The organism is Escherichia sp. KTE52 (assembly GCF_000408325.1).
GTDB classification, from domain to species: Bacteria; Pseudomonadota; Gammaproteobacteria; order Enterobacterales; family Enterobacteriaceae; genus Escherichia; species Escherichia marmotae.
Genome location: NZ_KE138680.1, coordinates 137,836 through 181,904 on the forward strand (window position 1 = coordinate 137,836; position 44,069 = coordinate 181,904).

Here is a 44,069-nt window from a genome sequence, read left to right on the forward strand (position 1 = left end):
GGGTGGAATTCTTTACAGGTTCCACCCATTTATAACGCTTATAAATATTTAATCAGGCAATATTCAAATATTTATGCGTTTGCATCGACAAACGCCAGTTCCGCGCAATACAGGTATCGATACATAAACGCGTGGCATCTTCTTTCTGACTAATTGGCTGAAGTGCAATTACTCGCGGTTTATCATCAGTCAGCGTTGCCAGCAATTCATCCAGTGCTTCAATATCCCGTACACGCCCAACCGGATGTTTGATTTCATTGGCGCGTTCCAGCGCCTGCGACAACACTTCATAGCCGCCGCGCATGTTCAGTTTTGGCGACACGGTAACCCAGGTGTTCGGTGTACAACGTACTTCGTGAGTACCGCTGGTTTCTATCTGGCAGCTAAAACCGTTCTTTTCAAGCAAGTCAGTCAATGGCAGCAAATCATGAATGCAAGGTTCACCACCCGTAATCACTACGTGACGCGCGGTATATCCCTGACGACTTATGACCGCTAACAAATCTTCGCTGCTTGCTGCGCCCCACTTATCACTCTCTTTGGTTTTCGCCAAAATACTGAAAAGAGAAACTTCCCGATCCTCAAGTTTTTCCCACGTGTGTTTGGTATCACACCAGGCACAGCCGACCGGGCATCCCTGTAAACGAATAAAAATGGCGGGGACGCCGGTAAAGTAACCCTCACCTTGCAGGGTCTGGAACATCTCGTTAATCGGGTACTGCATAGCATTCTCTGTAAAGTGGATAATTGTTAATTATTGCAGATCCTACCGCAATATTCATGCTTTATTAACATTCTGTTACACGCGGGTTTAAGATAAAAAGGCGAAACAGATCATTAATAAAAAAATGAAACAACGTATTATTCCCCGGGGAATTAAACAAAAGGGATTTAAACATGCTCAGAATATTCATCGTACTTATATTTATTTTCAATTTATCAGGTTGTGGATATAATGATATTCAAACTTATGACGAACAAGTCAATTCATCCTGGTCAGAAGTTCTGAATCAGTATCAACGTCGTGCCGACCTTATTCCTAATCTTGTTGCCAGTATTAAAGGTTATTCCAGCTATGAAAAAGAAGTGTTGGAAGCCGTAACATTAGCGCGTAGCCAGGCTATCAGGGCCAGTAGCGATTTACAGCAAGCGCCAGGCGATGAGCAAAAGCTACAAACCTGGCAACAAGCTCAGGCGCAACTGACTCGTACACTCGGCCAGTTAACGATTATCAGTGAACGTTATCCTGAATTAAAAGCCCAGGAACTCTATCAAAATTTGATAGTACAGCTCGAAGGAAGTGAAAACCGCATTGCCGTTGCGCGAGGAAGATACATTAAAGCTATTGAACAATATAATGTCACTATCCGCAAATTCCCCGCTGTATTAACCGCAAAAATAATGGATTACACCGCAAAGAAAAATTATTTGCCGGATGATGTCGCCGCAGTGAGTAAAGCACCAACAATAGATTTTAGCCAAAATCCTAATATTCATTAAGCGGGCAATCCTTATGCGAATTTTTATCTTTCTTCTGGCTTTCTTCTGTCCATCGGCGTTTGCTACGCAAATTCCAGTACCTGAATTACCTGTGTATGTGAATGACGTAACAGGTACATTGACGAACAGCGAAATAAATGCTCTTGCTGGTCAGATTAAAAACCTGACGCAAAGAAATCTGGCGCAAATGGTGGTGTTAGTAGTTGACACAACAGGCGATGAAACTATCGAGCAGTACGCTACGCGGGTATTCGATAGCTGGAAACCAGGTGATAAAGACCGCGATGATGGTGTTCTACTGTTAGTCGCCTGGCAGGATCATACCGTGCGTATTGAAATCGGTTACGGACTGGAAGGCCTTATTACAGATGCACAGTCCGGACAAATTATTCGCAACAGTATTATTCCAGCATTTAAAAATGGCGACCTTGCTGGCGGCTTACAAAAAGGAATAAACGATATTGAAAGTCGTCTGACGGGGAATGATTTAGCAACGATAACACCAACCGATCACCCTTTGCCCTTTAGCGGTTGGTGGGCTTTGTTGGCCTGGGCGATAGTACTGACCTTTATTTCCGCCAGGGGATATATCAAAACGCTGGGATTGATTTGCTTCGCTGCCATAGTGCTGGCCTTTGTTTTGCCTATTGCAGGTTTCAGCGGAAGCTGGGGAGTGCTCGCTACATTATTATGCTTCTCCACACCGTTCCTTGTTGTTGCTATTACTTTTACCCCTTTCGGCAAAAAGGTACGTGACTCAATGCGTAGTGCCAACCGGCCATCACGCCATACCAGAAGTAATTATAACTCCAGAGATTCGTCATCATCATCGTCCTCTTCTTTCGACAATGACAATTTCAGCGGCGGTGGCGGTTCATCTGGTGGCGGTGGCGCTTCAGGGCGCTGGTGATCAATATGCGCTTAATCCTTTTTCTACTCATATTGTGGTGCGTTCCTGTGTTTGCCCAGCAAATGGCTGTACCGGAACTACACCAACAGGTGACAGATCTTACTGATACGTTAAGTTCACCTGAGCAACAATCTCTGACACTACAGTTGCAGAAGATTGCACAGAATACGCAGGCGCAGGTCGCTATATTAGTGGTGCCATCCACTGGTGAAGATACCATTGAACAATATGCAACACGCGTTTTTGATAGCTGGAAGTTGGGCGATGCACAGCGCAACGATGGTATTTTACTTCTGGTTGCCTGGGAAGATCATGCTGTCCGTATAGAAGTGGGCTACGGGCTGGAAGGGGTGGTTACCGACCTGCAAGCGGCAAAGATTATCCGTGTTATATTGATCCCCGCGTTCAAAAACGATGATCTTATTGGAGGGTTGACACTGGCCAGCGAAAATATCGGCGCGCTTCTGTTGAATGGTGAATTACCGGAAGGCAGCGGAAATCATTACAGTATCAAAACTCCAATTCCATTATCGGTCGCTGTAATTATTTTACTGGCAGTACTTTCGTATTTTATTATTTTTACCGATCCATCAAATCTACCGTGGATTGCACTCACCGGCGCAATTTACGGGATGGTATTCCTCTATGTTGCCGAGCCCGGAGCATGGACGAATTTAATCGTTGCTTGCAGTATGTTAACGCCTTTTGCGATCGTACCTCTGCTTATCTTCTGGCTTCTGGTGAATAAAAAGTTACGCGCCAAATATAAGAAGCTCAGTAAAGAAAGAGCTTCAAGAAAAGGTTCTTCTTCATCCTCTTCCGGTGGAGGCTCAAGTGGCGGCGGATTTAGCGGCGGGGGTGGTTCTTCTGGCGGCGGCGGCGCGTCCGGCCGCTGGTAACTCAACCATAAAAAATGCCAGCCCGAAGGCTGGCATTTTTAAATCAGATAAAGTCAGACTTATGCCTGGCCTTTGATCTCTTTACGACCGTTGTACGGTGCTTTTTCGCCCAGAGCTTCTTCAATACGAATCAGCTGGTTGTATTTAGCAACACGGTCAGAACGGCTCATAGAACCCGTTTTGATCTGGCCTGCAGCAGTACCAACAGCCAGGTCAGCGATGGTAGCGTCTTCAGTTTCACCAGAACGGTGAGAGATTACTGCAGTGTAGCCAGCGTCTTTCGCCATCTTGATTGCAGCCAGAGTTTCGGTCAGAGAACCGATCTGGTTGAATTTGATCAGGATGGAGTTAGCGATGCCTTTTTCGATACCTTCTTTCAGGATCTTGGTGTTGGTTACGAACAGGTCGTCACCAACCAACTGGATTTTGTCGCCCAGAACTTTGGTCTGGTATGCGAAACCGTCCCAGTCAGACTCGTCCAGACCATCTTCGATGGAAACGATCGGGTACTGTTTGGTCAGTTCTTCCAGGAAGTGAGTGAATTCTTCAGAGGTGAAAGCTTTGTTGCCTTCGCCAGCCAGAACGTATTTACCGTCTTTGTAGAATTCAGAAGCTGCGCAGTCCATCGCCAGAGTGATGTCTTTGCCCAGTTCATAGCCAGCAGCTTTAACAGCTTCAGCGATAACAGCCAGAGCTTCAGCGTTGGAACCCAGGTTCGGCGCATAGCCACCTTCGTCACCAACAGCAGTGTTCATACCTTTCGCTTTCAGAACTTTTGCAAGGTGATGGAAAACTTCAGAACCCATGCGGATGGCTTCTTTCACAGTTTTCGCGCCAACCGGCTGAATCATGAATTCCTGAATATCAACGTTGTTGTCAGCGTGCTCACCACCGTTGATGATGTTCATCATCGGAACCGGCATGGAGTATTTGCCCGGAGTACCGTTCAGTTCAGCGATGTGCTCGTACAGCGGCATACCTTTAGCAGCCGCGGCAGCTTTGGCGTTAGCCAGAGATACAGCCAGGATTGCGTTTGCGCCGAATTTGGATTTATTTTCAGTGCCGTCCAGGTCGATCATGATCTTGTCAATGCCAGCCTGATCTTTGGCATCTTTGCCAATCAGCGCCTGAGCGATCGGGCCGTTAACCGCAGCAACAGCTTTGGTTACGCCTTTGCCCAGGAAACGGGATTTGTCACCATCGCGCAGTTCCAGTGCTTCACGGGAACCAGTAGAAGCACCTGACGGAGCAGCCGCCATACCGACGAAACCACCCTCCAGGTGTACTTCGGCTTCAACAGTCGGGTTACCACGGGAGTCGATGATTTCACGACCGATGATTTTTACGATTTTGGACATTAGGGTTTCCTCAAGTCACTAGTTAAACTAAAACTCCAGACAAACAACGCGTACCCTGGGTACGCGTTGCCGTTCTAACTTTTTTACTTACTTCGCCTGACGTTTCTGGAACTCGCTGGCGGCTTTTACAAAGCCAGCAAACAGCGGGTGACCATCACGTGGAGTAGAAGTAAACTCCGGATGGAACTGACAAGCCACGAACCACGGGTGATTCGGAACTTCGATGATCTCGACCAACTGATCATCCCCGGAACGGCCCGCAACGCGCAGACCTGCATCTTCAATCTGTTTCAACAGCATGTTGTTGACTTCGTAACGGTGACGATGACGTTCAACAATTGTCGGCGCATTGTACAGTTGGCGAACCAGGCTATCGTCAACCAACTGGCACTGCTGCGCGCCAAGACGCATGGTGCCACCGAGATCGCTATTCTCGCTACGAACTTCAACGTTGCCGTTTTCATCACGCCACTCGGTAATCAGCGCCACAACCGGGTACTTACAGTCTGGCACAAATTCCGTAGAGTTGGCGTTCTCCATGTTGGCAACATGGCGAGCGTAATCAATTAACGCCACCTGCATACCCAGGCAAATACCCAGATAAGGAATATTGTTCTCACGCGCAAAGCGCGCGGTAGTAATCATGCCCTCTACGCCACGGTAACCGAAACCACCAGGTACGAGGATCGCATCCAGGCCTTTAAGGATTTCAACACCGCGTGTTTCAACATCTTGTGAATCGATCAGTTTGATGTTGACGCTAACACGATTTTTCAGCCCGCCGTGTTTCAGTGCTTCAATCACGGATTTATAAGCGTCCGGCAGTTCAATGTACTTGCCGACCATACCGATAGTGACTTCACTTACCGGATTCGCTTCTTCAAAGATAACCTGTTCCCATTCGGACAGATTAGCTTCCGGGCAGTTCAAGCTGAATCGTTTACAAATATAATCGTCCAGCCCCTGAGATTTCAACAGGCCTGGAATTTTATAGATAGAATCGACGTCTTTCAGAGAAATAACCGCTTTTTCCGGAACATTACAGAACAATGCAATCTTCGCACGTTCGTTCGCCGGAACGGCGCGATCTGAACGACAAATCAGGATATCAGGCTGGATGCCGATAGAAAGCAGCTCTTTTACAGAGTGCTGAGTCGGCTTGGTTTTGACTTCACCAGACGCAGCCATGTACGGCACCAGGGTCAGGTGCATGAACAGCGCGTGTTCACGACCAATATCAACAGCCAACTGGCGAATCGCTTCAAGGAACGGCAGGGATTCGATGTCACCGACAGTACCGCCGATTTCGACCAGAACCACGTCGTGGCCTTCACCGCCGGCAAGAACGCGTTCTTTAATAGCGTTAGTAATGTGCGGGATAACCTGTACGGTTGCGCCCAGATAGTCGCCACGGCGTTCTTTACGCAGAACGTCAGAATAGATACGACCCGTGGTGAAGTTGTTGCGGCGGCTCATTTTGGTGCGAATGAAACGCTCGTAGTGCCCCAGGTCCAGGTCGGTTTCAGCGCCGTCTTCAGTAACGAACACTTCCCCGTGTTGGATTGGGCTCATAGTACCTGGATCGACGTTGATGTACGGATCCAGTTTCATGATGGTCACATTGAGGCCACGGGCTTCAAGAATGGCTGCGAGGGAGGCTGCGGCAATGCCTTTACCCAGAGAGGATACGACCCCGCCGGTCACAAAAATATAGTTCGTTGTCATGCTGAACCTGAGAAGTTAGGTTGAAAAGACGATGGAATAACCAGGACGGGAAAGCAGTATACCCGAACATGACCTGTGCCACAAACTTTCATTATCCCTCCTCTTCGCCAGCGCACAATTGAAATCAGGAGTGAGAAAATAGCCCCTTTGGGGTAAATGTTTTTGACGCAAATCAAGCGCTTGTCATTTAAAAAATGACACAAATCGCGCTTGACCGTGTAATTTCCTTAGAGATCAATTTCCTGCCGTTTTACCTGCTGCCAGACTTCTTCCATTGTTTCGAGGTCAACACCTGTCATTTCCAGTCCACGCGCGGCAACAATCCGCTCCACTTCGCGAAAACGACGCTCAAATTTTTCGTTAGCTTTTTGTAGCGCAATCTCTGCTTTCGTCCCTAAATGGCGGGCCAGATTGACCGTCGCAAACAGCAGGTCGCCCATTTCCTCCTCCAGTTTAGCCTGGTCCACTACAGCCTGCCGCGCCTCGTACATGACCTCGTCAATCTCTTCGTAAACTTTATCGACCACCGGGCCAAGCGTCGTCCAGTCGAAGCCAACGTTGGCGCAGCGTTTCTGGATTTTTTGCGCACGCATTAAGGCCGGTAAACTGCGAGGAATATCGTCCAGCGCTGAATGTTGCGCCTTCTGCGCGCGCTCTTCGGTTTTGATCTGCTCCCAACGGGCAAGAACTTCACTGCTGTTATCGGCAGAACTGTCAGCAAAAACATGCGGATGGCGGCGCTCTAACTTATCGCTGATCGCCGCGCAAATATCATTAAAGTCAAAGCGCCCTTCTTCCTGGGCCATTTGCGCGTAAAACACCACCTGGAACAGCAAATCGCCCAGTTCACCGCGCAGATCGTCAAAGTCTTCGCGGGCAATGGCATCCAGCACTTCATAAGTTTCTTCAAGGGTATAAGGTGCAATAGAAGCGAATGTCTGCTCTTTGTCCCACGGACAGCCGTTTTCCGGGTCACGAAGACGCTGCATGATAGTGAGCAAACGGTCGATTTGATTCATTGGAATGTCCTGAAAATTGCGGGTCTGTCAGGTGTAACACCTTCGAGTAAAGGATATCGTCGGATACGGCTGACGCCATATCCGGCTATGTAAGATTAATTCCCGTGCAGTCGTCTTGCATCGATAACATCTGGCACCTGATTGAGTTTACCCAGCACGCGCCCCAGCACTTGCAGGTTATAAATCTCAATGGTCATATCGATGGTCGCCAGTTGCTGTTTCGTGTCGCTGCGGCTGGCAACGCCAAGCACATTCACCTTCTCATTGGCGAGAATAGTGGTGATATCACGCAACAATCCACTACGATCATTGGCCTGCACGCGAACCACCAGCGAGTAACCAGCGGAGTAGCTCTCGCCCCATACCGCGTCAACAATTCGTTCCGGCGCATGGGAGCGCAGTTCCGCCAGTTGTTCGCAATCGGCGCGGTGTACGGAGATCCCGCGGCCCTGGGTAATGAAACCGACAATCTCATCGCCAGGAATCGGCTGGCAGCAACGCGCGATGTGGTGCATCAGGTTGCCCACGCCTTCTACCACTACACGACCGTTATCTTTACTGCGGTTTTGTGGTGTATAGCTTTTTTGCTGAAGCTGTTTCAGTGCGGCGGCGTCCTGCTCTTCGGCGCTCGGCTTATTAAATTGCGATTGCAGGAAGTTGACCATCTGATTGAGACGGATATCCCCGCCACCAATCGCCGCCAACAACTCGTCGACGTCATTGAAGTTGTAACGCGGCAGCAGATATTTTTCTGCTTCCTTCAGACTGATCCCCAGATGTTCCAGTTCGTCGTCAAGGATTTGCCGTCCTGCCAGAATATTTTTGTCACGATCCTGTTTACGGAACCAGGCGTGAATTTTCGAACGCCCGCGGCTGGTTGTAACATAACCCAGGTTTGGGTTTAACCAGTCACGGCTGGGATTCGGCTGTTTCTGGGTGATAATTTCAATCTGGTCACCCATCTGCAACTGGTAGGTGAATGGCACAATGCGCCCGCCAATTTTTGCCCCGATGCAGCGGTGCCCGACATCACTATGGATGTGGTAAGCGAAATCCAGCGGCGTTGATCCCGCAGGCAGATCAACAACATCACCTTTCGGCGTAAACACATATACCCGATCATCAAAGACCTGACTGCGTACTTCGTCGAGCATTTCGCCAGAATCAGCCATCTCTTCCTGCCACGCAATCAGTTTACGCAGCCAGGCAATCCGGTCTTCATGTCCCGAACGTGCGCCGCCAGCAGCCGCGCCTTCTTTGTATTTCCAGTGCGCAGCAACACCCAACTCTGCATCTTCATGCATCTGTTTGGTGCGGATTTGGATCTCAACGGTTTTGCCTCCCGGCCCCAACACTACGGTATGAATAGACTGATAACCGTTCGGTTTCGGGTTCGCAACGTAATCATCGAACTCATCCGGCAAGTGGCGATAGTGAGTGTGCACTATGCCCAGCGCGGCGTAACAATCCTGCAAACGTTCCGCGACGATACGCACCGCACGAACATCAAACAGCTCATCAAAGGCGAGGTTCTTTTTCTGCATTTTGCGCCAGATGCTGTAGATGTGTTTTGGGCGGCCATACACTTCAGCTTTAACGCCTTCAGCTTTCATCTCTGCACGCAGATGCCCCACAAACTCTTCAATGTAGTGTTCGCGGTCGAGGCGGCGCTCATGCAGCAGTTTTGCAATACGTTTGTATTCGGTCGGGTGGAGGTAACGGAAGCAGTAATCTTCCAGTTCCCATTTCAGTTGCCCAATCCCAAGACGGTTCGCCAGCGGCGCGTAGATATTGGTGCACTCTTTTGCCGCCAGCACGCGTTCATCTTCCGGCGCATCTTTTACTTCGCGCAGATGGGCAATTCGCTCCGCCAGTTTGATGACCACACAACGGAAGTCATCGACCATCGCCAGCAACATCCGGCGAACGTTATCGACCTGTTCGGAGGAAACAGAATCGGTGTGCGTTGCTTTCAGTTGGCGGATTGCCGCCATATCGCGCACACCGTGAATAAGATTAACGACCGACTTACCGACACTCTCGCGCAGTACGTCTTCGCTGACGACGTTTGCATCGGCCAGAGGGAACAGCAGCGCAGCCCGCAGCGTGTCAATGTCCATACTTAATGTCGAGAGGATCTCCACCATCTCGACACCACGCCACAACAGCAAACTGGCATCCGGATGCCCCTGCGTCTGCTGCAGACAATACGCCCAGGTTTCGGCTAAGCACTCACACGACTTCTGGCTGGCAATGCCCAGACTTGCGATCCATTTTTCCGGATCAAATTCACCAGCCTTATTGATATGTGCACTTCTTACCGCAACCATCGTCCTCTCCTTTAGGGACCTGACCTGCTGAAATCAGCAAATCGTAACTATTTAACGCGCGAGAAAAGTACCATCGATTCCAGATGCCCCGTGTGTGGGAACATATCCAGCATCGCCAACCGCGCAATGGTATATCCTGCTTTTAATAACGCCTCGCTATCCCGAGCCAGCGTCGCAGGGTTACAGGATACATAAACTATACGAATAGGTTCCAGTTTTATAATTTGTTGCATAACGCCTGCTGCACCAGCACGCGCCGGGTCCAGCAACACTTTATCAAAGCCGTTTTTTGCCCACGGCTGCTTTGTGACATCATCTTCAAGATTTTCGTGATAAAACGTCACATTATGTAAGCGATTAAGACTCGCGTTCTGCTGGCCTTTTTCCACCAGCGCCGGAACCCCTTCCACACCAACAACACTTGCCGCACGGGTCGCTAACGGCAGCGTAAAATTGCCCATACCACAGAACAGATCCAGCACACGATCATCAGGCTGAACATCCAGCCACTCCAGCGCTCGCGCCACCATTTTCTGGTTCACACCCGCATTGATCTGAATAAAATCACGCGGACTAAAGGTTAAGCGCAACCCGTTTGAGTCATACCAGGGCATCTCGCCAGAGACTGTTTCGAGTATCTCACTATCGGGGGCGAGATACAGATCCAGGCCTTCAGAATGCGAAAAGCGTTCCAGTTTTTCGCGATCTGCCAAACTTAGCGGTGCGGTATGGCGTAAAATCATCAGCAGGCCGCTGGTTGCCTGCACCAGTTCAACATGACCAAGATGGCGCATAGCTTGTAAGCTGTCCAGGCATGCCCTGACTTTGGGCAACAACGCTTCAAGTTGGGGCACTAAAATAGGGCATTGTTTAACGTCGACAATGTCACTGGAACCCGCTTTGCGAAATCCCATCTGGAGTTGTTGTTTTTTCGGTAGATAGTTCAGACTTAAACGCGCGCGACGGCGATAACCCCAGGGGACATCGTCGATCACTTCAGAGACGTCGTGTTTCATTAACCGGGCGAGTGCTGCGCTTTTGCTACGCTGCTGGAGTTCGACGCTGGCGTGTTGTTGCTGACAGCCGCCGCATACGCCAAAATGAGGGCAGCGTGGCGTTTTGCGTTCCAGGCTGTCGCTTAACCTGCGCACGACCTTAGCGCGAGCGTACTGTTTTTTATCTTCAGTAACAGTAACTTCCGCGTTTTCCGGCGGTAGTAATCCAGGAATAAATAACGCTTTGCCGTTATGTCGCGCCACGCCCTGACCAAAAGAGTCGAGGTCGTTGACTGAAACGGTTATGATCTGACGCGTCGTCGCGCGTCGTTTTGCAGAGTAGAATTGCGCCATTGGCGAGACTTTCTCAATTTAACAGTGTGACCTTAATTGTCCCATAACGGAACTCCATGACCAACTACAGCCTGCGCGCACGCATGATGATTCTGATCCTGGCACCGACCGTCCTTATTGGTTTATTGCTTAGCATCTTTTTCGTCGTGCATCGCTATAACGACTTGCAGCGTCAACTGGAAGATGCCGGTGCCAGCATTATTGAGCCGCTTGCGGTTTCAACGGAATATGGCATGAGCCTGCAAAATCGCGAATCTATTGGTCAATTGATCAGCGTTTTGCATCGTCGCCATTCCGATATTGTTCGTGCCATTTCGGTTTATGATGAAAATAACCGACTTTTTGTCACCTCCAATTTTCATCTTGATCCTTCATCAATGCAGCTCGGCAGCAACGTGCCATTTCCGCGCCAACTTACTGTCACACGTGATGGCGATATTATGATCCTGCGCACGCCGATTATTTCTGAGAGTTATTCTCCCGACGAATCACCCAGCAGCGATGCCAAAAATAGTCAAAATATGTTGGGATATATTGCTCTTGAGCTGGATCTTAAATCAGTGCGCTTGCAGCAATATAAAGAGATCTTTATTTCTAGCGTGATGATGCTGTTTTGTATTGGTATCGCGCTTATTTTTGGCTGGCGCTTAATGCGCGATGTAACCGGCCCAATTCGCAACATGGTGAATACCGTCGACCGCATCCGCCGAGGGCAACTCGACAGTCGGGTGGAAGGATTTATGCTCGGAGAGTTGGATATGCTGAAAAATGGCATCAACTCGATGGCAATGTCGCTGGCGGCTTATCACGAAGAGATGCAGCACAATATCGACCAGGCGACGTCCGATCTGCGTGAAACGCTGGAACAGATGGAAATTCAGAACGTTGAACTGGATCTGGCGAAAAAACGCGCCCAGGAAGCGGCGCGTATTAAGTCAGAGTTTCTGGCAAACATGTCGCATGAGCTGCGTACACCGTTGAATGGCGTTATTGGTTTTACCCGCCTGACGTTGAAAACAGAATTAACACCAACGCAGCGCGATCACCTCAATACTATTGAACGCTCGGCAAATAATTTGCTGGCAATTATTAATGATGTTCTCGATTTCTCAAAACTGGAAGCAGGCAAGCTGATTCTGGAAAGTATTCCATTCCCACTACGCAGCACGCTGGATGAAGTGGTAACGCTACTGGCGCATTCTTCTCACGATAAAGGACTGGAATTAACGCTCAATATTAAGAGCGACGTGCCCGATAACGTCATTGGCGACCCGCTGCGTTTACAGCAAATAATCACTAACCTGGTGGGGAATGCGATTAAATTCACCGAGAATGGCAACATCGACATTCTGGTAGAAAAACGTGCGCTGAGTAATACCAAAGTACAGATTGAAGTGCAGATCCGTGATACCGGCATTGGTATTCCTGAACGCGATCAATCGCGTTTGTTCCAGGCCTTCAGACAGGCAGATGCCAGTATTTCACGCCGTCATGGCGGCACCGGGCTGGGGCTGGTAATTACGCAAAAACTGGTCAATGAAATGGGCGGCGATATCTCGTTCCATAGCCAGCCGAATCGTGGTTCAACCTTCTGGTTCCATATTAATCTCGATCTGAACCCGAATATTATTATCGAAGGGCCATCCACTCAGTGCCTCGCGGGTAAACGCCTGGCTTATGTCGAACCGAACTCTGCAGCCGCCCAGTGTACGCTGGATATTTTAAGCGAAACACCGCTGGAAGTGGTTTATAGCCCAACGTTCTCCGCGCTGCCTCCTGCACATTACGACATGATTTTGTTAGGGATTGCGGTAACCTTCCGCGAACCGCTGACGATGCAGCATGAGCGGTTGGCGCAAGCGGTGTCAATGACCGATTTTCTGATGCTGGCACTTCCGTGCCATGCACAGGTCAATGCCGAAAAGCTCAAGCAAGATGGTATCGGCGCGTGTCTGCTGAAACCCCTGACGCCTACACGTTTGTTGCCTGTACTGACGGAATTTTGTCATCAAAAGCAAAACACACTTTTGCCTGTTACCGATGAAAGTAAGCTGGCAATGACGGTTATGGCTGTTGATGATAATCCGGCAAACCTGAAACTTATCGGCGCATTGCTGGAAGATATGGTGCAGCATGTTGAGCTGTGCGATAGCGGACATCAGGCGGTTGAACGGGCGAAACAGATGCCGTTCGATTTAATCTTAATGGATATTCAAATGCCGGATATGGACGGCATTCGGGCATGTGAACTCATTCACCAGCTCCCGCATCAGCAGCAAACACCAGTTATCGCGGTAACGGCGCACGCGATGGCCGGGCAAAAAGAGAAACTGCTTGGCGCGGGAATGAGCGATTATCTGGCGAAACCGATTGAAGAAGAGCGGTTGCATAATTTGCTGTTACGTTACAAGCCCGGCAGTGGCATTTCTTCTCGCGTCGTGACGCCAGAAGTGAACGAAATTGTGGTGAATCAGAATGCGACTCTCGACTGGCAACTGGCACTGCGCCAGGCTGCAGGAAAAAACGATCTGGCGCGCGATATGCTGCAAATGTTGCTCGATTTCCTGCCAGAAGTTCGCAACAAAGTTGAAGAACAATTGGTTGGAGAAAACCCGGAAGGCCTGGTTGATTTGATCCATAAACTGCATGGCAGTTGCGGTTATAGCGGCGTACCGCGAATGAAGAATCTCTGCCAACTAATCGAACAACAGCTACGCAACGGTACTAAAGAAGAAGATTTGGAGCCGGAGCTACTGGAACTGTTGGACGAGATGGATAATGTGGCGCGCGAAGCCAGTAAAATTCTCGGTTAATAAACCTCTTGTCGAGTAAAAACCGGCTTCTTTATGAAGCCGGTTTCAGATTGGTGGCAAGTACCTGTGTTTATGCCGAATGCGGCGAGAACGCCTTGCCATGTCTACAACATCATATGAAGTGGTTCACTTGACTCCAGGCAAACGCTAGTAAAAATGCCCCTTAAGAAGGGGCATTTACTGGCATTTGCCTGAAAAAATTCGATTCAGCATCGCTGAAACAATATTTTGCCGACCATTAGGTATATCAGCAAAAATAGCGAGGACTCAGGACAACAGCGTGCCCCAATGTTCAACCCACGGGTTTGATTCCGTTTCTGGTTCCGGGGTCTCGCTGGCATCAATCAGCAGCATTTCCCCTACCCGCTGCGCGCTTTGTTCCTGCAACAAAGCATCGAACTGTTTGCCACCATTGCAGAAATTCACATAACTGCTGTCGCCAAGGGCAATCACGCCATAACGCAGGTTCGGCTGGAAACCGAGGTTATCCTTTATTCCCAGAAAGAGCGGCACAATGCTGTCAGGAAGGTCGCCCTGCCCGGTGGTGGAGGTGACTACCAGTACGTACTTGTCCTGATAGGGTAGCCAGTCACTTAACTCTGGATCTTCAAATACCGTTGCTTTGTGTCCTTGCCCGGACAAAATGGCTTCCGCTTCTTCTGCAACTAACAATGCGTTGCCGTACATGGTGCCAACAAAAATACCAATTTCCGCCATACCGTTTTCTCCCTGGATTAGGAACTCATCTCACCATCCTGGCCGGATGCCGCGCTGAACTCAACCCTTTCATTTTCAGGAAGTAGACCGCGCCAACCAAACTGTGATAACGCCTGCATCCAGGTGTCGTCCAGCCCCGCGTAAATAGTGAGCGGCTCGCCAGTAAAAGGATGCGTCAATGACAACTGGCTGGCATGTAGCATTAACCTCTGCAGGCCGAAATGTTCAGCCCCGCTGCGGTTCTGGCGCAAATCGCCGTGTTTGCTGTCCCCAATGATGGGATGACGCAAATGGGCCAGATGGCGGCGTAGTTGGTGTTTACGTCCAGTTTTCGGCTCCAGTTCCACCAGGCCATAGCGCGTGGTCGGGTAACGTCCAGTCGCCACAGGCATTTCCACCGTCGCCAGACCGCGATAATGCGTTACCGCTGGCTGTGGACCTTTATCTTCGCGGGCATATTTATCAGCGATTTTGTCCAGTTCTTCTACCAGCGGATAATCCAGCTCTGCCTCATCCATCAGCCAGCCACGCACAATCGCATGGTAACGTTTCTGGATTTGGTGCTGTTCAAACTGTTGCGCCAACAGTCGCCCTGCCTCACTGGATAACCCCATCAGCAATACGCCAGAAGTCGGGCGATCCAGACGATGCGCGGTAAAAACATGCTGACCAATCTGGTCACGCACAGTTTGCATCACCACAACTTTCTCGTCGCGATCCAGCCAGCTACGGTGGACCAGCCAGCCGGACGGTTTATTTACCGCCACCAACCATTCATCCTGGTAGAGTATTTCCAACATCAGTTAGCATCATCCGCAAAAAGGGCATCCAGCTTTTCCAGCTCCGCCAGAATAAGCGCTCGTTGCGGGTGATCCGTCGCCAGCGCCATTTCATAGTACGGCGCCACAGCAAATGCCCCTGGTAATGGCTGATTGTTATCTAATAAATCGTGCATCCGCGGGATAAGCACCCACTGCAACCACTCCAACGGTTCCATGGTGTCCATAAAAAACGGTTGGGTACTGTTGAATAGATGCGGCTGGGGTTCATCATTGCGCCAGTGCTGATGTTCACGCAGCAGCGCTTCAAGCGCCTGCAACTGGAAACGAACGCGGTCATGAGTAGTCATAAAGCAGCCTCAAGTAAAAAACTGCCGCGAAGAATAGCAGGAATAAAAAAAGGGAGCACTGTATTCACAGTGCTCCCGATTCGTTTCGCAGCATTCCAGCTACTTTTGTTGCTCCCTGCTCATCCTTGACAACTTTTCCTTTAGCCTTACGGCCAATCGTTCATCCTGAACTATTGCTCCCTGCTCACACCACCCCGATGTGATACTTCATCCTGAAGTGTCCCTGGCCTTCCTGACCCACCGAATCATCCTGACCGGTTCTCATTCTCCATCCTGGAGGTGTCCTTTAACGCGTCCTGCGTTATCCTCTTCGCTTCATCCGGAAGCCTTTCCCTGAAACACCATCCTGGCGTGTCCTTCAGAAGTGTCATCATCCTGATGTTCACTTCATTGTCTGACTCCCTGTCGACGAAGATAGAATCGTCTTTTTCACTGCGTCTTACAAGGAGCTTACAGACAATGCCTTAAGGATAATTTCATATGAAAGTCGAAAAAAACAACAATAAGCAATTGATTTCAAATCAAAATATCAAATCTCATCTTATTAAGTATTCGCTTATTTCCTGGCGATCTCCTACAGGGTCTGTAAGAGATCTCTCACAACAAGACGGGGTATTTGGATTACAGAAGAGGCTTAAGTTGGTTGAGGAATTCCGCAAGATTTGAGGCTAAATGCGCCCGTTTACGCGTTCCCAGTGTCTCTTTGCATACTTCGCCTGAGAGATTACACACCGAGATTACCTCCAGCTCTTCTTCCAGCGTCGCGATAAATAGCGTAGGCGGCAGTTTTAGACGTTTCTGAGTAACCAAATGGCCAATCAGATTTTCCTGCACTCGACGGAAGTCATTTTCGCTCCAGGTTTGCAGTAATGTCAGTTTGATATCACCAAACTGCGCATGCATATCCCCGGCAAACTGGGTCGTATAGAAGGTATGAATTGTGGGTTGTATCACAATATCAAACGCCCGTTCAACCGCGTTTACATTTTGCTCACCGGTAAACGGTTGAGGTTGCCAGTATACGGCGTCTTCGGTGGTTGAAATAATGCATGGCGAAGGAACGCCATACAGCTCCTCACTTAACGGCCAGCTTTTATACTGTTCATGCCAGGCATCGCAGTAGCGCGCAGTAAAATCCTTCAGGGCTTGTGCGGTCAAATCGTCCACTAATTTCTCTCTTCACTTAAACCAGATACACTTGTTGTTTAGTTTATCTGGTTTATGACGGTGAAACATGTCTTCTTATGCAAACCATCAGGCACTTGCAGGCCTGACTCTCGGAAAATCAACCGATTACAGGGATACCTATGACGCCAGCCAGCTGCAAGGCGTTCCGCGTAGTCTGAATCGCGATCCACTGGGTCTGAAAGCGGATAACCTGCCTTTTCACGGCGCGGATATCTGGACGCTATATGAGCTTTCCTGGCTAAATGCGAAAGGTTTACCGCAGGTCGCTGTGGGTCATGTTGAACTTGATTACACCAGCGTGAATCTCATTGAGTCGAAGAGTTTTAAGCTCTATCTCAATAGCTTTAATCAGACTCGATTTAACAATTGGGAAGAGGTGCGCCAGACGCTGGAGCGCGATTTAAGTACCTGCGCCCAGGGTAAGGTCAGCGTGGCGTTATATCGACTCGATGAACTGGAAGGCCAGCCAATGGGTCATTTCAATGGCACCTGCATTGATGAGCAGGATATCGCTATCGATAACTATGAATTCACCACTGACTACCTTGAGAATGCCGCCAGCGGTGAAAAAGTGGTGGAAGAGACGCTGGTTAGCCATCTGCTGAAATCAAACTGTCTGATCACCCATCAGCCAGACTGGGGTTCCATTCAAATTCAGTACCGTGGACACAAGATTGATCGGGAAAAACTGCTGCGTTATCTGGTTTCTTTCCGTCATCACAACGAGTTCCATGAGCAATGCGTAGAGCGTATTTTTAATGATCTGCTGCGCTTCTGCCAGCCAGAAAAATTAAGCGTTTACGCTCGTTATACCCGTCGTGGCGGTCTGGACATTAACCCCTGGCGTAGCAATAGTGACTTTGTCCCATCGACTACCCGACTGGTACGACAATAAATTTTTTTCAGTTTTGCGTGCTGGATTCAAGCATAGAGTTGTGAAAGGCCATCAGGCAGGGCTATTGTAATCAAAGGGAATGACAATAATTGTCCCATAAGGAGTTTTTCTTGATTACACATATTAGCCCACTTGGCTCCATGGATATGTTGTCGCAGTTGGAGGTGGACATGCTTAAACGCACCGCCAGCAGCGACCTCTATCAACTGTTTCGCAACTGTTCACTTGCCGTTCTGAACTCCGGTAGCCTCACCGATAACAGCAAAGAATTGCTATCCCGTTTTGAAAATTTCGACATTAACGTGTTGCGCCGTGAACGCGGTGTTAAGCTGGAACTGATCAACCCTCCGGAAGAAGCTTTCGTCGATGGGCGCATTATCCGCGCCTTACAGGCCAACTTGTTTGCGGTTCTGCGCGACATTCTCTTCGTCTACGGGCAAATCCATAACACCGTTCGTTTTCCCAATCTGAATCTCGACAACTCTGTCCACATTACTAATCTGGTCTTTTCTATATTGCGCAACGCGCGCGCGCTGCATGTAGGCGAAGCACCGAATATGGTGGTGTGCTGGGGCGGTCACTCCATCAATGAAAACGAATATCTGTATGCACGGCGCGTTGGTAATCAACTGGGGCTTCGCGAGCTGAATATCTGCACCGGCTGCGGTCCAGGAGCGATGGAAGCGCCGATGAAAGGTGCAGCAGTAGGTCACGCTCAGCAGCGTTACAAAGACAGTCGTTTTATTGGCATGACAGAACCGTCGATTATCGCCGCTGAACCGCCTAACCCACTGGTCAACGAACTGATCATCATGCCGGATATCGAAAAACGTCTTGAAGCGTTTGTGCGTATCGCTCACGGCATCATTATTTTCCCGGGTGGTGTGGGTACGGCAGAAGAGTTGCTGTACTTGCTGGGAATTTTAATGAATCCGGCCAACAAAGATCAGGTTTTACCGTTGATCCTCACCGGGCCGAAAGAAAGCGCCGACTACTTCCGCGTACTGGACGAATTTGTCGTACATACGCTGGGAGAAAACGCGCGCCGCCATTATCGCATCATTATTGATGACGCTGCCGAAGTAGCACGTCAGATGAAAAAAGCGATGCCGCTGGTGAAAGAAAACCGTCGCGATACCGGCGATGCGTACAGCTTTAACTGGTCAATGCGCATTGCGCCAGATCTGCAAATGCCGTTTGAGCCGTCTCACGAGAACATGGCCAATCTGAAGCTTTACCCGGATCAACCCGTTGAAGTGCTGGCCGCCGATCTGCGTCGAGCATTCTCCGGTATTGTTGCGGGTAACGTGAAAGAAGTCGGTATTCGCGCCATTGAAGAGTTTGGCCCTTACAAAATCAACGGCGATAAAGAGATTATGCGTCGTATGGACGACCTGCTTCAGGGGTTTGTCGCCCAGCATCGTATGAAGTTGCCTGGCTCTGCCTATATCCCTTGCTACGAAATCTGCACTTAATCTCCCTTCTCCCGGTAACGATCGTTGCCGGGTTTTGTTCTCCCTGGTCACTCACTAAGCAATCTATTTCATTTTCCATCTGAATATTTCAGCACGTCATCATGCAATTAATGTCACCAACATCAATATGTCATACAATTTATATTGCAACGCAAACGTTTACCTGCTTTTATAAACCGCATTTTATCGCTGATAAAAATAAAATCTCATCATGATTAACTAAAAGTATTGATTTTTTCAGTTCAACCTACATATATTGCGCGCCCCGGAAGAAAACAGATGTCGTTTAGTGGGCAAATATCGCCCTTAAATTCTCTTTTACTTTTGATTTACAGAGTAAAGCGTTGGGATTATCTATCTTCCAAGTAGATTATTGTATTTGAGATCAAGATCACTGATAGAGACATAAGTTGTGTGTATCTTTCCGCCCTCAAATTATTACGGCGGAAAATGATTGAGCCATCGCCGATAGACAGATTTCATTTTTACGGCCAGGCACCTTCCCGGGCTGAACTGGCTAAAAGCTGAATTATTTGCATTCCTCCAGGAGAAATAGATGGAAACAACTCAAACCAGCACGATTGCGTCGAAAGACTCTCGCAGTGCCTGGCGCAAGACAGACACCATGTGGATGCTGGGCCTTTATGGTACAGCAATCGGCGCGGGTGTACTGTTCCTGCCAATCAACGCCGGTGTTGGCGGTATGATCCCGCTGATCATCATGGCCATCCTTGCGTTTCCGATGACGTTTTTTGCTCACCGCGGCCTGACTCGCTTCGTACTGTCTGGTAAAAATCCGGGCGAAGACATCACCGAGGTAGTAGAAGAACACTTTGGTGTTGGCGCAGGTAAACTGATTACCCTGCTGTACTTCTTTGCTATTTACCCGATCCTGCTGGTGTACAGCGTGGCAATCACTAACACGGTAGAAAGCTTCATGGCCCACCAACTGGGCATGACACCGCCGCCGCGTGCGATTCTGTCCCTGATCCTGATCGTGGGTATGATGACCATCGTTCGCTTCGGTGAGCAGATGATCGTTAAAGCAATGAGCATCCTGGTATTCCCGTTCGTTGCAGTTCTGATGCTGCTGGCTCTGTACCTGATCCCACAGTGGAACGGCGCGGCGCTGGAAACTCTGTCTCTGGATACTGCAGCTTCTACCGGTAACGGTCTGTGGATGACTCTGTGGCTGGCGATTCCGGTCATGGTGTTCTCGTTCAACCACTCTCCGATCATCTCTTCTTTCGCCGTTGCGAAGCGTGAAGAGTACGGCGATATGGCAGAACAGAAATGCTCTAAGATCCTGGCATTCGCACACATCATGATGGTGCTGACCGTTATGTTCTTCGTCTTTAGCTGCGTACTGAGCCTGTCTCCGGCAGACCTGGCTGCGGCAAAAGAACAGAACATCTCGATTCTGTCTTACCTGGCTAACCACTTTAATGCGCCGATTATCGCGTGGATGGCACCGATTATCGCGATGATTGCCATCACCAAATCCTTCCTCGGCCACTACCTGGGCGCGCGTGAAGGCTTCAACGGTATGGTGATTAAATCACTGCGTGGTAAAGGTAAGTCTATTGAAATCAACAAGCTGAACCGTATCACTGCACTGTTCATGCTGGTAACAACCTGGATTGTTGCCACCCTGAACCCGAGCATCCTGGGTATGATTGAAACCCTGGGCGGCCCAATCATCGCGATGATCCTGTTCCTGATGCCGATGTACGCAATCCAGAAAGTACCGGCAATGCGTAAGTACAGCGGTCACATCAGCAACGTATTCGTTGTCGTGATGGGTCTGATTGCTATCTCCGCAATCTTCTACTCTCTGTTCAGCTAAGTCCTTTCGCGCCGCTTTCGGGCGGCGCTTCCTCCGTTTTAACGCGATGTATTTCCTATGATTAGCGTATTCGATATTTTCAAAATCGGCATTGGCCCTTCCAGCTCTCATACCGTTGGACCGATGAAAGCGGGTAAACAATTTACCGACGATCTGATTGCCCGTAATCTGCTGAAAGACGTAACCCGCGTGGTGGTTGACGTCTACGGCTCACTCTCTCTGACCGGTAAAGGCCACCACACGGATATCGCCATTATTATGGGTCTGGCGGGTAATCTGCCAGATACCGTGGATATCGACTCTATCCCTGGTTTTATTCAGGATGTGAATACTCACGGTCGTCTGATGCTGGCAAACGGTCAGCACGAAGTGGAGTTCCCGGTTGATCAGTGCATGAACTTCCATGCTGACAACCTTTCTCTGCATGAGAATGGTATGCGCATCACCGCTCTGGCAGGCGACAAAGTTGTTTACAGTCAGACTTACTACTCCATCGGCGGTGGCTTTATCGTTGATGAAGAACATTTTGGTCAGCAGGATAGCGCGCCGGTTGAAGTTCCCTATCCTTACAGTTCAGCAGCCGACCTGCAAAAACATTGCCAGGAAACTGGTCTGTCACTCTCTGGCCTGATGATGAAAAACGAGCTGGCGCTGCACAGCAAAGAAGAGCTGGAACAGCATCTGGCGAACGTCTGGGAAGTGATGCGCGGCGGTATTGAGCGCGGTATTTCCACCGAAGGCGTGTTGCCAGGCAAACTGCGCGTTCCACGTCGTGCGGCGGCGCTGCGTCGAATGCTGGTTAGCCAGGATAAGACCACAACTGACCCAATGGCGGTTGTCGACTGGATCAACATGTTCGCACTGGCGGTAAACGAAGAAAACGCAGCAGGTGGTCGAGTGGTTACTGCGCCGACTAACGGCGCGTGCGGAATTATCCCGGCGGTGCTGGCATACTACGACAAGTTTATCCGCGAAGTGAACGCTAACTCACTGGCTCGTTATCTGCTGGTTGCCAGCGCGATTGGTTCTCTTTATAAGATGAACGCCTCGATTTCTGGTGCCGAAGTGGGTTGCCAGGGTGAAGTTGGTGTGGCGTGCTCTATGGCTGCGGCTGGCCTGGCTGAACTGTTAGGCGCAAGCCCGGCGCAGGTGTGCATCGCGGCGGAAATCGCTATGGAGCATAACCTCGGCCTGACTTGTGATCCGGTCGCCGGACAGGTACAGGTGCCGTGCATCGAGCGTAATGCTATTGCAGCAGTGAAAGCAGTGAACGCTGCACGTATGGCACTGCGCCGTACCAGCGAGCCACGCGTATGCCTCGATAAAGTTATCGAAACCATGTACGAAACAGGTAAAGACATGAATGCCAAGTACCGCGAAACATCTCGCGGCGGCCTGGCGATGAAAATCGTTGCCTGCGATTAATCTCTCTCCAGAGGCCTCGTTTTGCGAGGCCTCTTCCTGTTTTCTCATCCAGCCGTAGCCTGTTCAGGTATCGAATGTTACCCTTATCGCCTGATCTTTAAGGGGGTTATCGTGGCTGTTCATTTGCTTATCGTCGATGCACTGAATCTTATCCGTCGCATTCATGCCGTTCAGGGTTCGCCCTGCGTGGAGACCTGCCAGCACGCTCTCGATCAACTTATTATGCACAGCCAGCCAACCCACGCGGTCGCCGTTTTTGATGATGAAAACCGCAGTAGCGGCTGGCGTCATCAACGTTTACCGGATTACAAAGCGGGTCGCCCACCAATGCCGGAAGAGTTGCACAACGAAATGCCTGCATTACGCGCCGCCTTTGAGCAACGCGGCGTCCCGTGCTGGTCAGCCAGCGGCAACGAAGCCGATGACTTAGCCGCTACGCTGGCGGTCAAAGTGACGCAGGCCGGGCATCAGGCAACCATTGTTTCGACAGATAAAGGCTACTGCCAGCTACTTTCGCCAACGTTGCGCATTCGCGATTACTTCCAGAAACGCTGGCTGGATGCGCCGTTTATCGATAAAGAATTTGGCGTTCAACCGCAACAGTTGCCCGATTACTGGGGGCTGGCGGGGATCAGCAGTTCAAAGGTGCCGGGTGTTGCAGGGATTGGCCCGAAAAGCGCCACGCAGTTGCTGGTCGAGTTTCAGAGTCTGGAAGGAATTTATGAGAATCTCGACACGGTTGCCGAAAAGTGGCGCAAAAAATTAGAAGTACATAAAGAGATGGCGTTTCTGTGCCGCGATATTGCCCGCTTACAAACTGATTTGCATATCGACGGCAATTTACAGCAATTACGGTTGGTACGGTAAAGAGATACCGGATGCTACCGATTAACACCCCATTGAATTTCATGACCGTGTAGGCCGGATAAGACGCGCCAGCGTCGCATCCGGCATTATCACATCAGCGCAATTACCAGGCGGTATGGTAAAGCTCTACAATATCCTCAAGCGTTGCTTCACGCGGGTTGCCACCGGTACAAACATCGTCCAGAGCCGCCTGCGCCAGTGCCGGAATGTCTTCCTTGCGTACACCAACATCACGCAAATGTGGCGGAATACCTACATCGCGATTGAGAGCAAACACCGCGTCAACAGCAGCATTACGCGCCTCTTCCAGGCTCATGCCTTCCACTTTCACGCCCATTACGCGCGCAATATCGCGGTACTTCTCGCCGGTAAATTCGGCGTTATAGCGCATAACATGCGGTAACAGAATGGCGTTCGCAACACCGTGCGGGGTGTTATAAAACGCGCCCAGCGGGTGCGCCATACCATGCACCAGCCCCAACCCAACGTTCGAGAAGCCCATGCCCGCGACATACTGTCCGAGCGCCATCTGTTCTCCGGCATCCTTATCACCAGCAACCGATCCCCGCAGCGCACCGGCAATAATTTCAATGGCTTTAATATGCAACGCATCGGTCAGCGCCCACGCACCACGCGTAATATACCCCTCGATGGCATGAGTCAGCGCATCGACACCGGTCGCGGCTTTCAGCGCCGGTGGCATACCATCCATCATGTCAGCATCAATAAACGCCACCTGCGGGATATCATGCGGATCAACGCAAACAAACTTGCGCCGTTTTTCTTCATCAGTGATTACATAGTTAATGGTCACTTCCGCCGCAGTGCCCGCCGTGGTGGGGATCGCCAGAATCGGTACGCTGGGTTTATTGGTCGGTGAAAGCCCTTCCAGACTACGCACATCGGCAAACTCCGGGTTGTTGCTGATGATGCCAATCGCTTTACAGGTATCCTGCGGAGAACCACCACCAATAGCGATCAGGTAATCCGCACCGCTGTTCTGGAATACACCCAGCCCTTCTTTGACTACGGTGATTGTCGGATTCGGCACTACGCCGTCGTAAATCGCCCATGCCAGCCCGGCGGCATCCATCTTATCGGCCACTTTCGCCACCACGCCGCACTGCACCAGCGTTTTATCAGTCACGATCAGCGCCTTCTGATAACCACGGCGTTTCACCTCATCGGTTAAAGCGCCAATTGCGCCCCGCCCAAACCATGCCGTTTCGTTCAGAATCATTCTGTTAGCCATCATCCTTCTCCTTGTTGCTTTACGAAATTACTCTTCAATCCGTAATCCATAGGTTTTGAATTTCTCCAGCACCACGGCAATCTCTTCATCGCTCAGTACTGGAACCGGGTCAGTAATCGCCAGGGTCGCCAGATAAAGCTGCGCCAGCACTTCAACTTCATGCGCCAGCCATAACGCTTTTTCCAGATTAGCCTCACAAGCGATAAGCCCATGATGTTGTAGCAGAATTGCTTTACGATTTTTGAGAGCCAGCGCAACATGTTCGGAAAGTTCGCGTGTCCCAAAGGTCGCATAAGGTGCGCAAGGAATGGAATTTCCGCCAGCCGCCGCGATCATGTAGTGAATGGCGGGGATCGGCCGGTTAAGAATGGAAACTGCCGTACAATGAACGGCATGGTTGTGAACAACCGCGTTGGCATCCGGTCTGCTTTGGTAGGCCGCCATATGGAAACGCCATTCGCTGGAAGGGATTTTATCTTCTTCGTATTTTCCGTTGCCATCAACATAGACAATCATATTTTCCGTCATTCTTTCATAAGGAATACCGCTGGGAGTAATCAACATGCCATTTTCAAAACGCGTGCTGACATTCCCCGCAGTCCCCTGATTTAACCCAAGACGCGTCATTTCCAGACAGGTTTCAATTATTTCACGGGATAAACGTGTTCTTTCCATCTCTATTCTCCAGATACAGGTTCAGCTCGCCTTGTTGCGTAAAACAGCACCGCAAATAAAGACGGGGTTATTTTTAGTAAGGAAAGGCTATTGAATATTATTGCCCAATAGCCTGCTTATTTTCTGCGATTATTATTTTTTTCTTATGCGCTTAATTAATTTCATTTCTACTTTGACCGTTTTTTTTACGGGCCTTTCTTCAATAGCGCTTAACATCATTTCAAACGCTTTTTCTGCCCAGGCATTTTCATCCTGCTGCATTGACCAGACGTTATTGGCGAGAAATCCCAGCATGGGATGTTCATCGAAAGTGCCGATATTGATTTCTGGCGGTACAGCGCCAAAACGATCGCGAATCGCGCGAACAGCGCCTTCAAGCACAGGTAAAGACGAGGCGATAAATGCCTGTGGACATCCCTGATCTTCAATGAGTTTGTCCATAATGACATAGCCGCCTTCAGGGGTATTTACCGGGCCTTCCCTCACCCAATTACGATGGGTAATACCCTTTTTCGCCAACGCATTCAAATAGCCAGTCAGACGATCGCTGATACTCGGCAACCCGGCATCTCCCAGCAAAAACCATACTGGTGCCTGCCCTGCCTCGAGAATATTTTGTGTCAGTTTTTCACCGCCAGAAATATTATTACTTTCTACCAATGCGTTATCGGTATATTTGAAATCACGATCGAGTAACACCATTGGTTTACGAATTTTGCGTAAATGATGCTGTTGATTTTCCAGTGTCGAAGGGACAATAAAAAGACCATCTACATTTCGTGCGATAAATGCTTTAGTCAATTTATTTTCATAATCAACGTCATCATAAGTACAACTGATTGTAAGTTGATATCCGGAACGTCGACAGCGTTGTTCGAGTTTTTCTGCCAGCGTTGCAAAAAAGACGTTGGATATGTTGGGAACAATCAATCCCAATGTATCTGTTTTGTTAAGTTTAAGACTGCGGGCGGAATGATTAATGATATAACCATAGCGTTCTACATATTCATTGATACGCGTTTGGGTTTTGACGCTGATCCGATATTGTTCCGCTTTTCCATTTAGCACCAGTCGCACGGTCGTAACCGATAAATTCAGGTCGCTGGCTATCTGCTCTACTGTTTTAGCCATAGGTCTTTCCCAGTTAACATCCAGACGTCAAATCACAATCATAAAAGTATTTTTAACTTTTGTCTTATTACATCAGTTGGTTAACTACCTGTTGTTGATCCCAAAGCGTCAGGTAAACCTGGTATTTACGTTCTAAAAATTCACGGCGTTGTGGGTTTGCCCGAATAACCTCGCCGGCCTCAACCATTGCTTTACATGCGGATGAAAAATTACGCCATGCTCCGCTGGCAACAGCACCGCTAATTGCTGCGCCCAACGTAACGGCATCTTCTTCTTGCATCAGGTGGATATCGCAGCTTGTCACGTCTGCATATTCGCGTAGCCACAAGGGGTTGTGCGTTGCACCACCACATAACGTTAATTGGGTAATGGTATGCCCATTTTCCCTTAGAGTTTCAATAATATGTCTGGTGCCAAAGGCTATTGCCTGTAAAGTCGCAAGGTAAAGTCGCGCGAGTTGATTTTCTCCACGCTCCAGCGTTAAACCATAGACACTGCCTCTGGCATCGGGCCGTGCTCGTGGCGAACGGTTGCCGTGATGATCGGCAAGCACATGTAAATTTCGTGTAGGTTCAGACTCGTTATTTTCCAGGGCGGCTACCCATTCATTAATCAGTTGAATCGGATGGCACCCGCGTTGTTGCGCCTTGTTAAAGAGATTTGCGCTTGCCCCGGACTCCTGAAGCGTCCACTCCACCAGCGCCCCTGCGGCGCTTTGCCCACCTTCGGTTAGCCAGTAATTTGGCAGCATGGCCGACCAGTATGGCCCCCAGACGCCAGGGGTAAATATCTCTTTTTCACTGCACAACATATGGCAATTCGACGTTCCGCTTATCACTGCCAGCGTACCTGATGGCTGCGCGCCAACCAGCGCCACACCACCGGCATGAGCATCAATCAAGCCACTGGCCACTATAACATTGGTCGTTAATCCCAATTCTTCAGCAGCAGTGGCAGTTAACGTTCCCACGGCAGCGCCTGGCGGAAGAATTTCGGCGGGAATTCTTTCAAGCATGTCCGTCAGGTCTATCGATTCCAGTAAGTTATGGCTAAAGCGTTGCTCATGAGCCAGATAATTCCATTTACACGTTAGCGTGCACAATCCCGCGACGTCTCGCCCTGTTGCTTTCCAGACCAGAAAATCCGCCAGATCGAAAAAGCGATGAGCGGCCTGCCAGGTTTGTGGTAGATGTGTCTTCAACCAACGTAACTTTGGTAGCTCCATCTCGACACTCACTTCGCCGCCAACGTAGCGCAATGCGAGATCCTTCGTCGCGTTAATCTGCGCCGCCTCGGCTGTTGCGCGATGATCCATCCACATAATGATGTCCTGATTCGCAGGTCCGCTGGGCGAGACCGCTAAACCTTTGCCTTGTCCATCAAGAACAACCAGCGAACAGGTAGCATCAAAACCCAGCGAGCAAATCGCGGAAACGGGGATGCCCGCCAGAGCTGTCGCCTCTTTCACCGTTTTACAGACCTGTTGCCAGATCTCAGCCGAAGACTGTTCGACACGCTCGCCGCCCGGGCGAAACTGGGAGACAGGCGCAGTGGCAAATGCCAACCTGCGGCCATTGGCACAGTAAACTCCCGCTCTGACACTGGCCGATCCGACATCGACACCGAGAAAATAACCGTTGTGCATAAAGCCTCCCTGACGCTGGAGATAACGGGGATGAAAGTTCACCCCCAATTTTTTATTTCTTACCAAATGGGTGTAGCAGTTTGTCGATTTCTGGCGTGTTAATGTTCTCGGTATTCACAAATTTCACGGGAATATCGATCTCTTTTTCAACGGGTTGTCCTGAGAGGGCCGCATTCAAGGTTTTGATCCCCTGATAGCCAATCTGGTATGCATCCTGAACAACAAAGCCCTGAATGACGCCGTTCTTCAGGAAGTTAATAATCGCTTCTGTACTATCAAAACCAATGACCTTCACCTTACCTTTCAGATTCTGGCTATCAATGGCATTCGCCACCCCGAGCGTTGAACCTTCATTGGTGCCATAGATCCCCGCAAGATCGGGGTTGGCCTGGATCATGTCGATAGTTTTATCCATCGCTTTTTGGGGATCACCATCGCTGTACTGAACGGGTAATACTTTGATGTCAGGATATTTTTCTTTCATCCGTTCCATGAAGCCTTCCGAGCGTTCAATGGCGGAAGAAGTTCCTGCTACATGCGCGATAATCCCGACTTTTCCTTTATTGTTGACCTGCGCGGCTAACGCATCGGCAGCCTGTGCCCCTGCTTTACGGTTGTTGGTCGCGACAAAACTCACCGGAATGTTCGAGTTGATGCCTGAATCAAAGGTCACCACTTTAATACCGCGTGAATTTGCTGTTTCTACCAGCGGGGCGAGCGCATTCGCGTCGAGGGCAGCCAGGAGCAAGCCATTCGGTTTTTGCGCCATCGCATTTTCGACTAACTGAATCTGCTCGGCTATTTGCGTTTCATCAGCCGGGCCAACATAGCTGGTTTTATCACTCATCTCTTTAGCCGCAGCTTCAGTGCCCATTTTTACGGTTTGCCAGAATTCATGCTGAAAACCTTTACTAACAACCGGAAGATTCAAATCCTTTGCCAGTGCGCTGGAAGTCATACAGGCCAGCAGAGATAACGCATAGACAAAATGCCTGTTTTTCATTGTTTTACTCCGTTTTGAGTGAGTCACCCTTAACGTCAGGGCTGTTATTTCCCGATAAAACAGGGAGCCTAAGTCAACGAATCTTTTTGCGTAATGTATCGAGGTAAACGGCAGCGACTACAACTACACCCATTGCGACCATTTGCCAGAACTGGGAGACGCCCATTAAATTGAGGCCATTTTTCAGTACACTCATAATGAAAGCGCCAATGATTGTGCCGCCAATAGTGCCAATACCACCCATTAAGCTGGTTCCGCCGATCACTACCGCGGCAATAGCCTCCAGCTCATAACCCACTCCTACCGTCGGTTGTCCGGAGTTGAGACGAGATGCCAGAATGACACCCGCTATCCCCGTTAGTAAGCCGCAGAAGGCATAGACGAAAATTTTCACGCGCTGAACTTTAATACCTGAAAGATGAGCGGCAACTTCATTACTGCCTACGGCATAGACATAGCGACCAATAACGGTTTTTTTCAGAATGTAAGCGCCGACAAGTGCCACGATGACAAGGTAGAAAACAGGATAAGGCAGCACATCAAATAAGCGTCCCTGAGCGAGCGTTTTGAACGTTGGGTAATCGGAAAAATAGATTGCACGCCCGTCGGTCATCACCATATTGATCCCCCTGACGGACATCATCAGTCCCAACGTAGCGATAAACGGTGGAATGGTCATTTTAGTAACCAGCAAACCATTCACATAGCCGCACAATCCGCCTGCTAAAACACCAGCAATAATACAAACAGGCAGCGGCAGTCCCAGCGTGGCGCAAATACCCACGGCGACACCAGAAAAAGCCACCACGGAACCCAGTGATAGATCGATGCCTGCGGTAATAATGACAAAAGTGACTCCAATGGCCATGATGCCAATTACCGACGTTTGCAGAGCAATCGTCATGATATTTTCGGTATTAAAGAAAAAGGGCGAACTGAAGCTAAAAAACAGCACTAAAATAATCAGGCTGAATAATGGCGCCAGACGCATCAATAATTCCTTATTGATTTTTATTTTCTTATTATTGCTGTCTGAAGAGGTTACAGAGATAGTCATAATTTAATCCTCTAACGTCGCGTATTGCATAATTTTTTCTTGCGTGGCTTCATTTGCACTAAGCTCGCCGGTAATTCGACCACTACGCATCACTAAAATACGGTCGCACATTCCTAACACTTCCGGCAATTCAGAGGAGATCATGATAATTGATTTCCCTTTAGCCACGAGACGATTCATTAACTCGTAGATTTCCAGTTTGGCACCAACATCAATACCGCGAGTAGGTTCGTCGAAGATTAAAATATCAGTATCTTTACATACCCAGCGCGCAATAATAATTTTTTGCTGGTTTCCTCCACTTAGATTTACTGCAGCCTGTTCAAGATGTGGGGTTTTAATTCTTAAGGCCTTCACTTGTTGTTCACTGGTTTGCTGACAACGATGTGAATCAACATTCCCAAAACGGTCGGAATATTCAGGATAATTTCCTAGCATAATATTTCGCTCGACAGACAAGTTAAGCGCCAGCCCCTCTTTTTTACGGTCTTCCGTCAGATAACTGATCCCTTGCTGAATTGCATCTGAAATATCTTTGATAACGATTTCTTTACCATTCAATATTAGCGTTCCGCTATCAATGGAGTCCGCCCCAAAAATCGCGCGCGCAAGCTCAGTACGACCAGCCCCCATCAGACCGGCAAAGCCGAGGATCTCACCTCGATAGAGCGTGAAATCAATATCGTTCAGCACGCCTTTACGCGTCAGTCCATTCACCTCCAGTACCGGAATCCGCTGCTGTAGCGCTTCGCGACGGGGATAGATATTTCCTAAATCGCGCCCCACCATCATGGCAATCAAGTCACTTATTTTTACGCATTCATAATCCACAGTATTGATATACTGACCATCACGCATTACGGTCGCGCGATCGGCAATGAGCGCCAACTCTTCCAGACGGTGGGAGATATAAACAATCCCAGTGCCCTGTTCTTTCAATAATCGGGTGACACGAAATAAACTTTCAATTTCTGTTTCTGTTAGCGCTGCAGTAGGTTCATCCATAATGAGAATCTTTGCGTTAACTGAAATGGCCTTGGCAATTTCTACCATCTGCTGCTGAGCTACTGTAAGGTCGGCAACCAGAGTATCTGGTGAAATTGCCAAATTTAATTTTTGCAAAATCTCAATCGTCGCCTGACGTTGCTGTTTTTCATCCAGACGCCAGCGATTTTTTTTACAAAACTCCCTACCGATAAAAATATTTTCTTCCACTGTAAGATCAGGAAATAAATTAAATTCCTGATGAATAATAGTAATACCAACACGCTGCGCACTTAACGGCTCAGAAAATGAGACAGATTGATCTTCAAAAACTATTTCACCTTCGTCAGGTTGATAAACACCCGACAAAATTTTCATTAGGGTAGATTTTCCTGCGCCATTTTCACCTAATAGTGCATGAACTTCGCCCCGGCGTAGAGTAAATTGCACATCATTAAGCGCCAACACGCCTGGAAAGCGTTTGGTGATATGCTTCATTTGCAAAAATGTTTCGGACATTGCCGCTTTCCTCAATAATCAGAAACTGAAAATGTGAAGTACGACATAAATGTCGCTACTAAAGCCCTCTTCACTGTGATACGAATAACGTTTGAATGGACATTCATCGCATCAATTTATTTTTCGCATTTTGCTAACTCGAGTTAGCGTTCACCTTTTAAAGGCTATTTTAGGTATACAAATTAGCCAAATAATTTGAGGTAAAACTGTGATGCATAACCACCAAAATCTCATAACTCAATGATTATTAACAATATTAGTTTTTATCTCACCAAATAATAATTTGACAGAGATCGAATTTTAACCACTTCTCGTGAAGCCCCTCACATTTCAACAAGAAAAAAGTTGTACACAAAAAGCCTACATACCTAAGCTAACTCGAGTTAGCAACTAATAATCAATATTACTGCTTCGGTGGTTCCTTTCTCCGCCTTAGCAGAGCGCCAATAAAGCGAGATGAGGAATCCTGATGAAAATTAATACGTTACCGAAAATTGGTATCCGCCCGGTTATTGACGGTCGTCGCATGGGTGTTCGTGAGTCGCTTGAAGAACAAACAATGAATATGGCGAAAGCCACGGCCGCACTGCTAACCGAGAAACTGCGCCATGCCTGCGGTGCTGCCGTCGAGTGCATCATTTCCGATACCTGTATCGCGGGGATGGCTGAAGCCGCCGCCTGCGAAGAAAAATTCAGCAGCCAGAATGTAGGCCTCACCATTACGGTAACGCCTTGCTGGTGCTATGGCAGTGAAACCATCGACATGGACCCTACCCGTCCGAAAGCCATTTGGGGCTTTAACGGCACTGAACGCCCGGGCGCTGTTTACCTCGCCGCAGCCCTGGCAGCTCACAGTCAGAAAGGTATCCCGGCATTCTCCATTTACGGCCATGACGTTCAGGATGCCGATGACACATCGATTCCTGCCGACGTTGAAGAAAAACTGCTGCGCTTTGCCCGTGCCGGTTTGGCAGTCACCAGTATGAAAGGTAAAAGCTATCTGTCACTGGGCGGCGTTTCGATGGGGATCGCCGGTTCCATCGTTGACCACAACTTCTTTGAATCCTGGCTGGGAATGAAAGTCCAGGCGGTGGATATGACCGAACTGCGTCGCCGTATTGATCAGAAGATTTACGACGAAGCAGAACTGGAAATGGCGCTGGCCTGGGCTGATAAAAACTTCCGCTATGGCGAAGATGAAAATAACAAACAATATCAACGTAATGCCGAACAAAGCCGCGCAGTTCTGCGCGAAAGTTTGCTGATGGCAATGTGTATCCGCGACATGATGCAAGGCAACAGCAAACTGGCTGATATCGGTCGCGTGGAAGAATCTCTTGGCTACAACGCCATTGCGGCGGGCTTCCAGGGACAACGTCATTGGACCGATCAATATCCAAATGGCGACACCGCCGAAGCGATCCTCAACAGTTCATTTGACTGGAATGGCGTGCGCAAACCCTTTGTCGTGGCTACCGAAAACGACAGTCTTAACGGCGTGGCAATGCTAATGGGTCACCAGCTCACCGGCACCGCTCAGGTATTTGCCGATGTGCGTACCTACTGGTCACCTGAAGCAATTGAGCGCGTAACGGGGCATAAACTGGACGGGCTGGCAGAACACGGCATCATCCATTTGATCAACTCCGGTTCTGCTGCGCTGGACGGTTCCTGTAAACAACGCGACAGCGAAGGAAAACCGACGATGAAGCCGCACTGGGAAATCTCCCAGCAAGAGGCTGACGCTTGCCTCGCCGCTACCGAATGGTGCCCGGCGATCCACGAATATTTCCGTGGCGGCGGTTACTCTTCCCGCTTCCTCACTGAAGGCGGCGTCCCGTTCACCATGACTCGAGTCAACATTATTAAAGGCCTGGGACCGGTACTGCAAATCGCGGAAGGCTGGAGTGTGGAGTTGCCGAAGGATGTGCATGACATCCTCAACAAACGCACCAACTCAACCTGGCCAACCACCTGGTTTGCACCGCGCCTCACCGGCAAAGGGCCGTTTACGGATGTGTACTCGGTAATGGCGAACTGGGGCGCTAACCACGGCGTTCTGACCATCGGCCACGTCGGCGCAGACTTTATCACTCTCGCCTCAATGCTGCGGATCCCGGTATGTATGCACAACGTTGAAGAGACAAAAGTGTATCGTCCTTCTGCCTGGGCCGCGCACGGCATGGATATTGAAGGCCAGGATTACCGCGCTTGCCAGAACTACGGTCCGTTGTACAAGCGTTAATACATTACTCCCTGATGTGATGCCCGGTCGCTCCGGCTACCGGGTCTGAACAAGCAAGAGTGGTTAGCCGGATAAGCAATGTTATCCGGCTATATTGCAGGAGCGATTATGAAACAAGAAGTTATCCTGGTACTCGACTGTGGCGCGACCAATGTCAGGGCCATCGCGGTTAATCGGCAGGGAAAAATTGTTGCCCGCGCCTCAACGCCTAATGCCAGCGATATCGCGATGGAAAACAACACCTGGCACCAGTGGTCTTTAGACGCTATTTTGCAACGCTTCGCTGATTGCTGTCGGCAAATCAACAGTGAACTGGCTGAATACCACATCCGCGGTATCGCCGTAACGACCTTTGGTGTGGACGGCGCTCTGGTTGATAAGCAAGGAAATCTGCTCTATCCGGTCATTAGCTGGAAATGTCCGCGAACGGCGGCGGTAATGGACAATATTGAACGGTTGATCTCCGCACAACAGTTGCAGGCCATTTCTGGTGTCGGAGCCTTTAGTTTCAACACGTTATATAAGCTGGTATGGTTGAAAGAAAACCATCCACAACTGCTGGAACGCGCGCACGCCTGGCTCTTTATTTCGTCGCTAATTAACCACCGTTTAACCGGCGAATTCACTACTGATATCACCATGGCCGGAACCAGCCAGATGCTGGATATCCAGCAACGCGATTTCAGTCCGCAAATTTTACAAGCCACCGGTATTCCACGCCGACTCTTCCCTCGTCTGGTGGAAGCGGGTGAACAGATTGGCACACTACAGAACAGCGCCGCAGCAATGCTCGGCTTACCCGTTGGCATACCGGTGATCTCCGCGGGTCACGATACTCAGTTCGCCCTTTTTGGCGCGGGTGCCGAACAAAATGAACCCGTGCTCTCTTCCGGTACTTGGGAAATTTTAATGGTTCGCAGCGCGCAGGTTGATACTTCACTGCTTAGTCAGTACGCCGGTTCTACCTGTGAACTGGACAGCCAGGCAGGTTTGTATAACCCGGGTATGCAATGGCTGGCATCCGGTGTGCTGGAATGGGTGAGAAAACTGTTATGGACTACTGAAACTCCGTGGCAAATGCTGATTGAAGAAGCTCGTCTGATCCCACCGGGCGCGGACGGCGTGAAAATGCAGTGTGATTTATTGTCATGTCAGGACGCAGGCTGGCAAGGAGTGACGCTCAATACCACGCGGGGGCATTTCTATCGCGCGGCGCTGGAAGGGTTAACCGCGCAGTTACAGCGCAATCTACAGATGCTGGAAAAAATCGGCCACTTTAAAGCCTCTGAATTGTTGTTAGTCGGTGGCGGAAGTCGCAACACATTGTGGAATCAGATTAAAGCCAATGTGCTTGATATTCCGGTAAAAGTTCTCGACGATGCCGAAACGACCGTCGCAGGAGCTGCGCTGTTTGGCTGGTATGGCGTAGGGGAATTTAACAGCCCGGAAGAAGCCCGCGCGCAAATTCATTATCAGTACCGTTATTTCTACCCACAAACTGAACCCGAATTTACAGAGGAAGTGTGAAATGCTGAAAACAATTTCGCCGTTAATTTCTCCCGAACTATTGAAAGTGCTGGCAGAGATGGGGCATGGAGATGAAATTATTTTTTCCGATGCTCACTTTCCCGCCCATGCGATGGGACCACAGGTGATCCGCGCTGATGGCCTGTTAGTGAGCGACTTGCTCCAGGCAATTATCCCGTTATTTGAACTGGACAGCTATGCGCCGCCGCTGGTGATGATGGCGGCAGTAGAAGGTGACACCCTCGATCCTGAAGTGGAACAACGCTATCGTGATGCGCTTTCACTACAGACCCCGTGCCCTGAAATCACCCGCATCGACCGTTTTGCGTTTTATGAACGGGCACAAAAAGCCTTTGCGATCGTTATCACAGGCGAACGAGCGAAGTACGGGAATATTCTTTTAAAAAAAGGGGTAACACCGTAATCTCATACCGGTACGCCCGCATGACGCGGGCGGTTATCGAATGATGGGGTGAAAAATATGAAAGCGGCACGCCAGCAAGCGATAGTCGACCTGCTGCTGAACCATACCAGCCTGACCACGGAAGCTCTCTCTGAACAGCTAAAGGTCAGTAAAGAAACCATTCGTCGCGATCTCAATGAATTACAGACGCAGGGTAAAATTCTGCGCAATCATGGGCGCGCTAAATATATCCACCGTCAAAATCAAGACAGCGGCGATCCCTTTCATATCCGGCTGAAAAGTCATTATGCGCATAAAGCAGATATTGCCCGCGAAGCGCTCGCGTGGATTGAAGAAGGGATGATGATAGCCTTAGACGCCAGTTCAACTTGCTGGTATCTGGCACGCCAGTTGCCTGACATCGACATTCAGGTCTTCACCAATAGCCATCCAATTTGTCATGAACTCGGTAAGCGCGAACGCATTCAACTGATCAGTTCCGGCGGCACACTTGAGCGCAAATATGGTTGTTACGTCAATCCCTCGCTGATTTCCCAGCTTAAATCGCTGGAAATCGATCTGTTTATTTTTTCTTGCGAAGGGATCGACAGCAGCGGCGCACTGTGGGACTCCAATGCGATCAACGCTGACTACAAATCGATGCTATTAAAACGTGCCGCGCAATCGTTGTTATTGATTGATAAAAGTAAATTTAATCGTTCTGGAGAAGCCCGCATCGGGCATCTGGATGAGGTCACGCACATTATTTCTGATGAGCGCCAGGTTGCGGCTTCTTTGGTGACAGCCTGATGGCAATGGTAGCAGGCCGGAGACGGCGCCCCGGCCTTGCCCGTTATCGCTCGTCGCGACGACCACCCACCGCAGCCCAGATACGACGGACATGCACCGTCACTTCTTCGCGATCGTGATATAACTGCCGCGCCTGAATCTGAGCATTTATGCCATGTTCATCAAGCTGTGCCTGAATATACGCCAGATTGTGTGACACTTCTTCGTAGCGTTTTTTCATCGGCAGTTTGAGGTTGAAGATTGTTTCACGGCACCAGCCATTAACCAGCCACTGCGCCATCAATGCCGCAACTTTCGCTGGTTTTTCAACCATATCGCATACCATCCATGAGATATTGCTGCGTGTCGGACGGAATTTGAAACCGTCTTCCCGCAGCCATGTCACCTGTCCGGTATCCATCAGACTTTGCGCCATCGGGCCGTTGTCGACGGAATAAACCCACATGTTGCGCTTCACCAGTTGGTAGGTCCAGCCACCCGGGCAAGCACCTAAATCCACCGCCCACATCCCGTTCGCCAGGCGTTCATCCCACTCATCTGCCGGAATAAACACATGAAATGCCTCTTCCAGTTTGAGCGTGGAACGACTCGGCGCATCTGCCGGAAACTTCAGACGCGGAATGCCCATATAGAACGGCGAATTATTGTGGCTGTAAGAGTAACCGGTATAGCAGCAACCTGGGGCAATGAAGAATACATGCACCACCGGACGCTTCGGTGTTTCATAGTTCACCAGCACGCCCGCATCGCGCAAGGCAGCCCGTAGCGGAACCGTGAATTTACGGCAGAATTTCAGTAACTCTTTGCTTTCGTTGGTGTCCGCGACTTCAACACGCAGTTCACCGCCCTTCTCCACCACGCCCTGCAACATGCCAACAATAGGCGTAATGCGGTCTTCTGGCGGCAAATGTTGGAGGAGTTCTCCTACCAAAAACCACTGGCGGGCAAAAATTAATGAACTGAACGGCAGCTCACGAATTAGCTTATCGCCATCATCCGGTTGATAACATTCATAAATGACATAACCCGCATTCTCTTTCACGCGGGAAAAACCGAAGATTTCCCGCTGACCGGCTTTATCGGTAATTTCTGCGGCGCACTCTTTTTCAAAGCCCGGACGACACAACAATACAACCTTATTCATGACTTACGCCCTTGCGCTTTAAACGGATAGCACCGACTAACATTAACGCCCAACCCGCGAGGAAGCTCACACCACCGACCGGAGTGACAAACGCCCACAAACGCAGATGAGACAGCGCCAGGCAATAAAGGCTGCCGCTGAACAGCACCGTGCCTAACGCGAGGAAAACACTACTCCAGTAAAACCAGATACTGATGCGACGCTGCATCGCCACTGCCAGCCCCAAAATCGCCAGTGTATGGAACGCCTGGTATTCAAGGCCGGTCTGGATCCAGCCCATCTCAACGGCTCCCATTGTTTTACTTAAAACATGTGCACCAAAAGCGCCCAGAGCCACAAAAATGAAACCGCTAATGGCGGCAAAAATCAGCATAAAACGGCTGGTCATGGTCGTACCCTACGTAAATTATTGTTCATAACGAAAGCGGAATTTTTCTTGTTCAGCAGCGGCTTTCGCCAGGATCCATTGGCGAAAGGCGGCTATTTTACCCAGTTCTGCCTGACTGTCATGACATACCAGATAAAAAGCATTTTTACTGACCAGAACATCATTAAACGGGCAGACAAGACGTCCAGCCTCGATTTCAGATTGCGCCATCACGTTATTTGCCAGCGCCACACCCTGCCCATGAATGGCAGCTTGTAGCACCATGGCGCTATGGCTGAATATCGGTCCTTGCTGAACGTTAATATGATTTAACCCCAACTGGCGGGTATATGTCTGCCAGTCACGACGGGACGCATCGTGTAATAACGTATGTTTAGCCAGATCTTCCGGGGTCTTCAAGGGTTTTTCACCGGTTAATAGCAAAGGCGAACATACTGGCAACAGGTATTCGGCGTAAAGCTTTTCCACCCGCAGCCCTGGCCAGTTGCCACGGCCATAAAATATAGCGACATCAACGTCGTCCGCCAGTTTATCTTCCTGACGATCGACCGCCTGGATTCGAACATCGATTCCCGGATAAGCTGAATTAAAGCTGGAAAGTCGCGGCACCAGCCAGTGGATGGCAAAACTGGGGAGTAAGCTGACCGTCAACGCCCCCTTGGCGCTACGGGCCTGGAGTTTACGCGTTGCTTCAGTTAATTGCGAAAATATCTCTTTGATATCGAGGAAATAGCTTTGCCCTTCCTCGGTCAACAGAAGTGAACGATTACGACGACGGAACAGTTTTAGTCCCAAAAAGTCCTCAAGTGACTTGATTTGATGACTTACTGCGGCCTGAGTCACAAAAAGCTCTTCTGCTGCACGTGTGAAGCTTAAATGGCGTGCGGCGGCATCAAAAACTCGTAAGGCATTTAGCGGTGGTAATCGTTTTGACATGGCTTTTAAACTTTGATGTTAAATGAATTTAACAATTAGATCACAGTATGTAACCTATTAGTTTTTTTTATCTGAGCCATTATAATTTGTCCGTTGAGCTTCTACCAGCAAATACCTATAGTGGCGGCACTTCCTGAGCCGGAACGAAAAGTTTTATCGGAATGCGTGTTCTGGTGAACTTTTGGCTTACGGTTGTGATGTTGTGTTGTTGTGTTTGCAATTGGTCTGCGATTCAGACCATGGTAGCAAAGCTACCTTTTTTCACTTCCTGTACATTTACCCTGTCTGTCCATAGTGATTAATGTAGCACCGCCTAATTGCGGTGCTTTTTTTTTACCTTGCGATCGTGAATTACTGATCCAGTTCGACCATCTCTTTCACGTCAGTGCGGTTGATCTGCTGTTTGTTGCCATTAGCGTCTTTATAAGAAATCATACCGGTTTCATCATCCGTCATCGGTTTGCCATCGGCAACAATGGTGCGTCCATCGTTGGTGTGCATGACATAGTTTGAACCGGAACAGGCACTAAGGGCAAAAGTCAGCATACAGGCAGAGATAATTGCGGCAGTCTTTTTCATCTTCTTCTCCTTAAAGCGATTATTCACTCGCAATAAAAATTCATTAACAGGCTAAAATTAACGCCTAACACTATTAAGCATAAGCGACCGAGTCGCTTTCGCCTGGATATCCAGATGAATCCGAAGGTTAGGGCTATCCTTGTGTCGAAGTGAATTTTGCGCCACGATCGGTTTATCAAGCCGAGGAGTACCATGAACGTTTTTAATCCCGCGCCGTTTCGCGCGCACTTTCCCGCATTACAGGATGCGGGCGTCTATCTCGACAGCGCCGCTACTGCGCTCAAACCCGAAGCCGTTATTGAGGCAACCCGGCAGTTCTATAGCCTGAGTGCTGGAAACGTGCATCGCAGCCAGTACGCCGAAGCCCAACGGTTAACCGCACGTTATGAGGCCGCGCGGGAGAAAGTCGCCCAACTGCTGAATGCATCGGATGACAAAACTATTGTCTGGACACGTGGCACCACCGAATCTATTAACATGGTGGCGCAATGTTATGCCCGTCCACACCTGCAACCAGGCGATGAAATTATTGTCAGTGTGGCAGAACATCACGCCAATCTTGTTCCCTGGCTGATGGTCGCCCAACAAACTGGAGCCAAAGTGGTGAAACTGCCGCTTAATGCGCAGCGGTTGCCGGATGTCGATTTATTGCCAGCGCTAATGACTCCTCGTAGCCGGATTCTGGCGCTGGGCCAGATGTCGAACGTCACCGGTGGTTGCCCGGATTTGGCGAGAGCGATTACGTTTGCCCACGCCGCCGGAATGGTGGTGATGGTTGATGGAGCTCAGGGGGCGGTGCATTTCCCTGCCGATGTTCAGCAACTGGATATCGATTTCTACGCTTTTTCAGGTCACAAACTTTATGGCCCGACAGGTATCGGCGTGCTGTATGGCAAACCAGAACTGCTGGAAGCAATGTCGCCCTGGCTGGGCGGCGGCAAAATGATCCACGAAGTCAGTTTTGACGGCTTCACCACTCAATCTGCGCCGTGGAAACTGGAAGCCGGAACGCCCAACGTCGCAGGCGTCATTGGGTTAAGCGCGGCGCTGGAATGGCTGGCAGATTATGATATCAACCAGGCAGAAAGCTGGAGTCGCAGTCTGGCGACGCTCGCAGAAGAGGCGCTGGCAAAACGTCCTGGCTTTCGTTCATTCCGCTGTCAGGACTCCAGCCTGCTGGCCTTTGATTTCGCCGGTGTTCATCATAGCGATATGGTAACGCTGCTGGCGGAGTATGGCATTGCCCTACGCGCCGGGCAGCATTGCGCTCAGCCACTGTTGGCAGAATTAGGCGTAACCGGCACTCTGCGCGCCTCTTTTGCGCCATATAATACAAAGAGTGATGTGGATGCGCTGGTGAACGCCGTTGACCGCGCACTGGAATTATTGGTGGATTAATGACGAACCCGCAATTCGCCGGACATCCGTTCGGCACAACCGTAACGGCAGAGTCGTTACACAACACTTTCGCGCCGCTGACGCAATGGGAAGATAAATATCGCCAGTTGATTATGCTGGGGAAACAGCTTCCTGCTTTGCCAGACGAGTTAAAAGCGCAGGCCAAAGAGATTGCCGGATGCGAAAACCGCGTCTGGTTGGGGTATAGCGTCGCTGAAAACGGCAAGATGCATTTCTTTGGTGATAGCGAAGGACGCATTGTGCGCGGTCTGCTGGCCGTGTTGTTGACCGCAGTGGAGGGGAAAACCGCTGCCGAGTTACAGGCACAGTCGCCGCTGGCATTGTTTGATGAGCTGGGATTGCGTGCGCAACTTAGCGCCTCACGCAGTCAAGGGCTGAATGCGTTAAGCGAGGCGATTATCGCGGCGGCGAAGCAAGCTTGATGTTGCACGTTCAAGGTCGGATAAGACGCACCAGACGTCGCCTCCGACCTAATGTTTACCCCTGACGCGCCGCTTTCGCCATCATCTTCTTCAGCGCATGAGAAACCGCAACAAAACCAAAGGTGGCGGTTACCATCGTTGCCGCGCCAAATCCTGACGCGCAATCCATCCGCTTCGGCCCTTCTGCCGTGGCTTTCATCGCACACACCGTACCGTCTGACTGCGGGTACACCAGTGCTTCGGTAGAGAAAACGCAGTCCACGCCGAGCTTACCTTTACTGTTTTTCACCACGCCAAAATCACTTTTCAGGCGCTCGCGCAGTTTCGCCGCCAGCGGATCCTGAATTGTCTTTGCCAGATCAGTAACCTGAATCTGCGTCGGATCAATCTGCCCGCCTGCGCCACCGGTCGTGACCAATGGGATTTTATTGCGACGGCAATAAGCGATCAGCGCCGCTTTAGGTCGCACGCTATCAATGGCATCAATCACATACGAATAACCGGCACTCATATATTGCGCTACGTTATCCGGCGTCACAAAATCATCCACCACCGTTACCCGGCACTCCGGGTTAATCTGGCGAATACGTTCCGCCATCACTTCAGCTTTTGCCAGCCCGACGTTATCGCGCAGCGCGTGAATTTGCCGATTAGTATTGGTGACGCACACATCATCCATATCAATAAGTGTGATTGCGCCAATCCCCGTTCGCGCCAGAGCTTCCGCCGCCCAGGAACCGACACCACCGATACCGACGACACAAATATGCGCATCAGCAAACAGTTGCAACGCTTTTTCACCATACAGACGCGCTGTGCCGCCAAAACGCTGACGCCAGGCATCACTTATTACAACAGACATAGCACCTCAGAATTAAAAAGGGTGAGGTTATCCCTCACCTTAAACGCATAAATGCCTGATGCGCTACGCTTATCAGACCTACATAACTCCTGCAAAATATTGAATTTGCATAATTTGTAGGCCAGATAAGGCGTTCACGCCGCATCTGGCATGAACAACGCGCAGTTAGTCAACAATCAAAAGGTGAGGTTATCCCTCACCCTGGCTTATCCGTAAAAACGGCGTACAGAATATCACATCAGCCGCTAAAAACGTTACCTGCGCCCGGGGCCGTTTTCAGCACCCAGACACGACCATAGTGATTGTACCAACCGGCGCGGTGGCCAGCTTCAGGGCCAATCCCCTGATAGATATCGAAGTGTTGGCCTTTGATTGCGCCACCGACATCCAGAGCCACCATCAGACGCAGTTCGTACTGACCATTGAATTTGCCGTTATTATCCAGCAGCGGCACTTCTGCCAGCAAGGTAGTACCTGGTGGGATAAGCGAACGATCAGAGGCAACCGACGCACGGCCAACCAGCGGCACTGCACTTGCCCCTTTCACCGGCGCGAAAGATTGCGGTTTAAAGAAGACGAAAGATGGATTCTGTTCCAGCAGTTCGCGAACTTCGGCTTCACTGTGCGTTTCACCCCAGTGACGAATCGCCTGCATCGACATATCTTCTTTTTTCACTTCGCCACGATCGATCAAAACCTTACCAATACTGCGATAGGCATGACCGTTCTTTCCGGCATAGCTGAAGAAGTTAAGCGGGCTGCCATCGCCAAAATCGATATATCCACTCCCCTGCACATCCATAATGAAGTTATCCATCAGAGAATTGCTGTAAGCAAGGATATATTTATCGCTCAGTGCCCCCGCGTAGATCTCCGCACGAGACGGCAGACGACCGCGTTTTGGCGGCATACGGTAAATAGGGTACTGAAACTCGCCCTGGCGAGTATGGCGCGCCTGAATTACCGGTGTGTAGTAACCCGTAAACTGCACGTTGCCGTAGTTATCCGCCCCTTCCATCTGCCAGGCGTCAATGCCAAACTGACGCATATTGCGGGTATCACCACCTGCGCGCAGCCACTCCTGCACCGCGTTATAAACATTACTCTGGTTGCCATACAGACGCGGCGACGCGTTACGGATATGGTTAATTTGCTCGGCAAAATCACCGGCGTTAATTGGCGCGCCAACGGCATCTGGCTGGTTCACCAGAGAGAAAGGCTGGGTAAATTTCCCGTCTTTATATTGCTGTCCGCGATCGGTTGGTTTGGAGGAGCAGGCGGCAAGTATCGTTACGACTGCGCCCATAAGAAGGTACTTTACCCAACGTCCTTTCATTGTTCTCTTCTTCAGGTTAAAAAATAAGGCGCAACGAAGATAACAAACCGTTGGGTTTAATGAAATGCGTAGCCGCTCCCTGACGCAAATTTTGCACAAAAAATAGGCTTTAGTGGTTTGTTTTTGTTCAAAAACATCCCAATTCCGTGATCCGGGTAAAAAAAAGGTTGCATGAAAACGCGAGCGGAGTATAGTGCGCATCCACGGACGCGGGGTGGAGCAGCCTGGTAGCTCGTCGGGCTCATAACCCGAAGGTCGTCGGTTCAAATCCGGCCCCCGCAACCAAT

General features: G+C 49.8%; 37 protein-coding genes, 1 tRNA gene and 1 pseudogene. 16 read left to right on the top strand and 23 right to left on the bottom strand.

Annotated features, from left to right (window positions below):
- Window positions 1–52: 52 nt before the first annotated feature.
- Window positions 53–724: a 7-carboxy-7-deazaguanine synthase QueE gene (gene queE, locus A1SC_RS10840; protein ID WP_001199980.1), complete on the bottom strand. Its 672-nt coding sequence runs from the start codon at window positions 722–724 to the stop codon at window positions 53–55.
- A gap of 173 nt (window positions 725–897) precedes the next feature.
- Between queE and A1SC_RS10835 the strand changes: the two genes are divergently transcribed.
- The 3 genes and pseudogenes from A1SC_RS10835 to A1SC_RS10825 all read left to right on the top strand — a co-directional run bounded on the left by A1SC_RS10835 (window position 898) and on the right by A1SC_RS10825 (window position 3,309).
- Entirely contained in the window at window positions 898–1,500 is a 603-nt protein-coding gene (locus A1SC_RS10835) for a LemA family protein (RefSeq protein ID WP_000944229.1), read from the top strand.
- A 13-nt stretch (window positions 1,501–1,513) separates the two neighbouring features.
- Window positions 1,514–2,185: pseudogene (locus A1SC_RS10830) on the top strand (TPM domain-containing protein); the annotation flags it as partial.
- 221 nt (window positions 2,186–2,406) lie between these two features.
- On the top strand, window positions 2,407–3,309 hold the full coding sequence (locus tag A1SC_RS10825) for a TPM domain-containing protein (RefSeq protein WP_016262475.1): 903 nt from the start codon (window positions 2,407–2,409) through the stop codon (window positions 3,307–3,309).
- 59 nt (window positions 3,310–3,368) lie between these two features.
- Here the strand turns inward: A1SC_RS10825 and eno are convergent, their stop codons facing one another.
- The 5 genes from eno to rlmD form a co-directional block, all read right to left on the bottom strand.
- On the bottom strand, window positions 3,369–4,667 hold the full coding sequence (gene eno / locus A1SC_RS10820) for a phosphopyruvate hydratase (RefSeq protein ID WP_000036723.1): 1,299 nt from the start codon (window positions 4,665–4,667) through the stop codon (window positions 3,369–3,371).
- Between the two features lie 87 nt (window positions 4,668–4,754).
- Window positions 4,755–6,392, bottom strand: coding sequence for a glutamine hydrolyzing CTP synthase (gene pyrG / locus A1SC_RS10815; protein WP_000210856.1), 1,638 nt, complete (start codon window positions 6,390–6,392; stop codon window positions 4,755–4,757).
- 227 nt (window positions 6,393–6,619) lie between these two features.
- Window positions 6,620–7,411, bottom strand: a complete 792-nt coding sequence (gene mazG, locus A1SC_RS10810; protein WP_001071626.1) for a nucleoside triphosphate pyrophosphohydrolase — start codon at window positions 7,409–7,411, stop codon at window positions 6,620–6,622.
- 95 nt (window positions 7,412–7,506) lie between these two features.
- Entirely contained in the window at window positions 7,507–9,741 is a 2,235-nt protein-coding gene (gene relA / locus A1SC_RS10805) for a GTP diphosphokinase (RefSeq protein ID WP_000226792.1), read from the bottom strand.
- Window positions 9,742–9,788: 47 nt separating this feature from the next.
- Window positions 9,789–11,090, bottom strand: coding sequence for a 23S rRNA (uracil(1939)-C(5))-methyltransferase RlmD (gene rlmD / locus A1SC_RS10800; RefSeq protein ID WP_016262476.1), 1,302 nt, complete (start codon window positions 11,088–11,090; stop codon window positions 9,789–9,791).
- Window positions 11,091–11,146: 56 nt separating this feature from the next.
- Between rlmD and barA the strand changes: the two genes are divergently transcribed.
- Complete coding sequence (barA, locus tag A1SC_RS10795; RefSeq protein WP_000186435.1) at window positions 11,147–13,903, top strand: two-component sensor histidine kinase BarA; 2,757 nt, start codon at window positions 11,147–11,149, stop codon at window positions 13,901–13,903.
- Between the two features lie 267 nt (window positions 13,904–14,170).
- Here the strand turns inward: barA and A1SC_RS10790 are convergent, their stop codons facing one another.
- The 4 genes from A1SC_RS10790 to syd all read right to left on the bottom strand — a co-directional run bounded on the left by A1SC_RS10790 (window position 14,171) and on the right by syd (window position 16,916).
- Window positions 14,171–14,620, bottom strand: a complete 450-nt coding sequence (locus tag A1SC_RS10790; protein WP_000807727.1) for a flavodoxin — start codon at window positions 14,618–14,620, stop codon at window positions 14,171–14,173.
- A 17-nt stretch (window positions 14,621–14,637) separates the two neighbouring features.
- Window positions 14,638–15,420, bottom strand: a complete 783-nt coding sequence (truC, locus tag A1SC_RS10785; protein ID WP_000889990.1) for a tRNA pseudouridine(65) synthase TruC — start codon at window positions 15,418–15,420, stop codon at window positions 14,638–14,640.
- Window positions 15,420–15,749: a YqcC family protein gene (locus A1SC_RS10780; protein WP_000206974.1), complete on the bottom strand. Its 330-nt coding sequence runs from the start codon at window positions 15,747–15,749 to the stop codon at window positions 15,420–15,422. The genes truC and A1SC_RS10780 overlap by 1 nt, the downstream gene beginning before the upstream one ends.
- Window positions 15,750–16,370: 621 nt before the next feature.
- Window positions 16,371–16,916 carry a SecY-interacting protein gene (gene syd, locus A1SC_RS10775; RefSeq protein ID WP_016249135.1) on the bottom strand — a complete coding sequence of 182 codons (546 nt, stop codon included), beginning with the start codon at window positions 16,914–16,916 and terminating at the stop codon, window positions 16,371–16,373.
- 67 nt (window positions 16,917–16,983) lie between these two features.
- On the opposite strand from syd, the gene queF reads away from it, so the two are divergent.
- From queF to xni, 5 genes are all read left to right on the top strand, one after another.
- On the top strand, window positions 16,984–17,832 hold the full coding sequence (gene queF, locus A1SC_RS10770) for an NADPH-dependent 7-cyano-7-deazaguanine reductase QueF (protein WP_016262478.1): 849 nt from the start codon (window positions 16,984–16,986) through the stop codon (window positions 17,830–17,832).
- Window positions 17,833–17,942: 110 nt separating this feature from the next.
- A complete protein-coding gene (gene ppnN / locus A1SC_RS10765) occupies window positions 17,943–19,307 on the top strand; it encodes a nucleotide 5'-monophosphate nucleosidase PpnN (RefSeq protein WP_000627991.1) in 1,365 nt (454 codons plus the stop codon).
- 556 nt (window positions 19,308–19,863) lie between these two features.
- Window positions 19,864–21,153 carry an HAAAP family serine/threonine permease SdaC gene (sdaC, locus tag A1SC_RS10760; RefSeq protein ID WP_000450483.1) on the top strand — a complete coding sequence of 430 codons (1,290 nt, stop codon included), beginning with the start codon at window positions 19,864–19,866 and terminating at the stop codon, window positions 21,151–21,153.
- A gap of 57 nt (window positions 21,154–21,210) precedes the next feature.
- Complete coding sequence (sdaB, locus tag A1SC_RS10755) at window positions 21,211–22,578, top strand: L-serine ammonia-lyase II (RefSeq protein WP_000626404.1); 1,368 nt, start codon at window positions 21,211–21,213, stop codon at window positions 22,576–22,578.
- Window positions 22,579–22,689: 111 nt separating this feature from the next.
- Window positions 22,690–23,445, top strand: a complete 756-nt coding sequence (xni, locus tag A1SC_RS10750; RefSeq protein WP_024191905.1) for a flap endonuclease Xni — start codon at window positions 22,690–22,692, stop codon at window positions 23,443–23,445.
- Window positions 23,446–23,548: 103 nt separating this feature from the next.
- Here the strand turns inward: xni and fucO are convergent, their stop codons facing one another.
- From fucO to A1SC_RS10715, 7 genes are all read right to left on the bottom strand, one after another.
- Window positions 23,549–24,697, bottom strand: coding sequence for a lactaldehyde reductase (gene fucO / locus A1SC_RS10745; RefSeq protein WP_016262479.1), 1,149 nt, complete (start codon window positions 24,695–24,697; stop codon window positions 23,549–23,551).
- A gap of 27 nt (window positions 24,698–24,724) precedes the next feature.
- Window positions 24,725–25,372, bottom strand: coding sequence for an L-fuculose-phosphate aldolase (fucA, locus tag A1SC_RS10740; RefSeq protein ID WP_001516971.1), 648 nt, complete (start codon window positions 25,370–25,372; stop codon window positions 24,725–24,727).
- A 132-nt stretch (window positions 25,373–25,504) separates the two neighbouring features.
- Complete coding sequence (locus A1SC_RS10735; protein ID WP_001516972.1) at window positions 25,505–26,503, bottom strand: LacI family DNA-binding transcriptional regulator; 999 nt, start codon at window positions 26,501–26,503, stop codon at window positions 25,505–25,507.
- Between the two features lie 67 nt (window positions 26,504–26,570).
- Window positions 26,571–28,148: an FGGY-family carbohydrate kinase gene (locus tag A1SC_RS10730; RefSeq protein WP_016262480.1), complete on the bottom strand. Its 1,578-nt coding sequence runs from the start codon at window positions 28,146–28,148 to the stop codon at window positions 26,571–26,573.
- Between the two features lie 52 nt (window positions 28,149–28,200).
- Window positions 28,201–29,151: an ABC transporter substrate-binding protein gene (locus A1SC_RS10725; RefSeq protein WP_016262481.1), complete on the bottom strand. Its 951-nt coding sequence runs from the start codon at window positions 29,149–29,151 to the stop codon at window positions 28,201–28,203.
- Window positions 29,152–29,224: 73 nt separating this feature from the next.
- Complete coding sequence (locus A1SC_RS10720; RefSeq protein WP_001516975.1) at window positions 29,225–30,208, bottom strand: ABC transporter permease; 984 nt, start codon at window positions 30,206–30,208, stop codon at window positions 29,225–29,227.
- 3 nt (window positions 30,209–30,211) lie between these two features.
- Window positions 30,212–31,711, bottom strand: a complete 1,500-nt coding sequence (locus tag A1SC_RS10715) for a sugar ABC transporter ATP-binding protein (RefSeq protein WP_001516976.1) — start codon at window positions 31,709–31,711, stop codon at window positions 30,212–30,214.
- Between the two features lie 469 nt (window positions 31,712–32,180).
- On the opposite strand from A1SC_RS10715, the gene fucI reads away from it, so the two are divergent.
- The 4 genes from fucI to fucR all read left to right on the top strand — a co-directional run bounded on the left by fucI (window position 32,181) and on the right by fucR (window position 36,696).
- Window positions 32,181–33,956: an L-fucose isomerase gene (gene fucI / locus A1SC_RS10710; RefSeq protein ID WP_016262482.1), complete on the top strand. Its 1,776-nt coding sequence runs from the start codon at window positions 32,181–32,183 to the stop codon at window positions 33,954–33,956.
- A gap of 108 nt (window positions 33,957–34,064) precedes the next feature.
- Window positions 34,065–35,483: an L-fuculokinase gene (fucK, locus tag A1SC_RS10705; protein ID WP_016262483.1), complete on the top strand. Its 1,419-nt coding sequence runs from the start codon at window positions 34,065–34,067 to the stop codon at window positions 35,481–35,483.
- 1 nt (window position 35,484) lies between these two features.
- Entirely contained in the window at window positions 35,485–35,907 is a 423-nt protein-coding gene (gene fucU, locus A1SC_RS10700) for an L-fucose mutarotase (protein WP_000920827.1), read from the top strand.
- A gap of 57 nt (window positions 35,908–35,964) precedes the next feature.
- The gene (fucR, locus tag A1SC_RS10695; protein WP_016249141.1) at window positions 35,965–36,696 is read left to right on the top strand and encodes an L-fucose operon activator; all 732 of its coding nucleotides are present in this window, start codon (window positions 35,965–35,967) and stop codon (window positions 36,694–36,696) included.
- A gap of 43 nt (window positions 36,697–36,739) precedes the next feature.
- Here fucR and rlmM read toward each other — a convergent pair whose 3' ends face one another.
- The 4 genes from rlmM to A1SC_RS10675 all read right to left on the bottom strand — a co-directional run bounded on the left by rlmM (window position 36,740) and on the right by A1SC_RS10675 (window position 39,743).
- Window positions 36,740–37,840, bottom strand: coding sequence for a 23S rRNA (cytidine(2498)-2'-O)-methyltransferase RlmM (gene rlmM, locus A1SC_RS10690; RefSeq protein ID WP_016262484.1), 1,101 nt, complete (start codon window positions 37,838–37,840; stop codon window positions 36,740–36,742).
- Complete coding sequence (locus A1SC_RS10685; protein WP_000203905.1) at window positions 37,833–38,228, bottom strand: DUF423 domain-containing protein; 396 nt, start codon at window positions 38,226–38,228, stop codon at window positions 37,833–37,835. Before A1SC_RS10685 ends, rlmM begins: the two co-directional genes overlap by 8 nt.
- Before the next feature lie 18 nt (window positions 38,229–38,246).
- Window positions 38,247–39,164 (bottom strand): glycine cleavage system transcriptional regulator GcvA, encoded by a 918-nt coding sequence (gcvA, locus tag A1SC_RS10680; RefSeq protein WP_000044401.1) that lies wholly within the window; start codon window positions 39,162–39,164, stop codon window positions 38,247–38,249.
- Window positions 39,165–39,515: 351 nt separating this feature from the next.
- Window positions 39,516–39,743 (bottom strand): YgdI/YgdR family lipoprotein, encoded by a 228-nt coding sequence (locus A1SC_RS10675; RefSeq protein ID WP_000750396.1) that lies wholly within the window; start codon window positions 39,741–39,743, stop codon window positions 39,516–39,518.
- Between the two features lie 192 nt (window positions 39,744–39,935).
- Here A1SC_RS10675 and csdA point away from each other — a divergent pair, with 192 nt between their 5' ends.
- Window positions 39,936–41,141, top strand: a complete 1,206-nt coding sequence (csdA, locus tag A1SC_RS10670) for a cysteine desulfurase CsdA (protein WP_016262485.1) — start codon at window positions 39,936–39,938, stop codon at window positions 41,139–41,141.
- Entirely contained in the window at window positions 41,141–41,584 is a 444-nt protein-coding gene (gene csdE / locus A1SC_RS10665; RefSeq protein ID WP_000184239.1) for a cysteine desulfurase sulfur acceptor subunit CsdE, read from the top strand. The genes csdA and csdE overlap by 1 nt, the downstream gene beginning before the upstream one ends.
- 55 nt (window positions 41,585–41,639) lie before the next feature.
- On the opposite strand, the gene tcdA is transcribed toward csdE, so the two are convergent.
- Window positions 41,640–42,446, bottom strand: coding sequence for a tRNA cyclic N6-threonylcarbamoyladenosine(37) synthase TcdA (tcdA, locus tag A1SC_RS10660; RefSeq protein ID WP_000117724.1), 807 nt, complete (start codon window positions 42,444–42,446; stop codon window positions 41,640–41,642).
- Window positions 42,447–42,684: 238 nt separating this feature from the next.
- Window positions 42,685–43,782: a murein transglycosylase A gene (gene mltA / locus A1SC_RS10655; RefSeq protein WP_000678632.1), complete on the bottom strand. Its 1,098-nt coding sequence runs from the start codon at window positions 43,780–43,782 to the stop codon at window positions 42,685–42,687.
- 208 nt (window positions 43,783–43,990) lie between these two features.
- Between mltA and A1SC_RS10650 the strand changes: the two genes are divergently transcribed.
- Window positions 43,991–44,067 (top strand) — tRNA-Met (locus A1SC_RS10650).
- Window positions 44,068–44,069 lie beyond the last annotated feature (2 nt).

Bases quoted from the DNA above. Each gene is read 5' to 3' on its own strand.
- A1SC_RS10730 (WP_016262480.1), bottom strand. From the start codon at position 28,148: ATGCACAACGGTTATTTTCTCGGTGTCGATGTCGGATCGGCCAGTGTC.
- fucU (WP_000920827.1), top strand. From the start codon at position 35,485: ATGCTGAAAACAATTTCGCCGTTAATTTCTCCCGAACTATTGAAAGTG.
- A1SC_RS10790 (WP_000807727.1), bottom strand. From the start codon at position 14,620: ATGGCGGAAATTGGTATTTTTGTTGGCACCATGTACGGCAACGCATTG.
- queE (WP_001199980.1), bottom strand. From the start codon at position 724: ATGCAGTACCCGATTAACGAGATGTTCCAGACCCTGCAAGGTGAGGGT.
- A1SC_RS10720 (WP_001516975.1), bottom strand. From the start codon at position 30,208: ATGACTATCTCTGTAACCTCTTCAGACAGCAATAATAAGAAAATAAAA.
- barA (WP_000186435.1), top strand. From the start codon at position 11,147: ATGACCAACTACAGCCTGCGCGCACGCATGATGATTCTGATCCTGGCA.
- relA (WP_000226792.1), bottom strand. From the start codon at position 9,741: ATGGTTGCGGTAAGAAGTGCACATATCAATAAGGCTGGTGAATTTGAT.
- sdaC (WP_000450483.1), top strand. From the start codon at position 19,864: ATGGAAACAACTCAAACCAGCACGATTGCGTCGAAAGACTCTCGCAGT.
- fucR (WP_016249141.1), top strand. From the start codon at position 35,965: ATGAAAGCGGCACGCCAGCAAGCGATAGTCGACCTGCTGCTGAACCAT.
- A1SC_RS10835 (WP_000944229.1), top strand. From the start codon at position 898: ATGCTCAGAATATTCATCGTACTTATATTTATTTTCAATTTATCAGGT.
- A1SC_RS10725 (WP_016262481.1), bottom strand. From the start codon at position 29,151: ATGAAAAACAGGCATTTTGTCTATGCGTTATCTCTGCTGGCCTGTATG.
- sdaB (WP_000626404.1), top strand. From the start codon at position 21,211: ATGATTAGCGTATTCGATATTTTCAAAATCGGCATTGGCCCTTCCAGC.
- eno (WP_000036723.1), bottom strand. From the start codon at position 4,667: ATGTCCAAAATCGTAAAAATCATCGGTCGTGAAATCATCGACTCCCGT.
- fucA (WP_001516971.1), bottom strand. From the start codon at position 25,372: ATGGAAAGAACACGTTTATCCCGTGAAATAATTGAAACCTGTCTGGAA.
- mltA (WP_000678632.1), bottom strand. From the start codon at position 43,782: ATGAAAGGACGTTGGGTAAAGTACCTTCTTATGGGCGCAGTCGTAACG.
- queF (WP_016262478.1), top strand. From the start codon at position 16,984: ATGTCTTCTTATGCAAACCATCAGGCACTTGCAGGCCTGACTCTCGGA.
- truC (WP_000889990.1), bottom strand. From the start codon at position 15,420: ATGTTGGAAATACTCTACCAGGATGAATGGTTGGTGGCGGTAAATAAA.
- fucK (WP_016262483.1), top strand. From the start codon at position 34,065: ATGAAACAAGAAGTTATCCTGGTACTCGACTGTGGCGCGACCAATGTC.
- fucO (WP_016262479.1), bottom strand. From the start codon at position 24,697: ATGGCTAACAGAATGATTCTGAACGAAACGGCATGGTTTGGGCGGGGC.
- rlmD (WP_016262476.1), bottom strand. From the start codon at position 11,090: ATGGCGCAATTCTACTCTGCAAAACGACGCGCGACGACGCGTCAGATC.
- tcdA (WP_000117724.1), bottom strand. From the start codon at position 42,446: ATGTCTGTTGTAATAAGTGATGCCTGGCGTCAGCGTTTTGGCGGCACA.
- csdE (WP_000184239.1), top strand. From the start codon at position 41,141: ATGACGAACCCGCAATTCGCCGGACATCCGTTCGGCACAACCGTAACG.
- A1SC_RS10715 (WP_001516976.1), bottom strand. From the start codon at position 31,711: ATGTCCGAAACATTTTTGCAAATGAAGCATATCACCAAACGCTTTCCA.
- gcvA (WP_000044401.1), bottom strand. From the start codon at position 39,164: ATGTCAAAACGATTACCACCGCTAAATGCCTTACGAGTTTTTGATGCC.
- csdA (WP_016262485.1), top strand. From the start codon at position 39,936: ATGAACGTTTTTAATCCCGCGCCGTTTCGCGCGCACTTTCCCGCATTA.
- A1SC_RS10735 (WP_001516972.1), bottom strand. From the start codon at position 26,503: ATGGCTAAAACAGTAGAGCAGATAGCCAGCGACCTGAATTTATCGGTT.
- fucI (WP_016262482.1), top strand. From the start codon at position 32,181: ATGAAAATTAATACGTTACCGAAAATTGGTATCCGCCCGGTTATTGAC.
- rlmM (WP_016262484.1), bottom strand. From the start codon at position 37,840: ATGAATAAGGTTGTATTGTTGTGTCGTCCGGGCTTTGAAAAAGAGTGC.
- A1SC_RS10780 (WP_000206974.1), bottom strand. From the start codon at position 15,749: ATGACTACTCATGACCGCGTTCGTTTCCAGTTGCAGGCGCTTGAAGCG.
- A1SC_RS10685 (WP_000203905.1), bottom strand. From the start codon at position 38,228: ATGACCAGCCGTTTTATGCTGATTTTTGCCGCCATTAGCGGTTTCATT.
- mazG (WP_001071626.1), bottom strand. From the start codon at position 7,411: ATGAATCAAATCGACCGTTTGCTCACTATCATGCAGCGTCTTCGTGAC.
- pyrG (WP_000210856.1), bottom strand. From the start codon at position 6,392: ATGACAACGAACTATATTTTTGTGACCGGCGGGGTCGTATCCTCTCTG.
- A1SC_RS10675 (WP_000750396.1), bottom strand. From the start codon at position 39,743: ATGAAAAAGACTGCCGCAATTATCTCTGCCTGTATGCTGACTTTTGCC.